This is a genomic window from Enterobacter sp. Li2LvB3 (assembly GCF_056156645.1).
Map to the genome: position 1 here is coordinate 1 of NZ_JBSICG010000028.1, position 57,671 is coordinate 57,671.

50 protein-coding genes, 1 pseudogene and 1 riboswitch are annotated in these 57,671 nt (G+C 53.4%); of the genes and pseudogenes, 33 read left to right on the forward strand and 18 right to left on the reverse strand.

Annotation, left to right across the window (positions count from 1 at the left end; translation table 11 throughout):
- Positions 1-29: 29 nt before the first annotated feature.
- Positions 30-866, reverse strand: a complete 837-nt coding sequence (gene fghA / locus ACS603_RS19725) for an S-formylglutathione hydrolase (protein ID WP_315686192.1) — start codon at positions 864-866, stop codon at positions 30-32.
- A 137-nt stretch (positions 867-1,003) separates the two neighbouring features.
- On the opposite strand from fghA, the gene ACS603_RS19730 reads away from it, so the two are divergent.
- The 7 genes from ACS603_RS19730 (at position 1,004) to mglC (ending at position 9,197) form a co-directional block, all read left to right on the forward strand.
- The gene (locus ACS603_RS19730) at positions 1,004-2,152 is read left to right on the forward strand and encodes a YbfB/YjiJ family MFS transporter (protein WP_182061759.1); all 1,149 of its coding nucleotides are present in this window, start codon (positions 1,004-1,006) and stop codon (positions 2,150-2,152) included.
- Between the two features lie 103 nt (positions 2,153-2,255).
- Positions 2,256-2,924 carry a GTP cyclohydrolase I FolE gene (gene folE / locus ACS603_RS19735; RefSeq protein ID WP_014071031.1) on the forward strand — a complete coding sequence of 223 codons (669 nt, stop codon included), beginning with the start codon at positions 2,256-2,258 and terminating at the stop codon, positions 2,922-2,924.
- 18 nt (positions 2,925-2,942) lie between these two features.
- Positions 2,943-4,100 carry a DUF418 domain-containing protein YeiB gene (gene yeiB, locus ACS603_RS19740; protein ID WP_182061758.1) on the forward strand — a complete coding sequence of 386 codons (1,158 nt, stop codon included), beginning with the start codon at positions 2,943-2,945 and terminating at the stop codon, positions 4,098-4,100.
- A gap of 155 nt (positions 4,101-4,255) precedes the next feature.
- On the forward strand, positions 4,256-5,278 hold the full coding sequence (galS, locus tag ACS603_RS19745; RefSeq protein ID WP_395678236.1) for an HTH-type transcriptional regulator GalS: 1,023 nt from the start codon (positions 4,256-4,258) through the stop codon (positions 5,276-5,278).
- 294 nt (positions 5,279-5,572) lie between these two features.
- Positions 5,573-6,571 (forward strand): galactose/glucose ABC transporter substrate-binding protein MglB, encoded by a 999-nt coding sequence (gene mglB / locus ACS603_RS19750; RefSeq protein WP_014071028.1) that lies wholly within the window; start codon positions 5,573-5,575, stop codon positions 6,569-6,571.
- 79 nt (positions 6,572-6,650) lie between these two features.
- A complete protein-coding gene (gene mglA, locus ACS603_RS19755; protein ID WP_014071027.1) occupies positions 6,651-8,171 on the forward strand; it encodes a galactose/methyl galactoside ABC transporter ATP-binding protein MglA in 1,521 nt (506 codons plus the stop codon).
- Positions 8,172-8,186: 15 nt separating this feature from the next.
- Entirely contained in the window at positions 8,187-9,197 is a 1,011-nt protein-coding gene (mglC, locus tag ACS603_RS19760) for a galactose/methyl galactoside ABC transporter permease MglC (RefSeq protein ID WP_182061756.1), read from the forward strand.
- 45 nt (positions 9,198-9,242) lie between these two features.
- On the opposite strand, the gene ACS603_RS19765 is transcribed toward mglC, so the two are convergent.
- From ACS603_RS19765 to ACS603_RS19785, 5 genes are all read right to left on the reverse strand, one after another.
- Positions 9,243-10,631 (reverse strand): glutamine synthetase family protein, encoded by a 1,389-nt coding sequence (locus tag ACS603_RS19765; RefSeq protein ID WP_474944756.1) that lies wholly within the window; start codon positions 10,629-10,631, stop codon positions 9,243-9,245.
- Positions 10,632-10,751: 120 nt separating this feature from the next.
- Positions 10,752-11,471 carry an outer membrane permeability protein SanA gene (gene sanA, locus ACS603_RS19770; protein ID WP_182061755.1) on the reverse strand — a complete coding sequence of 240 codons (720 nt, stop codon included), beginning with the start codon at positions 11,469-11,471 and terminating at the stop codon, positions 10,752-10,754.
- Between the two features lie 127 nt (positions 11,472-11,598).
- Positions 11,599-12,483: a cytidine deaminase gene (cdd, locus tag ACS603_RS19775; RefSeq protein WP_315686186.1), complete on the reverse strand. Its 885-nt coding sequence runs from the start codon at positions 12,481-12,483 to the stop codon at positions 11,599-11,601.
- 128 nt (positions 12,484-12,611) lie between these two features.
- A complete protein-coding gene (locus tag ACS603_RS19780; protein ID WP_182061753.1) occupies positions 12,612-13,307 on the reverse strand; it encodes a CidB/LrgB family autolysis modulator in 696 nt (231 codons plus the stop codon).
- On the reverse strand, positions 13,304-13,699 hold the full coding sequence (locus ACS603_RS19785; RefSeq protein ID WP_182061752.1) for a CidA/LrgA family protein: 396 nt from the start codon (positions 13,697-13,699) through the stop codon (positions 13,304-13,306). Before ACS603_RS19785 ends, ACS603_RS19780 begins: the two co-directional genes overlap by 4 nt.
- 185 nt (positions 13,700-13,884) lie before the next feature.
- On the opposite strand from ACS603_RS19785, the gene ACS603_RS19790 reads away from it, so the two are divergent.
- The 8 genes and pseudogenes from ACS603_RS19790 to mdtQ all read left to right on the forward strand — a co-directional run bounded on the left by ACS603_RS19790 (position 13,885) and on the right by mdtQ (position 23,594).
- On the forward strand, positions 13,885-14,103 hold the full coding sequence (locus tag ACS603_RS19790) for a ParD-like family protein (protein WP_014071020.1): 219 nt from the start codon (positions 13,885-13,887) through the stop codon (positions 14,101-14,103).
- Positions 14,084-14,863 (forward strand): type I methionyl aminopeptidase, encoded by a 780-nt coding sequence (map, locus tag ACS603_RS19795; RefSeq protein ID WP_182061751.1) that lies wholly within the window; start codon positions 14,084-14,086, stop codon positions 14,861-14,863. The genes ACS603_RS19790 and map overlap by 20 nt, the downstream gene beginning before the upstream one ends.
- Positions 14,864-14,928: 65 nt before the next feature.
- Complete coding sequence (dusC, locus tag ACS603_RS19800) at positions 14,929-15,861, forward strand: tRNA dihydrouridine(16) synthase DusC (protein WP_166716282.1); 933 nt, start codon at positions 14,929-14,931, stop codon at positions 15,859-15,861.
- 354 nt (positions 15,862-16,215) lie between these two features.
- A complete protein-coding gene (locus ACS603_RS19805) occupies positions 16,216-17,571 on the forward strand; it encodes a carbohydrate porin (protein ID WP_182061749.1) in 1,356 nt (451 codons plus the stop codon).
- A gap of 165 nt (positions 17,572-17,736) precedes the next feature.
- Entirely contained in the window at positions 17,737-18,570 is an 834-nt protein-coding gene (gene bglG, locus ACS603_RS19810) for a transcriptional antiterminator BglG (protein WP_014071014.1), read from the forward strand.
- A gap of 25 nt (positions 18,571-18,595) precedes the next feature.
- Positions 18,596-20,567: pseudogene (bglF, locus tag ACS603_RS19815) on the forward strand (PTS beta-glucoside transporter subunit IIABC).
- Positions 20,568-20,579: 12 nt separating this feature from the next.
- Complete coding sequence (locus tag ACS603_RS19820) at positions 20,580-21,974, forward strand: glycoside hydrolase family 1 protein (RefSeq protein ID WP_182061748.1); 1,395 nt, start codon at positions 20,580-20,582, stop codon at positions 21,972-21,974.
- Between the two features lie 201 nt (positions 21,975-22,175).
- Positions 22,176-23,594, forward strand: a complete 1,419-nt coding sequence (gene mdtQ / locus ACS603_RS19825) for a multidrug resistance outer membrane protein MdtQ (protein ID WP_474944757.1) — start codon at positions 22,176-22,178, stop codon at positions 23,592-23,594.
- Between the two features lie 22 nt (positions 23,595-23,616).
- Here mdtQ and ACS603_RS19830 read toward each other — a convergent pair whose 3' ends face one another.
- Complete coding sequence (locus tag ACS603_RS19830) at positions 23,617-24,183, reverse strand: DedA family protein (RefSeq protein ID WP_315686179.1); 567 nt, start codon at positions 24,181-24,183, stop codon at positions 23,617-23,619.
- A gap of 174 nt (positions 24,184-24,357) precedes the next feature.
- On the opposite strand from ACS603_RS19830, the gene ACS603_RS19835 reads away from it, so the two are divergent.
- Both ACS603_RS19835 and pbpG read left to right on the forward strand, forming a co-directional pair.
- Positions 24,358-24,945, forward strand: a complete 588-nt coding sequence (locus ACS603_RS19835; protein WP_315686177.1) for a Yip1 family protein — start codon at positions 24,358-24,360, stop codon at positions 24,943-24,945.
- Positions 24,946-25,112: 167 nt separating this feature from the next.
- Complete coding sequence (pbpG, locus tag ACS603_RS19840; protein ID WP_182061744.1) at positions 25,113-26,033, forward strand: D-alanyl-D-alanine endopeptidase; 921 nt, start codon at positions 25,113-25,115, stop codon at positions 26,031-26,033.
- A gap of 90 nt (positions 26,034-26,123) precedes the next feature.
- On the opposite strand, the gene ACS603_RS19845 is transcribed toward pbpG, so the two are convergent.
- Both ACS603_RS19845 and dld read right to left on the reverse strand, forming a co-directional pair.
- Positions 26,124-26,678, reverse strand: a complete 555-nt coding sequence (locus ACS603_RS19845; RefSeq protein ID WP_182061740.1) for a GNAT family N-acetyltransferase — start codon at positions 26,676-26,678, stop codon at positions 26,124-26,126.
- 112 nt (positions 26,679-26,790) lie between these two features.
- Complete coding sequence (dld, locus tag ACS603_RS19850) at positions 26,791-28,539, reverse strand: D-lactate dehydrogenase (RefSeq protein ID WP_474944758.1); 1,749 nt, start codon at positions 28,537-28,539, stop codon at positions 26,791-26,793.
- A gap of 189 nt (positions 28,540-28,728) precedes the next feature.
- On the opposite strand from dld, the gene bglX reads away from it, so the two are divergent.
- The gene (bglX, locus tag ACS603_RS19855) at positions 28,729-31,026 is read left to right on the forward strand and encodes a beta-glucosidase BglX (protein WP_315686174.1); all 2,298 of its coding nucleotides are present in this window, start codon (positions 28,729-28,731) and stop codon (positions 31,024-31,026) included.
- 93 nt (positions 31,027-31,119) lie between these two features.
- Here the strand turns inward: bglX and ACS603_RS19860 are convergent, their stop codons facing one another.
- Positions 31,120-31,368 carry a hypothetical protein gene (locus tag ACS603_RS19860; protein ID WP_315686173.1) on the reverse strand — a complete coding sequence of 83 codons (249 nt, stop codon included), beginning with the start codon at positions 31,366-31,368 and terminating at the stop codon, positions 31,120-31,122.
- Between ACS603_RS19860 and ACS603_RS19865 the strand changes: the two genes are divergently transcribed.
- The 7 genes from ACS603_RS19865 (at position 31,367) to ACS603_RS19895 (ending at position 39,384) form a co-directional block, all read left to right on the forward strand.
- Positions 31,367-32,692, forward strand: coding sequence for a glycoside hydrolase family 28 protein (locus tag ACS603_RS19865; RefSeq protein ID WP_474944759.1), 1,326 nt, complete (start codon positions 31,367-31,369; stop codon positions 32,690-32,692). The genes ACS603_RS19860 and ACS603_RS19865 overlap by 2 nt on opposite strands.
- Positions 32,693-32,715: 23 nt before the next feature.
- Positions 32,716-34,275: an MFS transporter gene (locus tag ACS603_RS19870; RefSeq protein WP_474944760.1), complete on the forward strand. Its 1,560-nt coding sequence runs from the start codon at positions 32,716-32,718 to the stop codon at positions 34,273-34,275.
- A 51-nt stretch (positions 34,276-34,326) separates the two neighbouring features.
- Positions 34,327-35,562 carry an MFS transporter gene (locus ACS603_RS19875; protein WP_474944761.1) on the forward strand — a complete coding sequence of 412 codons (1,236 nt, stop codon included), beginning with the start codon at positions 34,327-34,329 and terminating at the stop codon, positions 35,560-35,562.
- A 70-nt stretch (positions 35,563-35,632) separates the two neighbouring features.
- Positions 35,633-36,550 (forward strand): glycine betaine ABC transporter substrate-binding protein OsmF, encoded by a 918-nt coding sequence (gene osmF / locus ACS603_RS19880; RefSeq protein WP_182061733.1) that lies wholly within the window; start codon positions 35,633-35,635, stop codon positions 36,548-36,550.
- Between the two features lie 12 nt (positions 36,551-36,562).
- Positions 36,563-37,720 (forward strand): ABC transporter permease, encoded by a 1,158-nt coding sequence (locus tag ACS603_RS19885; RefSeq protein ID WP_474944762.1) that lies wholly within the window; start codon positions 36,563-36,565, stop codon positions 37,718-37,720.
- Complete coding sequence (locus ACS603_RS19890) at positions 37,713-38,663, forward strand: ABC transporter ATP-binding protein (protein ID WP_474944763.1); 951 nt, start codon at positions 37,713-37,715, stop codon at positions 38,661-38,663. The genes ACS603_RS19885 and ACS603_RS19890 overlap by 8 nt, the downstream gene beginning before the upstream one ends.
- A complete protein-coding gene (locus ACS603_RS19895) occupies positions 38,647-39,384 on the forward strand; it encodes an ABC transporter permease (protein WP_474944764.1) in 738 nt (245 codons plus the stop codon). Before ACS603_RS19890 ends, ACS603_RS19895 begins: the two co-directional genes overlap by 17 nt.
- On the opposite strand, the gene ACS603_RS19900 is transcribed toward ACS603_RS19895, so the two are convergent.
- Positions 39,359-39,472: a protein YohO gene (locus ACS603_RS19900; RefSeq protein ID WP_010433613.1), complete on the reverse strand. Its 114-nt coding sequence runs from the start codon at positions 39,470-39,472 to the stop codon at positions 39,359-39,361. The genes ACS603_RS19895 and ACS603_RS19900 overlap by 26 nt on opposite strands.
- A gap of 70 nt (positions 39,473-39,542) precedes the next feature.
- The gene (mlrA, locus tag ACS603_RS19905) at positions 39,543-40,283 is read right to left on the reverse strand and encodes an HTH-type transcriptional regulator MlrA (RefSeq protein WP_182063436.1); all 741 of its coding nucleotides are present in this window, start codon (positions 40,281-40,283) and stop codon (positions 39,543-39,545) included.
- Between the two features lie 218 nt (positions 40,284-40,501).
- Here mlrA and ACS603_RS19910 point away from each other — a divergent pair, with 218 nt between their 5' ends.
- From ACS603_RS19910 to ACS603_RS19920, 3 genes are read left to right on the forward strand one after another with little or no spacing between them, the layout of a single operon-like run.
- The gene (locus ACS603_RS19910) at positions 40,502-42,187 is read left to right on the forward strand and encodes a sensor histidine kinase (protein ID WP_182061730.1); all 1,686 of its coding nucleotides are present in this window, start codon (positions 40,502-40,504) and stop codon (positions 42,185-42,187) included.
- Positions 42,181-42,900, forward strand: coding sequence for a two-component system response regulator BtsR (gene btsR / locus ACS603_RS19915; protein ID WP_315686168.1), 720 nt, complete (start codon positions 42,181-42,183; stop codon positions 42,898-42,900). The genes ACS603_RS19910 and btsR overlap by 7 nt, the downstream gene beginning before the upstream one ends.
- Positions 42,901-42,946: 46 nt before the next feature.
- Positions 42,947-43,417, forward strand: coding sequence for a YehS family protein (locus ACS603_RS19920; RefSeq protein ID WP_315686167.1), 471 nt, complete (start codon positions 42,947-42,949; stop codon positions 43,415-43,417).
- A gap of 77 nt (positions 43,418-43,494) precedes the next feature.
- Here the strand turns inward: ACS603_RS19920 and metG are convergent, their stop codons facing one another.
- On the reverse strand, positions 43,495-45,528 hold the full coding sequence (gene metG, locus ACS603_RS19925; RefSeq protein WP_474944765.1) for a methionine--tRNA ligase: 2,034 nt from the start codon (positions 45,526-45,528) through the stop codon (positions 43,495-43,497).
- 137 nt (positions 45,529-45,665) lie between these two features.
- Here metG and apbC point away from each other — a divergent pair, with 137 nt between their 5' ends.
- Positions 45,666-46,775 (forward strand): iron-sulfur cluster carrier protein ApbC, encoded by a 1,110-nt coding sequence (apbC, locus tag ACS603_RS19930; RefSeq protein WP_182061727.1) that lies wholly within the window; start codon positions 45,666-45,668, stop codon positions 46,773-46,775.
- An 82-nt stretch (positions 46,776-46,857) separates the two neighbouring features.
- On the opposite strand, the gene ACS603_RS19935 is transcribed toward apbC, so the two are convergent.
- Together ACS603_RS19935 and ACS603_RS19940 are read right to left on the reverse strand one after the other, a co-directional pair.
- Entirely contained in the window at positions 46,858-47,313 is a 456-nt protein-coding gene (locus tag ACS603_RS19935) for a GNAT family N-acetyltransferase (RefSeq protein WP_446493560.1), read from the reverse strand.
- Complete coding sequence (locus ACS603_RS19940) at positions 47,288-47,620, reverse strand: RcnB family protein (RefSeq protein WP_182061725.1); 333 nt, start codon at positions 47,618-47,620, stop codon at positions 47,288-47,290. The genes ACS603_RS19935 and ACS603_RS19940 overlap by 26 nt, the downstream gene beginning before the upstream one ends.
- Before the next feature lie 393 nt (positions 47,621-48,013).
- On the opposite strand from ACS603_RS19940, the gene ACS603_RS19945 reads away from it, so the two are divergent.
- From ACS603_RS19945 to ACS603_RS19955, 3 genes are read left to right on the forward strand one after another with little or no spacing between them, the layout of a single operon-like run.
- Positions 48,014-49,147 (forward strand): polysaccharide export protein, encoded by a 1,134-nt coding sequence (locus tag ACS603_RS19945; RefSeq protein ID WP_474944766.1) that lies wholly within the window; start codon positions 48,014-48,016, stop codon positions 49,145-49,147.
- Positions 49,135-49,581, forward strand: coding sequence for an arsenate reductase/protein-tyrosine-phosphatase family protein (locus tag ACS603_RS19950; protein WP_409050243.1), 447 nt, complete (start codon positions 49,135-49,137; stop codon positions 49,579-49,581). The genes ACS603_RS19945 and ACS603_RS19950 overlap by 13 nt, the downstream gene beginning before the upstream one ends.
- Before the next feature lie 11 nt (positions 49,582-49,592).
- Positions 49,593-51,809, forward strand: a complete 2,217-nt coding sequence (locus tag ACS603_RS19955) for a polysaccharide biosynthesis tyrosine autokinase (RefSeq protein ID WP_474944767.1) — start codon at positions 49,593-49,595, stop codon at positions 51,807-51,809.
- Positions 51,810-51,865: 56 nt separating this feature from the next.
- Here the strand turns inward: ACS603_RS19955 and ACS603_RS19960 are convergent, their stop codons facing one another.
- The 3 genes from ACS603_RS19960 to ACS603_RS19970 all read right to left on the reverse strand — a co-directional run bounded on the left by ACS603_RS19960 (position 51,866) and on the right by ACS603_RS19970 (position 55,501).
- Entirely contained in the window at positions 51,866-53,332 is a 1,467-nt protein-coding gene (locus ACS603_RS19960; protein WP_474944768.1) for a pyridoxal phosphate-dependent decarboxylase family protein, read from the reverse strand.
- Between the two features lie 18 nt (positions 53,333-53,350).
- Positions 53,351-54,727: a diaminobutyrate--2-oxoglutarate transaminase gene (locus ACS603_RS19965; protein WP_182061721.1), complete on the reverse strand. Its 1,377-nt coding sequence runs from the start codon at positions 54,725-54,727 to the stop codon at positions 53,351-53,353.
- Positions 54,728-55,039: 312 nt separating this feature from the next.
- Complete coding sequence (locus ACS603_RS19970; protein ID WP_474944769.1) at positions 55,040-55,501, reverse strand: hypothetical protein; 462 nt, start codon at positions 55,499-55,501, stop codon at positions 55,040-55,042.
- A 593-nt stretch (positions 55,502-56,094) separates the two neighbouring features.
- Positions 56,095-56,191: riboswitch (TPP riboswitch) on the forward strand.
- 66 nt (positions 56,192-56,257) lie between these two features.
- Here ACS603_RS19970 and ACS603_RS19975 point away from each other — a divergent pair.
- Positions 56,258-57,556 (forward strand): tyrosine-type recombinase/integrase, encoded by a 1,299-nt coding sequence (locus ACS603_RS19975; protein WP_474944773.1) that lies wholly within the window; start codon positions 56,258-56,260, stop codon positions 57,554-57,556.
- The last annotated feature ends 115 nt before the right edge of the window (positions 57,557-57,671 follow it).

The following is a 57,671-nucleotide window of genomic DNA, read 5'->3' on the forward strand; positions in this document are numbered from 1 at the left end:
GAAGCGCCACCGGGCATGAAAGGCCGCAATTACCCGAACAAATGCTCCGCATGGAAGCGGAGATGATCCTCAATAAAGGACGCAATAAAGTAATAGCTGTGATCGTATCCCGGCTGAATACGCAGCGTCAGTGGCCAGTCTTTCTGGCGCGCAGCTTCAGCAAACACCGCAGGTTGTAACTGTCCGGCCAGGAACTGATCGGCATCCCCCTGATCGATAAGCGTCGGGATCGCATCTTCAGCATTGCTTGCCAGCAGCAGCGCGCAGCTATCCCATGCCTGCCATTTTTCGGCATCATTCCCCAGATACTGCGTGAAGGCTTTCTGCCCCCACGGTACGTGCGTTGGGTTCACAATGGGCGCAAATGCCGAAACGCTGGTGAACTTACCGGGATTTTTCAGCGCCATGATCAGCGCGCCGTGTCCGCCCATCGAATGACCGCTGATAGCGCAACGATCGCTGACCGCAAACTCGGCCTGAATCAATGCCGGGAGCTCATCACCAACATAATCATACATGCGGTAATGACTGGCCCACGGTTGCTCGGTGGCGTTCAGATAAAACCCTGCGCCTTTGCCTAAGTCGTATCCGGCGTCATCGGCTACATCATCACCGCGCGGGCTGGTGTCCGGCATCACCAGGGCAATGCCCAGTTCAGCGGCAATGCGCTGTGCACCCGCTTTGGTGGTGAAGTTTTCGTCGTTACAGGTTAGGCCAGACAGCCAGAACAGAACGGGTGGTTTCGCTCCCTGTTCAGTCGGCGGCAGGAAAATGCTGAACGTCATGGCGCAGTTCAGTACGGTGGAGTCGTGCCGCCAGCGCTGCTGTCGACCTTCAAAACAACGGTGCTCTTCGAGCAGTTCCATGCAAGGCTCCTTATACGAAATGGTATTTATTAAACCCATAATACAGAGTTTTCATTTACCTGTGAGTAACTTTCACTTCCGCTTAGCGGCAAGATACTGCATCATAAATTAACTTATTTTTAACAATTGGGGTGGTCATGGCGCTGCGGATTGCGCTCAGCGGATTTGTCGTTCTGGTCGTTGCGATGGGAATTGGGCGCTTCGCCTTCACCCCGCAGGTACCGCTGATGATTGCGGACGGACAACTTACGTTGACGAGCGCCGGGCTGGTGGCGGCGATGAACTACCTCGGCTATCTGGTCGGGGCCTGGGATGCCATGCGAGCGCACCGTTTCGTTGAGTTGCGACTCTGGGTGGGGATTACAGGCGCGGTTGCACTGACGTTGCTCTCGGCAGCTGCGGATAACGCCATAGTTCACGGCGTGCTGCGGTTTGCTATCGGATGTATGAGCGGCTGGTCGATGGTGCTGATTGCGGCGTGGACCAACGAGCGGCTGGGATATCTGGGGAAACCGGGGCTGAGCGCGGCGGTGTTTGCCGGACCGGGTGCGGGTATTGCCCTCAGCGGCTTGCTGGCAGTCTATATTCAGAGCAGGGCGATCCCGGCGGGGGCCGCGTGGCAGATTTATGGCGTCCTGGCGCTTACCCTGGTGACGCTGGTAGCGCGCTATCTTCCCCGTGGTGGTCAGCTTCACCGCCCGGAGACGGCACCTGAACCGCTGGTACTGACCACCAATCTGCGGCGTCTGGTCTGGAGCTATAGCCTGGCGGGCTTCGGGTATATCCTTCCGGCGACATTTTTATCGCAAATGGCGGTCGCGCGTTTCCCGGGCAGCCTGTTTGCACAGTTTGTCTGGCCGCTCTTTGGCGCGGCGTCCGTGGTGGGGATTGCGCTCAGCATTGTGTTACGTCACTTCTCATCCTCTAATCGCAGGCTGGCCATTGTTCTGTGGTTGCAGGGTGTCGGCGTACTGGCTGCCTGGCTGGTGCCGGGTATCACGGGCTTATTGTTGGGCGGATTGCTGGTGGGCGGTGGATTCCTGTGCGCCGTTCAACTTTCCCTCTTGTATGGCCGGGAACTGGCACCTCAGCATACGCGTTATATGGCTGGGCTGCTCACCACAGGCTATGCGGTAGGGCAACTTGTTGGCCCTGTGACCTCGGCATTATCTACCTGGTTTTTGCATCAGCTGGAGCCTGCGTTAGGGCTTGCGGGTATTGCACTGTTTATCGGCGGTGCGCTAGTCTGGAACCGCAAGGCCGAAAGGCAACAGCAATTGCAATAATTATCGTCGTGAATACTGGATTATGTGCGCCGCCTCACGCACAATGAGCGCACACTTTTGCCACAACGAGGGCAGAAGACAGCCACACCTGCGGGAGAAAAAAATGTCATCACTCAGTAAAGAAGCTGCCCTGGTTCATGAAGCCCTGCTTGCGCGCGGCCTTGAAACGCCTCTGCGTCCACCCGTTCAGGAGATGGACAATGAAACACGTAAACGTCTGATTTCCGGCCATATGACCGAGATTATGCAACTGCTGAATCTCGATCTGAGCGATGACAGCCTGATGGAAACCCCTCACCGCATCGCGAAAATGTATGTCGATGAGATTTTCTCGGGCCTGGACTACGCTAACTTCCCGAAAATCACCGTTATCGAAAATAAGATGAAGGTTGATGAGATGGTAACGGTTCGCGACATTACGCTGACCAGCACCTGCGAGCATCACTTCGTCACTATCGACGGTAAAGCCACCGTGGCATACATTCCGAAAGATACGGTTATTGGTCTGTCGAAAATCAACCGTATCGTGCGCTTCTTTGCGCAGCGCCCGCAGGTACAGGAACGTCTGACGCAACAGATCCTTACTGCGCTGCAAACATTGCTGGGAACCAATAACGTGGCGGTGTCTATTGATGCGGTTCACTATTGTGTGAAAGCGCGCGGCGTTCGTGATGCGACCAGTGCGACCACCACTACGTCTCTGGGCGGCCTGTTTAAATCCAGCCAGAACACTCGCCAGGAGTTCCTGCGCGCGGTGCGTCACCACAACTAATCAGGCAGGGCAGGGTACATGGAGCGAAATGTCACGCTCGATTTTGTTCGCGGCGTCGCCATTCTCGGTATCCTGCTGCTTAATATCAGCGCCTTTGGTTTGCCAAAGGCCGCTTATCTCAACCCGGCGTGGTACGGTGACATCACCCGTAGCGATGCCTGGACGTGGGCGTTGCTCGATCTTTTCGCCCAGGTCAAATTCCTCACCCTCTTTGCGCTGTTGTTTGGTGCCGGTCTTCAGTTGCTGTTAAAGCGCGGTACGCGCTGGATACAGTCTCGTCTGACTCTGTTAGTTATTCTTGGTTTTATCCACGGCCTGCTTTTCTGGGACGGCGATATTCTGCTGGCTTATGGATTAGTCGGCTTAATCTGCTGGCGACTGATCCGCGATGCGCACAGCGTGAAAAGCCTCTTTAACACCGGCGTTATGCTGTATCTCATGGGCATCGGTGTGCTGATACTGCTGGGGATGATCTCGGGCGACGCTACCAACCGTTCGTGGATCCCGGATGCGGCGAACCTCCAGTATGAACAGTTCTGGAAGCTGAAAGGTGGCGTGGAAGCAATAAGCAACCGCGCAGATATGCTCGGTGACAATCTTCTGGCGCTGGGGGCGCAGTATGGCTGGCAGCTGGCGGGAATGATGCTGATGGGCGCCTCGCTGATGCGAACGGGCTGGCTGAAAGGCGAATTCAGCCTTCGCCATTATCGTCGAGTCGGGGCCGGGCTGGTTGCGATTGGTGTGCTGATTAATGTTCCGGCAATCGTGATGCAGTGGCATCTTGACTGGAATTACCGCTGGTGTGCCTTCCTGCTTCAGGTGCCTCGCGAGCTTGGCGCACCGTTCCAGACCGTTGGCTATGCGGCGCTGATTTATGGCTTCTGGCCACAGCTGTGTCGCTTCTGGTTAGTCAGTGCCGTTGCCTGTGTCGGGCGAATGGCGCTGAGCAATTACTTACTGCAAACGTTGATTTGCACCACGCTTTTCTATCGTTTTGGTCTGTTTATGAAATTCGACCGACTCGAACTGCTGGCGTTTGTTATTCCGGTATGGGTCGTGAATGTGGCGTTTTCGGTTATCTGGCTGCGTTATTTCCGCCAGGGACCACTGGAATGGCTATGGCGGCAATTAACCGCACATGCTTCGGGTGTATCATTGAGTAATACATCCAGATAACGATCTGGATCACAATCATTAACAAAACGGATGTAAACGTTTTCATCCGTGTGAGCTTCTTCACGTAGTCCCCTTTCTCTCGCTGCCAAAATAGCCACCTTGCTTAACACAGGGGGTGTCTGTGAGTTGCTGCAATCCTATTAAGGATGGTGAATATGATCACCATTCGTGACGTCGCCCGCCAGGCGGGCGTTTCTGTTGCTACTGTCTCGCGCGTGCTGAACAACAGCGCGCTGGTCAGCCCTGAAACTCGTGAAGCCGTGATGAAAGCCGTCACGCAACTGGGATACAGGCCGAATGCCAATGCCCAGGCGTTAGCCACCCAGGTAAGTGACACCATTGGTGTGGTGGTGATGGATGTATCTGACTCATTCTTTGGCGCGCTGGTCAAAGCGGTCGACGTTGTCGCGCAGCAGCACCAGAAGTATGTGCTGATTGGCAATAGCTATCATGAGGCTGAAAAAGAGCGTCATGCGATTGAAGTTCTGATTCGCCAGCGATGTAACGCATTGATTGTTCACTCAAAAGCCTTGAGTGATGAGGAACTGGCAGGGTTTATGGAACAAATCCCTGGTATGGTGCTGATCAATCGAATTGTTCCGGGTTACGCCCACCGTTGTGTCGGGCTGGATAACGTCAGCGGTGCCATGATGGCCACGCGGATGCTGATTAACAATGGCCATCAGCGTATCGGCTTTCTGGCATCCAGCCATCATATTGAAGACGATGCTATGCGCCGCGAAGGGTGGCAGAGGGCGCTGAAAGAGCACGGCATTACGCCTCTGGAAAGCTGGGTGGGTACTGGCTCGCCTGATATGCAGGGTGGGGAAGCGGCGATGGTCGAACTGCTGGGGCGCAATCTTCACCTTTCTGCTGTCTTTACCTACAACGATAACATGGCGGCGGGCGCGCTTACGGCGCTGAAAGACAACGGAATTGCGGTGCCACAGCATTTGTCGCTGATTGGTTTTGATGATATCCCGATTGCGCGTTACACCGATCCGCAGCTGACCACGGTGCGATATCCGATTGCTTCAATGGCAAAACTGGCGACTGAGCTGGCGTTACAAGGCGCGGCAGGGCAGTTGGATCCGGGGGCAACACACTGTTTCATGCCGACTTTAGTGCGTCGCCATTCGGTATCTATTCGGCAAACTGTGGTTCCGATCACTAACTGATTACGTAGGTCGATGTAACCGTTTTCAATCTGTGAGTAAATTCACAGTATCTTAACAAGGCGCTTACTATGATGTCAGCGTTTTAGGAGCTGAAACGCTATGTAACGGTGATTAATCACTTTCACTATAGCCAAAGTACCGCAAACAACCAATAAAACGCATTTCTGGAGCGTTACCGAACACGGAAGATAGAAATTTTATAAGTGAACTTCGGCTGTCAGTAACGTTTTTTTAACACCTGCCCGCCGACCGTTATTCACAAGAACTACCCTGCATAAAAAAACCGGAGATACCATGAATAAGAAGGTGTTGACTCTGTCTGCTGTTATGGCAAGTATGCTTTTTGGTGCAACAGCGCACGCTGCGGATACCCGTATTGGTGTGACAATCTATAAATACGACGACAACTTCATGTCTGTTGTTCGTAAAGCTATCGAGAAAGATGCTAAAGCAGCGCCAGACGTTCAGCTGCTGATGAATGACTCCCAGAACGACCAGTCCAAGCAGAATGATCAGATCGACGTACTGCTGGCGAAAGGCGTGAAAGCACTGGCAATCAACCTGGTTGACCCAGCAGCGGCAGGCACAGTTATCGAGAAAGCGCGTGGCCAGAATGTGCCAATCGTTTTCTTCAACAAAGAACCTTCTCGTAAAGCGCTGGACAGCTATGACAAAGCGTTTTACGTAGGTACTGACTCTAAAGAGTCCGGTATTATCCAGGGCGATCTGATTGCTAAACACTGGGCGGCAAACCCTAACTGGGACCTGAACAAAGATGGTCAGATCCAGTTCGTTCTGCTGAAAGGCGAACCAGGCCACCCGGATGCTGAAGCACGTACCACTTACGTTATCAAAGAACTGAACGACAAAGGCCTGAAAACTCAGCAACTGGCGTTAGATACTGCAATGTGGGATACCGCTCAGGCGAAAGATAAGATGGACGCGTGGCTGTCTGGCCCGAATGCTAACAAAATCGAAGTGGTTATCGCCAACAACGATGCGATGGCAATGGGTGCAGTAGAAGCGCTGAAAGCACACAACAAATCTTCCATCCCTGTGTTCGGTGTGGATGCTCTGCCTGAAGCACTGGCGCTGGTTAAATCTGGCGCAATGGCCGGTACCGTTCTGAACGATGCTAACAACCAGGCGAAAGCCACCTTCGATCTGGCGAAAAACCTGGCCGACGGTAAAGGTGCAGCTGATGGCACCAACTGGAAGATTGAAAACAAAATCGTTCGCGTTCCATACGTGGGCGTAGACCAGTCCAACCTGGCTGAGTTTATCGGTAAATAAGTCATTAGTACTGTCTCCACTGGGCGCAATTCGTTGCGCCCTTTTATAACGCGATATGCGAGGCCAACAAGGTATAATTATGGTCAGCACAAATACTCAGTCGTCCGGTGAATACTTGTTGGAAATGACCGGTGTCAACAAGTCTTTTCCCGGTGTTAAGGCACTCGATAATGTTAATTTAAAAGTTCGTCCTCACTCTATTCATGCCTTAATGGGTGAAAACGGTGCAGGGAAATCGACATTATTAAAATGTCTTTTTGGGATCTATCAAAAAGATTCTGGCAGCATACTTTTTCAGGGGAAAGAGATCGATTTCCATTCAGCTAAAGAAGCACTGGAAAACGGTATCTCGATGGTTCACCAGGAATTGAACCTGGTACTGCAACGTTCGGTTATGGATAATATGTGGTTGGGTCGTTATCCAACCAAAGGTGTGTTTGTCGATCAGGATAAAATGTATCGCGACACCAAAGCCATTTTCGATGAACTGGATATTGATATCGATCCGCGCGCCCGCGTCGGCACATTATCGGTATCCCAGATGCAGATGATCGAAATTGCAAAAGCGTTCTCTTATGATGCAAAAATCGTCATCATGGATGAACCGACATCGTCATTAACGGAAAAAGAGGTTAACCACCTTTTTACCATTATTCGTAAACTCAAAGATCGCGGCTGCGGTATTGTCTATATCTCGCACAAAATGGAAGAGATCTTCCAGCTGTGTGATGAAATTACCATCCTGCGTGACGGTCAGTGGATTGCCACTCAGCCGCTCGAAGGCCTGGACATGGACAAGATCATTGCCATGATGGTTGGCCGCTCACTGAACCAGCGCTTCCCGGACCGTGAGAACAAACCGGGTGAAGTGATCCTTGAGGTGCGTAACCTGACCTCGCTGCGTCAGCCGTCCATTCGCGATGTCTCTTTTGACCTGCATAAAGGCGAAATTCTGGGGATCGCAGGGCTGGTCGGTGCCAAACGTACCGATATCGTGGAAACCCTGTTTGGTATTCGCGAAAAAGCCGACGGCACCATTACGCTGCACGGTAAAAAAATTAACAACCACAACGCCAACGAAGCCATTAACCATGGTTTTGCGCTGGTGACGGAAGAACGTCGTTCTACCGGTATTTACGCTTATCTGGATATTAACTTTAACTCGTTAATTTCGAATATTCGTAATTATAAGAACAAAGTCGGTCTGCTGGATAATTCCCGTATGAAGAGTGATACCCAGTGGGTTATTGACTCCATGCGTGTTAAAACGCCAGGCCACCGTACACAAATCGGCTCTCTGTCAGGGGGTAACCAGCAGAAAGTTATTATCGGGCGTTGGTTATTAACTCAGCCAGAAATTCTGATGCTGGATGAACCAACCCGCGGTATCGATGTGGGTGCAAAGTTTGAAATTTATCAGTTGATTGCTGAGCTGGCTAAAAAGAATAAAGGGATCATTATTATTTCTTCCGAAATGCCGGAATTGTTAGGGATCACAGATCGTATTCTGGTTATGAGCAATGGTCTCGTTGCCGGTATTGTTGACACCAAAACGACAACGCAAAACGAAATTCTCCGTCTTGCGTCTTTGCACCTTTAAGATCAGGGGCTCCTCATGAGTGCGTTAAATAAAAAAAGTTTTCTCACTTATCTGAAAGACGGCGGTATTTACGTTGTTCTTTTAGTGTTACTGGCCATCATCATTTTCCAGGACCCTACGTTCTTAAGCCTGCTGAACTTGAGTAACATTCTGACTCAGTCTTCCGTGCGTATTATTATCGCACTGGGCGTGGCAGGTCTGATTGTGACCCAGGGTACTGACCTTTCCGCAGGGCGTCAGGTTGGCCTTGCAGCGGTTATCGCAGCAACCATGTTGCAGTCGATGGAAAACGCCAACAAAGTCTTCCCGGAAATGGCGACCATGCCGATTTTCGTGGTGATCCTGATTGTGTGTGTCATCGGTGCGATCATTGGCCTGATTAACGGCATCATCATCGCTTACCTGAACGTGACGCCATTCATCACCACCTTAGGTACGATGATCATCGTTTACGGTATCAACTCCCTGTACTACGACTTCGTGGGTGCATCCCCAATTTCAGGCTTCGACAGCGGCTTCTCGACCTTTACGCAAGGGTTTATCGCGCTGGGCAGCTTCCGCCTGTCGTATATCACCTTCTATGCACTGATTGCGGTGGCCTTCGTCTGGGTCCTGTGGAACAAAACCCGTTTCGGTAAGAACATCTTCGCTATCGGTGGTAACCCGGAAGCGGCGAAAGTGTCCGGCGTAAACGTGGCTCTGAACCTGCTGATGATTTATGCCCTGTCTGGTGTGTTCTACGCCTTCGGCGGGATGCTGGAAGCAGGTCGTATCGGTTCTGCAACCAACAACCTCGGCTTCATGTACGAACTGGATGCGATTGCAGCGTGCGTGGTCGGCGGCGTTTCCTTCAGCGGCGGCGTAGGTACGGTGCTCGGCGTGGTAACTGGTGTAATTATCTTCACTGTTATCAACTACGGTCTGACCTACATCGGCGTGAACCCGTACTGGCAGTACATCATCAAAGGCGCAATCATCATCTTCGCGGTAGCGCTGGACTCACTGAAATACGCCCGTAAGAAATAAAGATACCTTGTATTATCAGGCCCGCTCTCGAGCGGGCTTTTTATTTCACGCAAGCGTCAATTCTTGCTCGGTGACGATACGTTCAAACTCTTCGAGCTCAGAAAGTTTGCAGGCAATCCACTGCTGTGAAAAGGCCTCGCCCAGGCTATCAATGAGATATTGGTTGCCGGAAAATGCCTCGATAGCTTGCTGCTGGAAAAGCGGCAGTACAGGTTCATCATGTTGCGACTCTTGTAAATCTTGCTCATCGACCTTTTCCAGTCCATACAACATACCGGTCAGGATGGTAGCGACCACCAGATAGGGGTTGGCATCTGCGCCGGCCAGCCGATACTCAATACGACGATTGCCCTCATCCGAGCAGGGTATGCGTAGCGCGGCAGAGCGGGTGTTATAGCCCCAGGAATTGAACAACGGCTCGGTAAGGTTTTTACGCAAACGGCGGAAGCCGTTAACGCCCGGAGCAAGAATGGCGATGGATGCGGGCATCAGCGCCAGTTGGCCCGCGATACATAAGCGCATCATGCCATTGAGTTCCTCGGCGGGTGAGGCAAACACGTTTTCGCCGTGAATATTATTCAGACTGAAATGGAAATGCAGACCACTACCGGACTGAAGGCTAAAGGGTTTAGCCATAAAGCTGGCCTGAAGACCGTTTTTGTCGGCGACAAAGCGGGTCAAACGGCGTAACGCCAGCACGTTATCGCACGTTTCAACCACCCGATGACTGTGCCTGAGGTTCAGTTCGAACTGGCCGGATTCAGCCTCAGCTACGATCCCGGTGAGTGGGATATGCTGGCAATGTGCCAGCTGTTCCAGCTCATCAAACAGTGCCGCGTGTGCCGCTGAGGTGTCCATATGAAAGCAGCCCTGATTTTGCGGATCCTGAGCGCCTTTCCCCGTCAGATAGAACTCAACTTCCGGCGCAATCACCGGGAAAAGCCCATGCTGGTGGAAGCGTTCGAGGACATTCTGCAATATCACGCGGGGTTCAAACGGACAGTCTTGCCCGTTAGTGTCTTTCATCGTCAGCAGGATCTGCGCGCTGTGCTGCGGATCGTGCAAAGAAGGGCGCAGGGAACCAGCAACCGGAACGCATAGCCGGTCTGGCTCATCATGAAGAGGTGCGGCGATCTTCCCTTTCTGATCCATCGAATAGACCGAGAGAGGGAAATAGCAGCCGTTCTCGAGACTCAGCATGTTATCCACTGAAAGTCGCTTACCGCGCATAATGCCATTGATATCGTTCAGATAAACGTCAATGTGTTTTGTCTGCGGGTAACGCTCCAGATAATCCGCCACTTCCACCGAAAACGTGCGCTTCATGGCCGCCATTTTCTCATCCAAATACAGGCCGGAATTGTGGGTGCCCGGAAGAGATAAGCCCGGAAAGTTGAAGTACTGGCGGATATTTTTCAGGAAAAAAGCATTCATTATTGAGTTCATAGTCATTCTTCAATGAAGCCGTAACGGCAGTGAACTCAGCTTAAAAGGGCGGGTGTAAAGGACGGATAAAAAGAGTGGCTGGTGTCGTAAAGAAAGAATAAAAGAGGGCTATTTTTTCTCTTTTTTCTGCATATCCAGCAATTGCTCAGGTGTCACCGCCGGGTAACCTTGCGCATCTTCAGGGACTTCGTGCATCGCCGGGATCGGCACCAGCGGGCCTAAGAAGCGCGGTTCACGTTTGAATATGTACAGGTCGGCCAGCGCGCCAAAACGGGCTCCAAACTCACGTACGCGTACGCTAAGCATGTCTTTAGGCGATGGCACGGCGTAACACTGGGCCTGAATACCCATATGCAGCGCGATAAACAGCGCGCGTTCGCAGTGGAAACGCTGGGTAATGATGATGAAGTCGTTAGTGTCGAACACCTTGCGGGTCCGCACGATAGAGTCGAGGGTACGGAAACCGGCGTAGTCGAGCACGATATCGGCGGGATCGACGCCTGCGGCAATCAAATCCTTACGCATCGTTACCGGCTCGTTATAGCTTTGCAGTGCGTTATCACCGCTGAGCAGCAGGTAATTTACCTTGCCGCTGTTGTAGGCGTTAAGCGCACCCTGAATACGGTAACGGTAATACTGATTGATAACGCCAGTGCGATAGTACTTGGCGGTGCCGAGCACCACGCCAACCTGGCGGTAAGGGAGGTCTTGCAGGTCATCAAAGATGTAGGGGGCGGTTTTCCAGCTCATCCAGCGGTCGAGGCCAAGCGCAGTCAACAGCAGTATGCCGACCAGGACAGACAGGCTGTAAAAAACGCGCTTTAACATGCAGATGGCTCGTTCCGAAGATGGGATTTCACTCAGGCTACTTTACCCGTCCGGTAAGAGCAAGAAACAGCGATTCAACTGAGGGGTTTTTCATCAGATATGCGGGCATTTCTGCCCGCACTCAGTATTACGCAAGCAGTACACGATCAATGGTGGTACAGCCGAGCGCTTTCAGCGTGGCGGCGGTCGCATCCCACTGGATCAGCGGTGCATCGGCAATTTCTGCCAGAATCGCGCGCTGGATATCAGGGTAATCGTATCCGTTCAGGTTCAACAGATTCAGTGCGCCTTGCAGAGGCGGCAGCGTTGGGTTGAATGCCGCATTTTCAGCGTAACTGCCGCTAAAGATGCGGCCATCACGGCACTGAAGCGCCACACCGCTTGGTGATTTGCTGTATGGGGTATGGCTTTTATTTGCAGCAGCAATTGCCGCTTCGCTTAGCGCGTCACCGGAAAGCGCAAAGCCATGATCCTGCTCGTCCATCAGCAGTGTTTTGATATCGAGATCTTTTGGACCGAAGGCATCTGGCAGGTAATCTCCCAGGGTGTGCGGTGCACGGCCTGGCAGGTTGATACGCAGTTGCAGCCCGCTGTTCAGTTCATTCATAAACTGGCGACAGTGACCACACGGGGTGTAGTTAACGGTAATGGCACTCAGCGCTGTTTCACCACGAAGCCAGGCGTGGCTGATGGCACTCTGCTCTGCATGAACCGTTTGCTGCATGGTGGCGCCGAGGAATTCCATATTCCCGCCGAAATACCAGGTTCCGCTCACGCCGCGAGCAATGGCACCAACGTTGAAGTGGGAGAGATCGGCGCGGGCACAGGCGGCAGCCAGCGGCAACAGTGCGAAAGCCAGCGCGTCTTCGTCCAGCCCCGTCGCCTGTTTAAGCGTCGTGACGTGCTCTGCCGTCAGCAGGGCGGGGAAATGCTCATCCGCCAGAACCGGGGCCAGGGCTGACTGCAAATTCTCTGCAAGCTGGGCGAAAGCGGCTTGAAAACGTGGATGCATGGCAATGCCTCATAAAGGTTAATGGATCGGTAGTGTACGGAGCCGTCAGGGCTTTATATGTGATCCGCTTCTCATTATTTATGCAACTTATGAAAGCAAAATGAAATTTGCGCGACGCATCGCAAATTTTAGCCCACAACGGCCAGAATAACCGGGAACAGGAATGGCGCAATCAGGGAGGTCATGATCCCGCAGATTACCAGCGCCAGCGAGCTAAATGCACCTTCCTGATAATCCATCTCAGCGCAGCGCGCGGTGCCCAGGGCGTGTGAGGCGGTTCCCATCGCCAGGCCACGGGCGGCTTTAGTCCGGATTTTCATGAGATTCAGCAGAGTATGACCAAATACCGCACCCAGAATACCGACGAAAATGACGCACATGGCGCTGATCGCCGGAATGCCGCCGATGCTGCCACCTACGGCCATCGCAATAGGCGTGGTGACGGATTTCGGCAAAATAGAAGCGGCAATTTGCGCAGATGCCCCCATCAACAGCGCGACGGAAGTCCCGGTGATCATCGCTACCAGGCTACCGACAAAACAGATGGTGATGATGGATTTCCAGCGCGCGCGGATCTGATGTAACTGTTCATATAAAGGAAAGGCGAGTGCGACAACGGCAGGTTGCAGCAGGTCGTTTAAAATTTTGCTGCCAGCGAAATAGCGCTCGTACGGGATGCCCGTCAGCAGCAGAAAAGGAATAATCACCACCATTGCCACCAGCAGTGGGTTAAGTAATGGCATCTTAAAACGTACGGCAAGTTTACGTGCGGCGAAGAACACGACCAGCGTTAACGGCAGCGACCACCAGATATTGGCCATCATTTTTTTGTTTTCTCCCCAACCACTTTACGTTCGCCGTGAACCAGATGCGAACTCCAGCTGACTACCAGGAAAACCACCAGCGTGCTTATCGTGCAAGACACAACGATGGGGCCGAACTGGGCTTTGAGCAAATCAAAGTACTGCATCACCCCGACACCGATAGGCACGAACAGCAGGGCCATATAGCGGATGAGCACAAAGCAGCCAGGGTTGACCCATTTTGCCGGCAAGATTTGCAGCGCCAGCAGAACAAACAGGATCAGCATCCCGATAATGCTGCCAGGAATAGTGATAGGAAGCAGCGATGCGAGGAAAATCCCGGCGTAGAGGCAAGCGTAAATCAGGACGAATGCGCGCAAGTACTGCCAGATGATATTCAATGATTTGCTCATGGTGAAAGTCCTTGATGAAACGCATTCATCATACAATTAAACCCGGAAATGTGCCACGGATCACATCATGAATTTTGAGCATACCAGACATTCCTGAATGGAACGTCGGGCATTTCCACAAATGGACAGGGCACCGGTTAAATGAGAATATATGATTCATATATGAATCGTTACGGTATGTATAAATGGGAATCGTAAAAATATCTGACCTGCTTCATGACGACATCCGCGATGCCAGTAAGGCAATGTCGCGCTCGGTGAACGCGCAGGCCGAATACTGGCTCCGTCTGGGGATGCTGTGCGAACTCTATCCTGAACTCAATTACCAACAAATTAAGATGATGATGCTGAAATCAGGATCCGACCGTCTGCTGGAGGTGATCAATGCCGTCAATAATCATTAAAACGGCTGATGAGCTTGCAACGCAGCGCCATGCCGGCGAACTGCTTGCCTCCGTGTTTACCATGTTAGACGGATTTATCCAGCCCGGGGTCACGACGATGGCAATCAACAACCGGGTGGAAGATTTTATTGTTAATGAGCTGCACTCCCGCCCGGCCAGTAAAGGGCAGTATGACTTTCCGTACGTGCTGAACACCTCGGTAAACGAGGTCGTCTGCCACGGGATCCCGAAAGAGTCGGAACACCTGAAAACCGGGTCAATCGTCAACGTGGATATCACCCTTGAGAAAGGCGGCCTGATTGCCGACTCCAGCAAAATGTACCTGATTGGTGACGTGTCACCGCTGGCGCGCCGGCTGGTGAAAAAAACCTATGAGGCCATGTGGAAGGGGATCAAGGCGGTGAAACCCGGCGCAACGCTTGGGGACATTGGCCACGCCATTCAGTCGCACGTTGAAGGCAACGGCTACAGCGTGGTGCGCGAATATTGCGGACACGGTGTGGGTAAAGAGATGCACGAAGATCCGCAGGTGCTGCACTACGGCAAACCGGGTGAAGGCGCGGTGCTGAAAGAGGGAATGGTGTTTACCATTGAGCCGATGGTGAACCAGGGGGACAGCCGGATCAAAACCAAAAAAGATGGCTGGACGGTGGTCACCCGCGATAAAAAACTGTCGGCCCAGTGGGAGCATACCATTGCCGTTACAGCCGATGGTTTTGACGTCCTTACTCTGCGGCCTGACGAGACGATCCCGGATTAACCTCCGGGCTTTCAACATACCTGGAGAGCGGCTACTATAGCGCGTCTTTTTTCACAGGTACTGATATGCGTGTTTTACTGGCCCCAATGGAAGGCGTGCTCGATTCCCTCGTACGCGAACTTCTGACCGAGGTGAACGATTACGATCTCTGCGTGACGGAGTTTTTGCGCGTGGTCGATATGTTGCTGCCAGCAAAATCATTCTACCGACTCTGCCCGGAGCTGCATCGTCAGAGCCGTACCACCTCTGGCACGCTGGTGCGTATTCAGCTGTTGGGTCAGTACCCTGAATGGCTGGCGGAAAACGCCGCCCGCGCGGTTGAGCTTGGCTCGTATGGGGTTGATCTCAACTGTGGCTGTCCGTCTAAGCTTGTGAACGGCAGCGGTGGCGGTGCGACCTTGCTCAAAGATCCGGAGCTGATTTACCGTGGCGCGAAAGCCATGCGTGAAGCCGTGCCCTCGCATTTGCCGGTGACGGTAAAAGTGCGCCTGGGCTGGGACAGCGATGCACGGCAGTTTGAAATCGCCGATGCGGTGCAGCAGGCCGGGGCCACCGAGCTGGTGGTGCATGGCCGCACCAAAGAAGATGGCTATAAAGCCGAACGCATCAACTGGCAGGCAATTGGCGAGATCCGCAAAAGACTCACCATTCCCGTTATCGCCAACGGCGAAATCTGGGATTACGCCAGCGCGCAGGCCTGTCTGAAAGAGACCGGCTGTGATGCGGTGATGATTGGGCGTGGCGCCCTTAACGTGCCGAACCTCAGCCGGGTGGTGAAATACAATGAGCCACGCATGGCCTGGCCGGATGTCGTCACCTTACTGCAAAAATATACCCGCCTGGAAAAGCAGGGGGATACCGGTTTGTATCACGTCGCGCGGATTAAACAGTGGCTGAGTTATTTGCGTAAAGAATATTCTGAGGCGCTGGGATTATTCCAGGAGATCCGCACGTTACAGACATCGGCGGATATTGCACGCGTCATTCAGTCAAAATAATAAGCGTTAATTTGCTCACACTTTTTTAATATATAAAACAAATCCGGTTTTCAATGTGGCACGAGGGTGTTAAGGTGCCACTGTTTTCAACGCAGGATTGTTACTGGTTAACAGGCAAAACCTAAGCGTTCCACGGCACTCATCGCTGTGGAGCGCTTAGGTTTTTTTTTGCCTGTCATTTACGCAGGAGAGACATTTGCCTTAACGCGATACGCAGAAATAAAGCAGGACACCATTTGTGGTTATTGAATAACTGCACGGGCTGCTATTACCAAAATAAATTTAATGATGACAGGCGATATATAAATTGCCTGCGACCGGTTACGCACTAAATACTCAATCACAGGTTTAATTATGGCATATAAAAATATTCACTATAAGCTGTGCGCACTTGCCTTATTGACGGTTTCTCCTTTGTCGATGGCGCAGGAGTGGAACGGGACGGTGTTAGGTTTTGAAGCGCCGCCCGACCCGATCCTGGGCGATATGCTCGGCATTCGTAAGATCCTCAATGACAACGGGTTTACCTACAACCTGGGCTATCTGAATGAAATCGGCTGGAATGGCGGCGGCGGTTACAACCACGACTCCCATGTGGCCTATATTGACCAGTTTGCATTGACCTTCAATCAGGATCTGGAGCGCTGGACCGGCATCCCGGATGCACGCATCGAAGGGAATATCGTCAACCGTAATCACAACGACGATCTCACCACCAAACGTGTGCAGGATCCGCGCGTCAACTTTAACGACCTGACCCAGGAGAGTTGGGGAGGGCAGTCCATTACCCGTCTGGGCTGGCTGACCTTTGCCCGTAGCTTTGATGACCGTCGCCTGACCTGGCGTATCGGAATGATGAACAAGGTGCAAACCTTCGACCAAATCATCCCGTGTGATTTCCAGATGCTCTCCCAGTGCGGCGGGAAATCGGCCAACTCGCTGACCTGGAACAACTGGAACGTCCACACCTGGGGCACCACGCTTGAGTATAAAGTGACGCCAACCGTTACCTTAAAAGGCGGTGTGATGGAGCAAAACCCGGATGCCTCCAGCCGTAACCACGCCTGGAGCTGGTCAACGAAAGGCAGCCAGGGCGTCCTACTGCCGGTTGAAATCGAAGCCCGTCCGCTGATTAACGGGCTGCCGGGGGCGTACAACCTGGGCGTGGTGTTTACCAATGCGCCACAGGCTGACCTCTATCGCGGAAAATCGGGTGGTGCAGGGGCAAGTGACCCTGAAGGATACGAAGAGCATAACCGGACCTGGTTTATGTATGCCGGGCTGAACCAGCAGCTGACGCGGCATCAGGACGATCCCAATCGCGGTCTGAGCACCTCTGTCAGCATGAGCCTTGCCGATCAAAGCAGTAACTATATGCATCAGGTCTACGCCGCCTCGCTACGCTACCGCGGGCTGTTTGACGCCCGCCCGGATGACTGGATTGGCTTTGGTCTGACCTGGATTGATATGAGCAGCCAGTACGCGCGTAACCAGCGGTATCTGAATTCCCTGAGCGGTGTTTCTGACTATAACGATCCGGCGTATCACCCTGTTCCGGGTCACTCGGTGAACGGTGAATTCTATTATCGCTTCCGTCCGGTATCCTGGCTGGAACTACAACCGGGTATTCAGTACTGGCACCATCCGGGTGGGGTTGCCCGCACTCAGGATGCATGGGTAACCGAACTGAAAACCGTTGTGACCTTCTGATTAAACCGTAGCAAGTACGATCTGCGTCACGTTTTTGCTCGTGACACATTGAGGCTACGAATGAAACTGATAGAGTGCCAGAACTGGATTGTTACTGCTTAGGCAGGCAAAACCTGATTTTCTGGCATCTGCCGGAGGTCAGGTTTTTTTGTTTCTGGGGTTCCGATGAAAATCGCCAAAATTCTTAATAATAATGTGGTGGTTGTTCAGGATGAACGCGGGCGCGAACAGGTTGTGATGGGGCGAGGACTTGCCTTCCAGAAGCGCGTCGGTGAAGAGTTGGATACTGCGCTTGTCGAAAAAGTGTTTGCGCTGCAAAGTGACGAACTGGTGCGTCGGCTGGGGGAACTACTGAGTCAGATCCCGCTGGAAGTGATGACCACCTGCGACCGCATCATTGGACTGGCAGCGCAGCGGTTAGGGAAATTGCAGGACAGTCTGTATATCACCTTAACGGACCACTGCTACTTTGCGATTGAACGGCAAAAGAAAGGGCTGGCAATCAAAAACGTGCTGCTGTGGGATATTAAACGCCTGTATCCAAAAGAGTTCGAACTGGGGCAAGAGGCGCGGGCCATTATCGCCAAACGTCTGAATGTCGAACTGGCAGAGGATGAGGCCGGGTTTATCGCGCTGCATCTGGTGACCGCGCAGCTGAACAGCGAAATGCCGGAAGTGATGCACGTTACCCGGGTCATGCAGGAGATCCTGCAACTGGTGAAATACCAGCTGCACCTGGAGTACGACGAAGAGTCGTTAAGCTATCAGCGTTTTGTTACCCATCTGAAGTTCTTTGCCCAACGGATGCTCACCCGCACCGTGGTGGAAGACGATGATGTATCTCTGCATACGGCGGTGAAAGACAACTACGCGAAAGCCTGGAAGTGCGCCGAGAAAATCGCGCAGCATTTGCAGAAAAGTTATCAGCGCGAGCTGACAACCGAAGAAATTATGTTCCTCGCCATTCATATTGAACGGGTGAGAAAAGAGGGGCGTTAAGCCTCAAAATCTGGATTGTTACTGCATAACGCAGGCAAAACCTGAGCGCGGCCTTCGAAAGGAGGACGTTCTCGGGTTTTTTTATTTTTATACTCAGTCAACAGGTGCCTGCGGGCATCGGATGTAAGGAAATCGAGATGGAATACCAGGCTTTAGCGAAGGATATTCTCGGCCACGTTGGCGGTAAAGAGAACATCGTCAGTCTTGTCCATTGCGCCACCCGACTGCGCTTCAAACTGAAAGACAATCAAAAAGCGAACGCCGAAGGGCTGAAGAAAAATCCGGGCGTGATTATGGTTGTCGAAAGCGGCGGCCAGTTTCAGGTGGTGATTGGTAACCATGTGAACAGCGTCTGGAAGGCGGTACGAAGCGAAGCAGGGCTGACGGATGATACGCCCGTCGTGGAAGAGAAGGGTGAAAAAGGCAATCTGCTGGGGCGTCTGATTGACATCGTCTCCGGGATTTTCACTCCGTTTATCGGCATCCTGGCGGCTTCAGGGATCCTGAAAGGACTGCTGGCCCTGGCGGTGGTGTGCGGCTGGCTCACCACCGACAGCGGGACTTATAAAATCTGGTTTGCGGCCAGTGACGCGCTGTTCTTCTTCTTCCCGCTGGTGCTGGGCTACACCGCAGGGAAGAAGTTTGGCGGCAACCCATTTATCACCATGGTGATTGGTGGCGCACTGACACACCCACTGATGATCTCGGCGTTTACCGCCAGCCAGCAGCCGGGTGCGGTGGCTGATGCATTCCTCGGTATTCCGGTGACCTGGTTCAACTACAGTTCGTCGGTGATCCCGATTATCCTCGCGGCCTGGGTGAGCTGCTGGCTGGAAAAACAGAGCACGAAGCTTCTGCCGCCGTCGATGAAAAACTTCTTCGCGCCGCTGATCTGCTTAGGCATTACCGTGCCTCTGACCTTCCTGGTGATTGGCCCGCTGGCGACCTTGCTGAGTCAGATGCTGGCAAACGGCTACCAGTGGATTTACGTGCTGGCGCCGTGGCTGGCGGGCGCGGCAATGGGTGCGCTGTGGCAGGTCTGCGTGATTTTCGGTCTGCACTGGGGGCTGGTGCCGCTGATGATCAACAACCTGGCCGTGCTTGGCCACGATTCCATGCTACCGATGCTGTTGCCTGCGGTGTTCGGGCAAGTGGGGGCGGCGCTCGGTATCTTCCTGCGTACCCGTGATGCTCGCCAGAAAATGCTGGCGGGGTCGTCTGTCACGGCGGGGATTTTCGGGATTACCGAACCGGCGGTGTATGGCGTTAACCTGCCGCTGCGCCGCCCGTTTATCTTTGGCTGTGTGGCGGGGGCGATCGGTGGGGCGATTGTCGGCTTTAGCGATACCCATGTCTATTCGTTCGGCTTTGCCAACATCTTTACCATCGCGCAGATGATCCCGCCAGGCGGCGTGGATGCAACTCTGTGGGGCGGTATTATCGGTACAGTCGTGGCGCTGGTGCTGAGCTGCGGCCTGACGCTGGTGGCGGGGATGCCACGGCGTACCACGCAAGAAACGGCAGTACCGGCGAGCGTAGGCGAAAACGAAGTCTTGTCGCCGATGACCGGTACCGTGCTGGCGCTGGACCAGGTGCCGGACGCCACCTTTGCCAGCGGCCTGCTGGGCAGCGGTGCGGCCATCATTCCCGCGGATAACAAGGTAATTGCGCCGTTTGCCGGCGAGGTGGCCTCGCTGTTCCAGACCAAACATGCCATCGGCCTGCTCAGTGAAAGTGGCATTGAAGTGTTGATCCATGTGGGGATCGACACCGTGAAACTCGACGGCAAGCCATTTACCGCCCACGTGAAGGTGGGAGACAAAGTACAGCCGGGCGACCTGCTGCTGGAGTTTGATCGTCAGGCCATTCTTGATGCCGGATACGATCTGGCGACCCCGATTATTATCAGTAACAGCGACGAGTACCGCGAAGTGGTGACCGTGGCGGCGACGTCCGTCAATGCCGGAACCCCGTTACTCAGCGTAAGCCATCAATAACAGGAGAACGTGATGAAAACTTTCCCGGATGATTTTTTATGGGGCGGCGCGGTTGCCGCGAATCAGGTAGAAGGCGCTTACCTGACCGATGGCAAAGGGTTGTCCACCTCTGACGTCCAGCCGCAGGGGGTGTTTGGCCCGGTGGTGGAGCGCGTGGCGGGTGACAACGGCATTAAAGATGTGGCGATCGATTTCTATCATCGCTACCCGGAAGACATTGCCCTGTTTGCCGAGATGGGCTTTAGCTGCCTGCGTGTCTCTATTGCCTGGACGCGTATCTTCCCGAATGGGGATGAACAACAGCCAAACGAAGCGGGCCTGGCGTTTTACGACAAGCTGTTCGACGAACTGGCCGCGCACAACATCACGCCGCTGGTCACCCTGTCGCACTATGAAATGCCGTGGGGACTGGTGAAGCAGTATGGCGGCTGGGGCAGCCGTCAGGTGATTGGTTTCTTCGAACGCTACGCCCGTACCGTGTTTGCGCGTTACAAAGAGAAAGTCAAACTGTGGCTGACCTTCAACGAGATCAACATGTCGCTGCACGCGCCAATGACCGGTGTTGGCCTGCCGGAAACCAGCAGTAAAGGCGAGGTGTATCAGGCTATTCACCACCAGCTGGTGGCCAGCGCGCTGGCGGTAAAAGCCTGCCATGACATTATTCCTGACGCCAGAATTGGCAACATGCTGCTGGGCGGCCTGATGTATCCGCTGACCTGTAAACCAGAAGATGTGCTGGAAGCACTTCAGGAAAACCGCGCCTGGCAGTTCTTCGGCGACGTACAGTGCCGTGGCGCTTATCCGGGCTACATGCTGCGTTTCTTCCGTGATAATGGCATCCAACTGGAGATTACCGATGCGGATCGCGATGCGCTGAAATCGACCATCGATTTTATCTCGTTCAGCTATTACATGACCGGCTGTGTGACCACCGATGAAGAGCTGAACCAGCAGGCGCGCGGCAATATCCTGAGCATGGTGCCAAACCCGCACCTCGCAAGCTCTGAGTGGGGCTGGCAGATTGACCCGGTTGGCCTGCGCACCCTGCTGAACGTGCTGTGGGATCGCTATCAGAAACCGCTGTTTATTGTGGAAAACGGTCTGGGTGCGAAAGACAAACCGGATGCTGAAGGCGTGGTGCAGGACGACTACCGTATCAGCTATCTCAACGATCACCTGGTCCAGGTGCGTGAGGCGATTGACGACGGCGTTGAGGTGATGGGCTATACCAGCTGGGGGCCAATCGACCTGGTAAGCGCCTCTAAAGCGGAACTGTCTAAACGCTACGGCTTTATTTATGTCGACCGTGACGATAGCGGAAAAGGGACGCTGGCGCGCAGCCGTAAGAAAAGTTTCCACTGGTATAAAGAAGTGATTGCCACAAAAGGCGCGTCACTGAAAGTGTAAAACACTGGTTATTAACCCGGCAGATTTTATTTCTGTCGGGTTAATAATTAGTTTGGATATTAAATATATTTAATTAATTTGTCCGCTGAATATTTTTCTAAACGTGAATTTGTATAACAAATTACGGATTGCCACGGTTTCCTAAAAAAAAGAAGTTTTACAGGGGTAATTTGCGCCTTTATTTTTTGAGTGAATGGCGTAATGAAATCGTCTCTTTTTATATCTCTGAGTGCTCCTCTTTTATTCATTCTTACTGCCTGCGCACCGCAACATTCCACGGTAGCCCCCATCGGAACACAAGCGGTAAACGCGACGGTGGCAACACAACTTAGCCATACCGACTGGCCGAAAAGTGAATGGTGGACAGCCTATGGCGATCCGCAGCTTAATGCGCTGATTACGAAGGCCCTGAATGATGCGCCAGATATGCAAATCGCCCGGCAGCGCATTACGCTTGCGGAAGCGCAGGCTAAAGCCACCATGGCCGCCGACGGCCCGCAGATCGATTTATCCGCAGATGTCGAACGGCAAAAAATGTCCGCCGAAGGGTTAATGGGGCCCTTCGCGATAACCGATCCGGCCGCAGGCACTACCGGGCCGTGGTATACCAACGGCACCTTTGGCGTGACGGCGGGCTGGGACCTGGATCTGTGGGGTAAAAACCGCGATCTCGTTGAGGCGCGTATCGGTAAGGTTAACGCCCAGAAAGCCGAGCTGGAACAGACCCGGCAACTGCTGGCCAGCAGCGTGGCAAGGCTTTACTGGGAGTGGCAGACCGAGTCGGCGATCAACAGCGTGTTAAGCGACATCAGGCAGGAACAAAATTCGATTATCTCGGCGGATAAAGAGCTTTATCAGCACGGGATCACCTCATCCATCGAAGGGGTGGAGACGGATATCAACGCCAGCAAAACCGATGAACGCATTGCCGAAGTGAGCGGTAAGATGAAGGTTATTGAAGCGAGACTACAGGCGCTGACTAACTCGTCGTCGATAAAGCTGGCGCGTCATGATTTACCTGCGGTTGAGGCCTCGTTACCCTCAACGCTGGGTTATGAGTTGCTGGCACGTCGCCCGGATCTTCAGGAAGCACACTGGTACATTGAAGCGTCCATGAGCAATGTTGATGCCGCCAAAGCGGCCTTCTACCCGGACTTCAACCTGATGGCGTTCCTGCAACAGGATGCCCTGCACCTGAGCGACCTGTTCCGCCATTCTGCACAGCAGATGGGCGTCACCGCCGGGTTTACGCTGCCCATCTTCGATAGCGGCCGGCTTAATGCCGGGCTGGATATTGCCCAGGCGCAAACCAACCTGAGCATTGCCGATTACAACAAAGCGGTTGTGGATGCGGTCAATCAGGTAGCGCGAACCGCCAGTGAAGTTGAAACGCTGGCCCACAAAAATCAACAGCAGCAGAAAGTGGAACACGATGCCGCGCGGGTGGTGAACCTTGCACAGGCCCGCTTTAGCGCCGGGTTGATTGCCGGTTCACGCGTCAGCGAGGCCAAAATCCCCGCATTACAGGAACACATTGCCGGGCTGACCCTGAAAGGGCAGTACCTTGACGCATCGCTCCAGCTGACCTCCGCGCTGGGTGGGGGCTATCACCACGGGTAACAGCAACGGCGGGAGCGCATTTTCACTCCCGCTTATTTTCCCGACGTTTGAGCCAAATCCGTACGGCAATCACCGCCCCAACCACCAGAATCAACCATGCCCAGTGTTTAACGTGCTGATCAAGATTGTGCAGCCATGGACCAATGACCTCACCGCCGAGATAACCCAGCGTGGTAAAGATCAACGCCCACCCAATGGCGCCAAGGATATTTAACGGCAGGAAAATTTTAGGCGGCAGGCGGCTGGCGCCAATCAGGATCGGCCCGATAATACGAAAGCCGTACATAAAGCGCGTGCCAATCACAAACAGGTACGGATGACGCTGGATGAGTCGCTGGGCACGGCGGATTTTCTTACGGTGTTTTGAAAAACGTTGCAGCAGGGCAGGGCCGTAGCGCAGCCCCAGAAAATAGAGCAGCTGATCGCCAATCATGCCGCCCAGTGCCACGGCGGCCACCACCAACGGGAAACGTAATAATCCCTGATGCGCGATCACACCGCCAAGCAGCGTGATGGTTTCGCCTTCAGCCACGCTGCCTATCACCAGCGCTGCGTAGCCGTACTGTTCAATCAGACCATTGATATCCATAAAGTCAGCGTAGTCTCCCTGCCAGTGCCTGCATTAATCATATACCCCATGAATCAATATTGGTGCAATGAATGCAGATTGCACCAGGCGGCATTTTTAGCGTTGTACATAAAATAATCTGAAGCCTGCATTATACTTGAAGTATCGCTGACGGGCCGACAACAAGGGGGCGCTATGAACCATGTCTGGGGACTCTTTTCCCATCCCGACCGTGAAATGCACGTGATAAGAGGCGAGAACGAAACGATTGCGCATCACTACACGCATCACGTGCTGCTGATGGCGGCAGTGCCGGTGATCTGCGCATTTATCGGCACCACGCAAATTGGCTGGAACTTCGGTGATGGCACCGTTGTGAAGCTTAACTGGTTTACCGGGCTTTATCTCGCCGTCCTGTTCTACGGCATTATGCTGGCAGGGGTGGCCGTCATGGGGCGTGTCATTCACTGGATGGCACGTAACTATCCGCAACGCCCGTCGCTGGCACACTGTATGGTATTTGCCGGATATGTCGCGACCCCGCTGTTCTTAAGCGGTATTGTTGCGCTCTATCCACTGGTCTGGCTGTGCGCGCTGATCGGTACTGTTGCTCTCTTTTACACAGGTTATCTGCTGTATCTGGGGGTTCCAACCTTCCTCAATATCAACAAAGAAGAGGGGCTTAGCTTCTCCAGTTCAACACTCGCAATTGGTGTGCTGGTGCTGGAAGCCTTACTTGCCCTGACAGTTATTCTTTGGGGTTATGGATATCGTCTCTTTTAAGTTCACTGCATTGCTGGCGTAAATGCCAGCAATGCAGCATCTGTTCATGATTCTTCGCTGGCGACAAAGCACGGTGACCGCTATGATGCCGAAGCCAGCCTGTGCTTATCCTTCAACACAGGCGGTGTACGTCATTACGTGCGTGAATAATTATCAGAAGTCTCACCATGCTGAAATTCCGAGTTTCTTTACTTAGCCTTGCGCTGATCCTGGGCGCATCTGTTGCTGTGCCAGCGTTAGCCAAAACGCCCGCAGTGACCACCGCTGCACAGCCGGAAATTGCCTCCGGCAGCGCGATGATTGTTGATCTGAACACCAACCAGGTGATCTACGCCAGCCACCCGGATCTGGTGCGCCCGATCGCGTCAATCACCAAATTAATGACCGCGATGGTGGTGCTTGATGCACGACTGCCGCTGGATGAAAAACTGAAGGTAGACATTAGCCAGACGCCAGAAATGAAAGGGATTTACTCTCGCGTGCGTCTGAACAGCGAAATCAGCCGTAAGAATATGCTGTTGCTGGCGCTGATGTCCTCTGAAAACCGCGCGGCGGCGAGCCTGGCTCACCATTATCCGGGCGGTTATGACGCGTTTATTCGCGCAATGAATGCAAAAGCCAAATCGCTCGGCATGACTAACACCCATTATGTTGAGCCTACCGGGCTGTCGATTCGCAACGTCTCTACCGCACGCGATTTGACGAAGCTGCTGATTGCCAGCAAACAGTATCCGCTGATTGGCCAGCTCAGCACCACGCGTGAAGAGATGGCAACCTTTGCCAACCCTGCGTATACGCTGCCGTTCCGCAATACTAACCATCTGGTGTATCGCGAAAACTGGAATATCCAGTTAACCAAAACGGGCTTTACCAATGCGGCGGGTCACTGTCTGGTGATGCGTACCGTATTTAACGGTAAACCGGTGGCGCTGGTGGTGATGGATGCGTTTGGCAAATATACCCACTTCGCGGATGCAAGCCGCCTGCGTACCTGGATTGAAACCGGGAAAGTACAGCCAGTGCCGGCTGCGGCACTGAGTTACAAAAAGCAGAAAGCTGAACAGATGGCAACTGCGCAAAACGACTGAGTCGTTTGTCTGTGCCGGGTGGCGGCTTCGCCTTACCCGGCCTACAAAACCGTAGGTCCGGTAAGCGTAGCGCCACCGGGCAACAGCGGCTTATTCCGGCAGCGTCCAGTCACCATCGTTCAGTGAGCGCTGCATAATAATCGTATCGCGCCAGTCACCTTTTTTATAACCCACACTGCGCAACTGCCCGACCACCTCGAAGCCATGTTTTTTATGCAATCGCAACGAGCCGGGGTTGTTATTTCCGTCGCCGACAACGGCGATCATTTGCCGCCACTGCCCCTCTTCACAACGCGCAATCAGAGCGTCCATCAGCGCCGTGCCAAAACCGCGACCTGTGGTGCTGGCATCCACATAGATAGATTCTTCAAGGGTATATCGGTAGGCCTGACGTGGGCGATAAGGGGTAGCATAGCAATAGCCCACCACAATGCCGCGATACAGCGCTACCAGCCACGGCAGACCGCTGTCAGCAACACTTTTCATTCGCTGGCGCATTTCGTCAATCGCAGGGGGGACTTCCTCGAACGACGCGCGTCCGTGAAGCACATGCCAGGCATAGATAGCCGAGATAGCGTGCACATCGTCGGGTAGTGCATCGCGCACTTCAACTTCGGTTTCGGATAAAATTTCGACGGCCGACATGGTGTGCTGGCTCCTCGTCATAAAAAGCCGGAGAAACGTTTCTCCGGCGTCGGTGATTTACTCTAGTACGATTGAGGAACGCTTAACAATCTCTTAAAAATGGCTGTACACATTAATCAATGTGTTGTGTATCAGGATCCACGGTTTCAGCCCGCTCTTTCCAGTGTTTATGCCGTGTAGTTTTACCAATGCCGGGGTTCATACTGTTAGTTGGGTCGTTCTCGCGATAAAAACGCTTTAACGTTTCCGGTGCTTTATACAGATGCCCGACGTTATGTTCGGCAGGATATTGCGCGCCACGCTCATGTAACAGGGCGAGCATTTGCTCTTTCAGCTCATGCGCGTCCACCCCTTTTTTGACAATGTAATCCTGATGGAAGACATAACACATAAAGTGGCCGTAATAGAGCTTATGTACCAGCTTGCTATCAATTTCCGGCGGCAGATGCTCATACCATTGGGTGTCGTTACGGCGCAGGGCAATATCCAGCGCCAGAATATCTTCCACCTCTTCAGCGTGAACGGCCTGATAACGAATCGCTGCGCCCGCTGCGGCAAAACGGTGCAGGAAGGCTTTGCTGCCTTCTTCTGGCGTACAGGCAAAGAAATCACCCTCGGCGGTTTTGAAGAATTCCGTCAGCCAGGTTTGCGCCTCTTCGATGCCATCCCCGGCCATTTTCAGCAACAGGTGGTGCTCGTATTTATCGCGCCAGGTCTTCATCCGCTCCGGTAAATGTGCCGGGAAGACGTTGCCCAGTTTCTGCATAAAACGGTCGGTGAAGTGGGGCTTGAACAGCGACACTTTATCGAGCATCGCGTCGGTGCGGCCCTTCATGGTGAAGAAGAATGGCATTTTGTCGGTGCCGAGTTTGTCGATCATCAGGAAGGTGTCCTTCCCGTAACGCTCGGCGATGTCGTAAATATCCCGGTGCATATACTCGCCCGCCACTGGCAGGTGGGTGAATTCCCCCAGAATATGACGACGGATCTCGGTCAACACGTCCGGCTGATTGGTGCCGATATAAAACACCTGCTGTTTTTTCTCTGCCGGGAAGGTGTCCAGACGCACCGCAAATACCGCCAGTTTGCCTGCGCAGCCGGAAGACTCAAACAGCCTGTCCGGGTCGGCGTTGTAGCGCGCTGGTGTATCGGCGTCGATATCTCGCACGCGTGTTACGTAGTCATGATCGTGGGCGTGGCGGCCATCATGCTGAACGTCGGTGTCTTTTACACGGTCATCATCGAGCTTGCTGAGGATCTGTTCCGGGGTCACACCCAAATCAATCCCCAGATGGTTAACCAGCGTCAGCTTGCCGTTTTCATCAATACGGGCATATAGCGACATTTCGGTATAGGCAGGGCCGCGCTGCACCAGTGAGCCGCCGGAGTTATTACAGATGCCGCCAATAACCGAGGCGCCAATACAGGAGGAACCAATCACCGAATGCGGTTCGCGTCCCAGCGGCTTCAGGGCTTTTTCCAGTGAATAAAGCGTGGTGCCCGGGAAGGCGAGGACCTGTTCGCCTTTGTCCAGCAGGTGCAGTTTGTCCAGGCGCAGGGTGCTGATTATTACGATGTCGCGATCGTAATCGTTGCCGTTTGGCGTCGAGCCTTCGGTCAGGCCGGTGTTGGCAGCCTGCATCAGTATAATCTTGTCGGCATCGACGCAGACGCTTAGCACACGCCACAGTTCCAGCAGCGTGCCGGGGAACACCACCGCCAGCGCATCGCCCTGTCCGGAACGAAAGCCCTTGCGGTAGCGGGCCGTTTTGGCCGGGTCGGTGAGCAGGTGAGAGTGACCAACCAGGCGCGACAGTTCGTTAATAAAAGTATTGTTATCGTAGGTTCGAACAGAAGACATCTTCCACTCCTTGTGGTGGGGCAAATTTCTCGCTGTAAAGCATAGCGCGATAAACTGTTAAGTGGTCGAGTATTCATGAGAAAAATCAGAGAATAACCCTGCAAGGTTCAGAGGGTTTGTGGCAAACTGCGCTTTTCGCACGGTTTGGCCGAGATCTTCCGGCGGTTATTGATGAGAGAGTAAAACAACATGAAATGGCTTTGTTCTGTAGGGGTCGCCGTCAGTCTGGCGTTACAACCTGCACTGGCAGATGATTTGTTTGGCAATCACCCGCTAACGCCGGAAGCTCGTGATGCATTTGTCACTGAATTGCTCAAGAAGATGACGGTCGATGAAAAAATCGGTCAGCTTCGTCTTATCAGCGTTGGCCCGGATAACCCGAAAGAGGCCATCCGCGAAATGATTAAGGATAGCCAGGTCGGGGCGATTTTTAACACCGTCACCCGCCAGGATATCCGTAAAATGCAGGATCAGGCGATGGAACTCAGCCGCCTGAAAATCCCACTGTTCTTCGCCTATGACGTGCTGCACGGCCAGCGTACCGTCTTCCCGATTAGCCTGGGCTTAGCCTCCTCATTTAACCTCGATGCGGTCAAAACCGTCGGGCGCATTTCTGCTTATGAAGCGGCGGATGACGGCCTGAACATGACCTGGGCACCGATGGTGGATGTCTCGCGCGATCCGCGCTGGGGGCGTGCTTCCGAAGGTTTTGGTGAAGATACTTATCTGACCTCGACGATGGGCAAAACCATGGTCGAAGCGATGCAGGGCAAAAGCCCGGCGGATCGCTATTCGGTCATGACCAGCGTCAAGCATTTCGCGGCTTACGGCGCAGTTGAAGGCGGGAAAGAGTACAACACCGTCGACATGAGCTCGCAGCGCCTGTTCAACGACTACATGCCGCCGTACAAAGCGGGCCTGGATGCAGGCAGCGGCGCGGTGATGGTGGCGCTGAACTCGCTCAACGGCACGCCTGCTACCTCGGACGCCTGGCTGCTGAAAGACGTGCTGCGTGACCAGTGGGGCTTTAAGGGCATCACGGTGTCTGACCACGGCGCGATTAAAGAGCTTATCAAGCACGGTACGGCGTCTGACCCTGAAGATGCGGTGCGTGTGGCGCTCAAGTCTGGCATTAACATGAGTATGAGCGACGAGTACTACAGCAAATACCTGCCGGGGCTGGTGAAGAGCGGCAAAGTGACGATGGCAGAGCTGGACGATGCCACCCGCCACGTGCTGAACGTGAAATATGACATGGGGCTGTTTAACGACCCGTACAGCCACCTGGGGCCAAAAGAGTCAGACCCTGTTGATACCAACGCTGAAAGCCGCCTGCACCGCAAAGACGCGCGTGACGTGGCACGCGAAAGCCTGGTGCTGCTGAAAAACCGTCTGGAAACGCTGCCGCTGAAAAAATCCGGCACTATCGCCGTGGTTGGCCCGCTGGCCGACAGCAAGCGTGATGTGATGGGAAGCTGGTCGGCAGCTGGTGTAGCCGATCAGTCCGTGACCGTTCTGACCGGCATTAAAAACGCCATCGGTGACAACGGTAAAGTGGTGTACGCCAAAGGGGCGAACGTCACCAACGATAAAGATATCGTCACCTTCCTTAATCAGTATGAAGAGGCGGTGAAAGTTGATCCTCGCTCGCCGAAAGAGATGATTGACGAAGCCGTGGCCGCTGCGAAGCAATCCGATGTGGTGGTTGCCGTTGTTGGGGAAGCGCAGGGTATGGCGCATGAAGCGTCCAGCCGCACTGACATCACCATTCCGCAAAGCCAGCGTGACCTGATTGCTGCGCTGAAAGCCACTGGCAAACCGCTGGTGCTGGTGCTGATGAACGGCCGTCCGCTGGCGCTGGTGAAAGAAGATCAGCAGGCTGACGCCATCCTGGAAACCTGGTTTGCCGGTACCGAAGGCGGTAACGCCATTGCCGATGTGCTGTTTGGCGATTACAACCCGTCAGGCAAGCTGCCGATGTCCTTCCCGCGCTCGGTTGGGCAGATCCCGGTTTATTACAGCCACCTGAACACCGGTCGTCCGTATAACGCTGACAAGCCGAACAAGTACACCTCGCGCTACTTCGACGAAGCTAATGGCCCGCTGTATCCGTTTGGTTATGGCCTGAGCTACACCACCTTCAAGGTTTCTGACGTGAAAATGTCTGCGCCAACACTGAAGCGTGACGGCAAAGTGACCGCCAGTGTAGAGGTGACCAACACCGGCAAACGTGAAGGGGCAACGGTTATCCAGATGTACGTTCAGGACGTCACTGCATCAATGAGTCGTCCAGTGAAACAGCTGCGCGGCTTTGATAAGGTGAGCCTGAAACCGGGTGAAACCAAAACCGTCAGCTTCCCGATCGATGTGGATGCACTGAAGTTCTGGAACCAGCAGATGAAATACGATGCTGAGCCGGGCAAATTCAATGTGTTTATCGGGGTGGATTCAGCTCGCGTGAATAAAGGCGAGTTCGAATTGCAGTGATTTTCCCGCCGCTCTCTCCTTTGGGGAGAGCGGACTGACAACCCCCGATCTGTTCTCATTCCTCCTGTTCCGTGACCCACAACGCAACTTTTCTTACTCCTCACTACAAAAATCCCCAAAACCCGCTTTTTTCCCCTCTCTGCGCCCCTGAAATGTGAGGTTTTTCACACTTCTTTTTTGCGCCCCGGGCGAAAACGTGAACAACATCAAAAGTGTCGGCAATGCCATCAGACAGGCGTGATGACCTTCACTCTTCGTATAAATTCCCGCTGATTGCGCCACGAGCGTGCGCTGAAATCCCCGTTTAATGCCTGTTAAATCAATACTGACAGGTAACGACATGAAACTCACATTAGAAAACGTCGAACTGGACCGTACCGGGGCTTCGCTCGTGACGGCGACCCTACAGGGCTTAATCGACGAGCTGGCGATATCCGGGGGTGGCACGCTGGTGGTCACGCCAGGCATCTATCTGACCGGAACCCTGGTATTGTCCTCACATATCACGCTGCATCTGGAAGCTGGTGCCCGGCTGCTTGCCAGCCATCGCGAAGAGGATTACCAGGCGGCAGTGACGCAAAGCATGGCAGAGCTTTCGCACATGGCGCTGATATACGCCCGTGATGCCCGCGGCGTGACGCTAAGCGGAGCGGGCTGTATTGACGGGAACGCCACTGCCTGGTTTGAGCCGCAGGCAGATGCGCAGGGGTATCGCCAGCCGAAAACCCAACGTCCTCGTCTGGTGGTGTTCGAAAGTTGCGAGCAGGTGCGTATCAGTAATATCACCCTGTATGACTCACCCATGTGGACCGCCCATCTGGTGAGCTGCAACCACGTCTTTATCCGTAATCTCACCATCGATAACGACCTGACGCTCTCCAACACCGACGCGCTGGATATCGACAGCTGCCAGCATGTACACATCAGTGACAGCTATTTCAGCGCCGCTGATGATGGCATCTGCCTGAAAACAACCGCCAAAGCGCCTGAACTCCAGCAGCCAATTTATAACGTCACGGTGAATAACTGCATTATTCGCTCTAAAAGTTGCGCCATTAAAGTCGGGACTGAAACCCACGCGGACATCCGCAATATTGCCGTCAACAACTGTGTGATTTTTGAATCCAATCGCGGCATCGGCCTGGTGTCACGCGATGGCGGCGCGTTCAGCCAGATGGTCTTTAGCAATATCCTGTTTGATTGCCGTCATGGTGATCCCTGTCACTGGGGGAAAGCCGATCCGGTCTTTGTCTCCCTGCGTTACCGCGCGCCGGATATCCGTCCTGGCAACATCAGTCAAATCACCTTCTCCGGCCTGAATGGCGTGGGCGAGGGCGCCATCAATCTTCACAGTGAAATACCCGATGCCATTTCCGGTATCACCTTCAGCGGAGTGACCTTCAACCAGATTTGTGGGCCGTCAGACGAACAGGGCTGCTACGACGTGCGCCCGCCGTGTAACCCGGAACGGCCAACCGGAATGGGGCTGGACAACGCCTATAAGGTGAACCCCGATACCGGGCGCGCCCACGGTGTAGAGCGTTATCCGCAAGGGCTACCTGCGATTTTCGCCAGCGGTGTCAGTCGGCTGCAATTAAGTGATTTACACATAACGCGTCCTTCACCGCTGCCTGAGGGTTGGGATGTTGAGGAAATCCGGGTTTAACACGGTAAATTCAGGGGATAAAAATGATAAAAAAAATACGTGAAATAAAGCTGCGTAACTATGTCTGTTACGGGCTGGCGGATGTGATTGGTTCTGGGGCCTTTACGCTTGTCAGCGCCTGGCTTTTGTTCTTCCTGACCACATTTTGCGGCCTGACGCCTCTCCAGGCGGGGTCGCTGTTTGCAGTGGCAAGGATTGTCGATGTGATTATGTGTCCGGTTATCGGTTATGTTTCCGATAACTTCCATAAAACCCGACTCGGACGTCGGTTTGGTCGCCGCCGTTTCTTCCTGCTGGCCAGTATTCCGCTGGTGTCGGTCTACAGCCTGCTGTGGGTAGAAGGGTTCAATTACTGGATGTATCTGCTGTTCTATATCCTCTTTGAAATCGTCTACACCATGATAATTATCCCGTACGACACGCTGTCGGCGGAGATGACCTCTGATTTCAAAAAACGCTCAAAACTGACCAGCGCCCGCATGTACATTGCCCAGTTGGCCGGGTTTGCGGCGGCATTCCTGCCCGGACGGCTGGTGGGTTACTTCGGCCAGGACTCTTCGGATTCCTTCTTCTACACCGGGGCCATTTTCACCGTGTCGTTCATGATAGTGCTGTTCTTTGTCTATTTCGGCACCTGGGAGCGCTCGCTGGAAGAAATACAGCAAAACGAGCACCACGCGCAAGACGAGGAAAAGGAGCCGTTTGGGACCCGCATTTTTCATATCTACTACGATTTTGTCTCCACGCTTAAGATAAAGACCTTCCGTTCGCATCTGGGTATGTACCTTGGCGGCTCAGTTGCACAGGACATCTTCAACTCGGTATTCACCTATTTTGTGGTCTTCGCGATGATGACCTCATCCGTGATGGCCTCTAACCTGCTGGGGGTGATCAACGGCCTGCAATTCTTTGGCGTTGGTATCGCCACCTGGCTGACGCTGCGCTTCTCGCCTTCCCGGGCTTTCGCCACTCAGGCCACCATGGCGCTGGTCGCTTTTGCTCTGTTTGTTTCGGCGTACATCAGCGGCGTGGGTGGAATGACCCTTCTGTATGTGGGCGCTGCGGTTGCCGGTCTGGCGCGCGGGGGGATTTATGCCATTCCGTGGAACAACTACACCTTTGTGGCCGATGTGGATGAAATCCTTACCGGGAATCGTCGTGAAGGGATCTTTGCCGGGTTTATGAGCCTGCTGCGCAAAGCTTCTCAGGCGCTCTCGATCTTCCTGGTCGGGGTCGCGTTGCAGATGTCGGGCTTCGTCTCCGGGCAGAGCGCTCAGCCGCAGTCAGCTATCAGCATGATCATGATTATCATGATTGCCCTGCCGGTTGCCCTCACCCTGTGGGGGATTTGGTCTGCCTTCCAGTTCAGGGTGAACAGCCGTACGCACGCCATTCTGAACGAGGAAGTCGCGCGTCTGAAACAGGGCGGCAGTAAGGCCACCGTGAGCACAGAAAACCGGGCGGTGATCGAAAGCCTGACCGGGATGCCATACGAACATTGCTGGGGTGAAAACACCGTCGGCTACCTCAATCGCAAGCGGATGCTTGCCCGCAAACTGGCCGGGCAACTGGAAAACGCCTGACTTTCTGATTTGGCCGGGCTCGTGCGCCCGGCCTGCTTAAGATGAACTGACATGACAGAACACAGTATGATTATCCAGCAGGGGATCTGGGCCCGGTTAGGGCTGCCCCGTGAGTTGTGCTGGGGATTTTTTGGCATTTTCTTGTTTATTACCGGGGCGACTATCGAACAAAGCTGGCTCGCCTCTTTGTTACAGCACCGTGGGTTTGATGCGGTGCATATCAGCCTGCTTTCGTCGGTCTTTGGCTTGTGTGTGGCGCTGGTGTCGTGGTTCTCCGGCATTGGTGCGGGCGTGCTTGGGCTGCGTCGTCTGATGTGGGCCGCTACGCTGATTTACTTTATTGGCTCTATTCCGTTTATCGGCTGGGCGCTGCCGCAGGGGCATTACCCGCTGATGGTGGCGAGCTACGCCCTGCGCGGCGTGGCGTATCCTCTGTTTGCCTATTCGTTTCTGGTGTGGGTCAACCAGCGCTGTGAGCCAGGTATTCTTGGCCGCGCGGTCTCCTGGTTCTGGATTGCCTTCGGCGTGGGGATGACCATTGTCGGGCCGTGGTATTCCGGCATGATGTTGCCTGTTATCGGCGAAACCGCCACGCTGCTTAGCGGCTTTGTATTTGTGGTGCTGGGGGCGTTTTGCGCGCTGGTACTCAACCGCGACCGCCCGCAGTGGCAGCACGAGGGCAGGCTTGGCACCGCTCTGGCGGAAGGATTACTGGTGCTGGTACGCGAGCCAAAAATGCGCCTTGCGGTTATCGTCAAAACCATCAATGACATCGGCAAGTTCTCGCTGGTGATCCTGATGCCGGTCTACCTGCCGCGCTTTGGTTTCAGCATCGCCCAGTGGCTGGGTATCTGGGGGCTGGTGAACGTGGTCAATATCTTCGCCAACTACTTCTTCGGCTGGCTTGGGGACACTATCGGCTGGCGCAAGACGGTGGTCTGGTTCTCGGGCACGCTGTGCGGGCTGGCGATGCTTGCCGTCTGTTACGCGCCGGTGTGGTTTGGCAACAGTGAAACGGCCCTGTTTATGGCGCTGGTGTTATATGCCATTGGTCTTGGGGCGTTTGGCCCGCTGAGCGCGCTGATACCTTCTCTGTTACCTCACAATAAAGGGGCGGCCATCTCCTGCCTGAATCTGGGCTCCGGGTTAAGTAATTTTGTCGGGCCGCTGATTGTCACACTCTGCGTTGTCCCGCTTGGTGTGGAGGGCACGTTATGGGTGATCGCCATTCTCTATTTTGCCGCCAGCCTGCTGAGTGTGCCGCTGACCTTACCGGAAGAAGGCTGAATTCTGGTTTTTAGGCTACGCTTTTCTCTCAAGCCTATGAAAAAGGCGGCAAAATAATGAGGAAAGCCCAATGACGATTGCAAAGGGGATCACTGGCTCAGCGGTACTTCTGGCAGCGCTGAGCCTGCCGCTACAGGCGGCGGAGCCGGTGAAAGTTGGTTCTAAGATTGATACCGAAGGTGCGCTGCTTGGCAATATCATCTTGCAGGTGCTGGAAAGCCACGGTGTCAAAACGGTCAATAAAGTACAGCTTGGCACAACGCCCGTTGTGCGTGGTGCTATTACTTCTGGCGAGCTGGATATCTACCCTGAATATACCGGCAACGGGGCCTTCTTCTTCAAAGATGAGAACGATCCTGCCTGGAAAAATGCGCAGGCCGGCTATGAAAAAGTCAAAAAGCTGGATGCGGATCAGAACAAGCTGGTCTGGCTGACCCCAGCGCCTGCCAACAACACCTGGACCATTGCCGTGCGCAAAGATCTTGCCGAAAAAGGCAAGCTGACGTCGCTTGACGATCTGAGTCGTTACCTCAAAGAGAAGGGCGACTTTAAGCTCGCCGCGTCCGCTGAGTTTATCGAGCGGCCAGACGCGCTTCCGGCGTTTGAAAAAGCCTATGACTTTAAGCTTGATCAGAGCCAGTTGCTCTCTCTGGCCGGGGGCGATACGGCAGTGACCATCAAAGCAGCGGCGCAGCAAACCTCCGGGGTGAATGCCGCTATGGCCTACGGGACCGATGGCCCGGTTGCGGCGCTTGGCCTGCAAACCCTGACCGATCCGAAAGGCGTTCAGCCAATTTATGCTCCAGCACCTGTCGTGCGTGAAGCCACGCTGAAGGCGTACCCGGAGATTGGCGCGTGGCTCAAACCGGTCTTTGAAAAACTGGATGAGAAAACGCTGCAACAGCTCAACGCCAGTATTGCCGTCGAGGGGCTGGATGCCAAAAAAGTGGCTGCCGACTTCCTGAAACAACAAGGGCTTGCGAAGTAACAGGACAGGGCTGTGCCAATAAAATGTCATAACCGCGTTCTGCTGATGCTGACCGGTGTCGCTATCGTGGCCGTTGCGCTTCCGTTTGTGAATGTCGCGCCTAACCGCCTGGTGTCAGGTGAAGGGCGCGCGCTCTGGCAGGTCTGGTCATTTACGCCGCTGCTGCTGGCAGGGGCGCTGGGCGCGATTATTGCGTTATCGCTCTGGCAAGGACGTGCGGCCCAGTGGCTGACGCTTATCCTCTGCGAAGCGCTGTTTATTGTGTTGTTCTGGGGCGCAGGCCTTGCGGCAACGCAGATGGTTTCTGCCGAAAGCCCGCTGGCGCGAACCTCTGTGGGGAGCGGCCTGTGGCTGTGGCTTGCGCTCTGTCTGCTGGCAAGCAGTGATGCCATTCGGCGTCTTACGCCGCACGCCGTCTGGCGCTGGGTGCTAAATGCGCAGATCTGGTCTATCCCGCTATTGCTGCTGTTCAGCGGTGCGCTGGATAACCTCTCATTGTTAAAAGAGTATGCCAACCGCCAGGATATCTTTGATGATGCCCTGGCCCAGCATCTGACCCTCCTGTTCGGGACGCTGTTCCCGGCGCTGCTGCTGGGGTTGCCGTTGGGGATATGGTGTTATCGCCATCCCGCGCGGCAGGGCGCGGTCTTTGCACTGCTGAACGTCATTCAGACCATCCCGTCCGTGGCGCTGTTTGGCCTGTTGATTGCACCGCTGGCAGGCCTGGTCAAATCATTCCCGCTGCTTGCTTCACTCGGCATCGCCGGTACGGGATTAACCCCTGCACTGATTGCGCTGGTGCTGTACGCGCTCTTGCCGCTGGTTCGCGGTGTAGTGGCGGGGCTAAGCCAGGTTGCACCGAATGTGCTGGAAAGCGCGCAGGCGATGGGAATGAGCACGCGCCAGTGCTTCTGGAAGATACAACTGCCCATCGCGTTACCGCTGCTGCTGCGCAGCCTGCGGGTGGTGGCCGTGCAGACGGTAGGGATGGCGGTGATCGCGGCGTTGATCGGCGCAGGCGGGTTTGGCGCACTGGTATTCCAGGGCTTGCTCAGCAGCGCACTGGATTTAGTGCTGCTGGGCGTTGTTCCGGCGATTGCCCTGGCGGTGGTGGTGGATGCGCTGTTTGCCCTATGGCTCGCGCTGCTCAGGGGGAGGGAGAATGATTGAATTCCACAATGTAAGTAAAACCTTTGCGGGGCGTCCGGCGGTAAGCCATCTGAATCTGCATTTTGAGGAGGGGGCCTTTTCCGTGCTGATAGGCACCTCGGGTTCGGGAAAATCCACCACGCTTAAGATGATCAACCGGCTGGTGGAGCACGACAGCGGCCTGATCCGTTTTGCCGGTGAAGAGATCCGCAGCCTGCCGGTGCTCGAGCTTCGCAGACGAATGGGATACGCCATCCAGTCTATTGGCCTGTTTCCGCACTGGACGGTGGCGCAGAACATCGCCACCGTACCGCAGCTGGAAAAATGGACACGGCAAAAAATCAATGCGCGTGTGGATGAGCTGATGGCGCTGCTGGGGTTAGAGCCTGTCCTGCGTGACCGTTATCCGCATCAGCTTTCCGGCGGGCAGCAGCAGCGGGTTGGCGTGGCGCGGGCGCTGGCTACCAATCCGCAGGTGCTGTTGATGGATGAACCTTTCGGTGCGCTGGATCCGGTGACGCGTAGCGCATTGCAGGCGGAGATGACCCGTATTCATCGTATTCTGGGGCGCACGATAATCCTCGTGACCCACGATATTGACGAGGCGCTTCAGCTAGCCGACCGGCTGATACTGATGGACAACGGCGAGGTCATTCAGCAGGGCACGCCGCTTGAGATCCTCACGCGCCCGGCGAACGATTTTGTGCGTGAGTTTTTTGGCCGTAGTGAACTGGGCGTGCGCCTGCTTTCGCTGCGAACCGTCGGGGAGGCGATGCATCGGCAGGAGACGCAAACTGGTGGCGAACCGTTGCTGGAGCACATGAGCCTGCGCGATGCGCTATCGGCTTTTGTTGCCCGGCAGTGTGACGTTCTGCCAGTGGCGGACGCGCAGGGCAAACTCTGTGGCACGCTCTATTTTCGCGATCTGCTGGTGGGGGAGGTGGCGCGTGAAGTGGGTGCGTGATCCGCTTATCTGGCTGGTGCTGGTTTTTGCCGCACTGTCAATCCTGATGCCGCACAGCGCCAGGGTATTCAGCGCGCTTTTTCCCGGGCTGCCGCGCCCGGTCTACCAGCAGGAAAGTTTTATTAATCTGACGCTGGCGCACTTCTGGCTGGTGGCGGTTTCCAGTGTGCTGGCCATTGTGCTTGGCGTGGGCGCCGGGATTGTGGTCACACGGCCTTCGGGCCGGGAGTTTCGCCCGCTGGTTGAAACCATTGCCGCCATCGGCCAGACATTTCCGCCCGTAGCCGTGCTGGCGATCGCCGTCCCGGTGATAGGTTTTGGTCAGGAGCCTGCGATAATTGCCCTGATTTTATATGGCGTGCTGCCCATATTGCAGGGGACGCTAGCAGGGATTTCGGCCGTGCCCGCATCGGTGATGAGTGTGGCAGAAGGGATGGGAATGAGCGCCTTGCAGCGGCTGCGCAATGTTGAGCTGCCGTTGGCCGCCCCGGTCATTATTGCGGGGATCCGCACATCCGTAATTATTAACATCGGCACTGCGACCATTGCCTCCACGGTAGGGGCAAACACCCTGGGCACGCCGATCATTATCGGCCTAAGCGGATTTAATACGGCCTATATCGTTCAGGGGGCAGTGCTGGTTGCGCTCGCGGCCATTGTGGTTGACCACGGTTTCGAGCGTCTGGCGAATTACCTCAGCCGACACCGCCGCGAACAATAAACGAGTAACCTGCCAGCATAACACCGCCGATCCCGCTGACGGCCATCAGGACGAAAAGGGTGATCACGGCCAGTTTAGTTGCCTTCATAAATGTGCTCCTGTTGTTAACGGAGCAATTATACGGTGAAGCGTAGCTGTTAATGAACCATTAAATGCCGTTACGACTCATTCGGACCGAGCGAATAAACCGGGTAGCCGTGCTCGCGCCACTCCGTCAGCAGCTGTTGCTGTGAGGCTGTCGGGACTTCGCCACACCAGACCAGTAGCGTCTGTCCGTCAAAGAATTCGGGCCGAAGCTGGGCCAGAGAATGCGCCAGTACATCCACGCGCCAGCCCTGCTGTGTGGCTATCCACGCTTCCAGCCACAGACGGGTGGTATCATGCACATTCCAGCCAACGACCAGCGCATCTTTTCCGTTTTTGTTCCTTGCCGAGGCAAGGCAAACGGAAATGTAATTGATGAGTACGCCATCAAGCATACTCAGCAGCGCCTGCAAGGTGGACTGCTGGCACTGAAGACGGCGGCGTAATGGAATAAAAAGATGGGTAATCAGGGTTTGCGCAGGGTAGTCGCGCCCTTGCTCTTTAATCCACGCACGCAGGCGTTGCAGATTCCCCGCCTGCAACAGTCGCAGCAGGGTTTCTTGTTGTTCGCGCCAGATATGTTGTGTGTCAGGATCGTCCTGGCTGAGTAACGATTTAACTTTCCCTACCTGAACACCGTTGTCGATCCAGCTTTTGATCTCGCGGATCCGATCGATATCCGCATCATTAAACAGGCGATGACCACCGTCTGTTCTCTGCGGTTTCAGTAATCCGTATCGTCGTTGCCAAGCCCGTAGAGTAACGGGATTGATATCACAAAGGAGTGCCACTTCACCTATTGTGTAAAGCGCCATATTCGCCCCCTGGCTTACGCGTCCCCAGCTTAACTGTAGACCCAGAATGGTGAACCAGGAAGGATTGGCGACTTTTTGAACAAAGAATGCGAAGGTAACGTTATATTCAGCAAAAGATGTGATATCGAACACGAATTACACCTTTTTCGGTACGCTTCAAAGAAAGTTTAACCACATCAGTGTATGTTACGCGTTTTTAGAACGTGCGGTTTGCAAGTATGTACGAGTTTAACCTGGTGTTGCTGCTGCTTCAGCAGATGTGTGTTTTCCTTGTCATCGCCTGGTTGATGAGTAAAACGCGCCTGTTTATCCCGCTGATGCAAGTTACCGTACGCCTGCCGCACAAGCTGCTCTGTTACGTTACCTTCTCTATTTTCTGCATTATGGGGACTTACTTTGGTCTCCATATCGAAGATTCAATCGCCAATACGCGCGCCATCGGTGCGGTGATGGGCGGGCTGCTCGGAGGGCCTGTTGTTGGCGGCCTTGTCGGGTTAACTGGTGGCCTGCATCGTTATTCGATGGGCGGCATGACGGCGCTAAGCTGCATGATCTCGACGATCGTCGAAGGGCTGCTCGGCGGCCTGGTTCACAGCTACATGATTAAGCGCGGTCGCCCGGATAAAGTCTTTAGCCCCATTACCGCGGGTGCGATTACGTTTGTCGCAGAAATGGCGCAGATGGCAATTATTCTGCTGATTGCCCGCCCGTTTGAGGATGCGCTGCATCTGGTGAACAGCATCGCCGCCCCAATGATGGTGACGAATACCGTAGGCGCGGCGCTCTTTATGCGTATCCTGCTGGACAAGCGCGCCATGTTTGAGAAATACACCTCGGCGTTTTCCGCTACCGCTCTGAAGGTTGCCGCTTCTACGGAAGGCATTCTGCGCCAGGGGTTTAACGAAGAAAACAGCATGAAGGTGGCGCAGGTTCTTTATAAAGAACTGGATATTGGCGCGGTGGCGATAACCGACCGCGAGCGGCTGCTGGCGTTTACCGGAACAGGGGATGACCATCACCTGCCAGGCAAACCGATTTCGTCCACCTATACGTTACGTGCCATTGAAACCGGTGAAGTGGTGTATGCCGACGGTAACGAGGTGCCATACCGCTGTTCGCTGCATCCTCACTGCAAACTCGGTTCTACTCTGGTGATCCCGCTGCGTGGGGAAAACCAGCATGTGATGGGAACTATCAAATTGTACGAGGCAAAAAACCGGCTGTTCAGCTCAATCAACCGCACGCTGGGTGAGGGGATTGCGCAGCTGCTTTCGGCGCAGATCCTGGCCGGGCAATATGAGCGACAAAAAGCGCTCTTAACCCAGTCGGAGATCAAACTTCTTCATGCGCAGGTGAACCCGCACTTCCTGTTTAACGCCCTGAATACGCTAAAAGCGGTTATTCGCCGTGACAGCGACCAGGCCGCGCAGCTGGTGCAGTATTTATCGACATTTTTCCGTAAGAACCTCAAACGCCCTTCGGAAATTGTCACCCTGGCCGATGAAATTGAACATGTGAACGCTTATCTGCAAATCGAGCAAGCGCGTTTTCAGTCGCGGCTGCATGTGTCGTTATCCGTGCCGGACGAGCTGGCGTATCAGCATCTTCCGGCCTTTACCCTGCAACCTATCGTGGAAAATGCCATCAAACACGGCACGTCGCAGCTGCTGGGCATCGGGGAGATAACCATATCGGCCAGCTGTTTTAATCACCATCTGGTGCTGGATATTGAAGATAACGCCGGGCTCTATCAGCCAACCGCCTCGGGCGGATTAGGGATGAGCCTGGTGGATAAACGCCTGCGCGCTCACTTCGGCGATGCGTGCGGCATTACCGTCGCCTGTGAGCCGGACCGATTTACCCGCATTACCTTACGATTACCGCTGGAGGAAAACGCATGTTGAAAGTGCTGATTGTTGATGATGAGCCGTTAGCACGGGAAAACCTGCGCATTCTGTTGCAGGAGCAAAGCGATATCGAGATCGTTGGTGAGTGTGCTAACGCTATAGAAGCAATTGGGGCCGTACATAAACTGCGCCCGGACGTGCTGTTTCTGGATATCCAGATGCCGCGCATCAGCGGGCTGGAGATGGTCGGGATGCTCGACCCGGAACACCGCCCGTATATTGTGTTTTTGACGGCGTTTGACGAATACGCCGTGAAAGCTTTTGAAGAACATGCCTTTGATTATCTGCTTAAACCGATAGAAGAAAAAAGACTGGAAAAGACGCTCATCCGCCTGCGCCAGGAGCGTACCGTGCAGGATGTTACCCTGTTACCGGAAAATCAGCAGCCGCTGAAGTTTATTCCCTGTACCGGTCACAGCCGAATTTATCTGCTGCAAATGGACGATGTGGCTTTTGTCAGTAGCCGCATGAGCGGCGTGTTTGTCACCAGCGCCGAAGGTAACGAAGGCTTTACCGAGCTGACCCTGCGCACGCTGGAAAGCCGCACGCCGTTGATTCGCTGCCATCGTCAGTACCTGGTTAACATGGCGCACCTGAAAGAGATCCGCCTGGAGGATAACGGCCAGGCTGAGCTGGTATTGCGTGCAGGACAGACCGTACCGGTGAGCCGTCGCTATCTGAAAAGTTTGAAAGAGGCGATTGGCCTGTAAAACTGGTACACTGCGCGCCATTGCATCATCGACATTCGAAGGCTCTATGCTCAGTAACGATATACTCCGTAGCCTGCGCTACACCCTGAAAGCAAACAACAACGATATGGTGCGTATTCTTGCGCTGGCCGATATGGAATCCACGTCAGCCGGTTTCGACACCTGGATGACCAAAGAAGATGAAGAGGGCTTCGTGCGTTGCCCGGACATCATTCTGTCTGGTTTCCTGAACGGCCTTATTTACCATAAGCGCGGCAAAGATGAATCTGCGCCGGAGCTGGCGCTGGAGCGTCGTGTGAACAACAACACGGTGCTGAAAAAGCTGCGTATCGCGTTTTCACTGAAAACTGACGATATTCTGGCGATCATGACCGAGCAGAAATTCCGCGTGTCGATGCCGGAAATCACCGCGATGATGCGCGCCCCGGACCATAAAAATTACCGCGAGTGTGGCGACCAGTTTATGCGTTATTTTTTACGCGGGTTGACGGTACGCGAGCACGCCAAAAAAGCGTAGGTTGCAGACCGGGTAAAGCGGAGTCGCCACCCGGCAAAAAAGCTAAAAAAAGCCGGAGATGATCTCCGGCTTTTTTATTATTTCACCTGCTGACCAGGTTTCGCGCCTTCATCAGGGCTTAACAGGAAGATATCTTTCCCGCCAGGACCTGCGGCCATCACCATGCCTTCAGAAATACCAAAGCGCATTTTACGCGGTGCCAGGTTAGCAACCATGACGGTCTGACGACCAATCAGTACCTGCGGATCAGGATACGCAGAACGGATACCAGAGAAGACGTTACGCTTCTCGCCGCCCAGATCCAGCGTCAGACGCAGCAGTTTATCGGAGCCATCCACAAATTCCGCGTTTTCAATCAGCGCTACGCGCAGGTCAACTTTCGCGAAATCATCAAAGGTGATGGTTTCCTGAATCGGATCGTCAGCCAGCGGGCCGGTGACCGGTGCAGCAGCGGCTTTCACTTCTTCTTTAGAGGCTTCAACCAGCGCTTCAACCTGTTTCATCTCGATGCGGTTATACAGCGCCTTGAAGGTGTTCACTTTGTGGCTGAGCAGCGGCTGAGCGATCGCATCCCAGGTCAGTTCAGTGTTCAGGAACGCTTCTGCACGGGCAGCAAGCTGTGGCAGAACCGGCTTCAGATACGTCATCAGCACGCGGAACAGGTTGATCCCCATAGAGCAGATGGCTTGCAAATCGGCATCACGGCCTTCCTGCTTCGCCACGACCCACGGAGCCTGCTCATCCACATAGCGGTTAGCCAGATCTGCCAGCGCCATAATTTCACGCACGGCTTTACCGAACTCACGTGCTTCCCACGCGTCGCCAATGCTGGCAGCTGCGTCGGTGAAGGTTTTGTACAGGGCCGGGTCGGCCAGTTCAGTTGCCATCACTCCGTCGAAACGCTTGGCAATAAAACCTGCGTTACGGGAAGCCAGGTTGACCACTTTGTTCACGATGTCTGCGTTCACGCGCTGCACGAAATCTTCCAGGTTCAGGTCGATATCGTCGATGCGTGAAGAGAGTTTCGCGGTGTAGTAATAACGCAGGCTGTCCGCGTCGAAGTGGTTCAGCCAGGTGCTGGCTTTAATGAAGGTGCCGCGAGATTTGGACATCTTCGCGCCGTTGACCGTCACATAGCCGTGTACGAACAGGTTGGTCGGCTTGCGGAAGTTGCTGCCTTCCAGCATTGCCGGCCAGAACAGGCTGTGGAAGTAAACGATGTCTTTGCCGATGAAGTGATACAGCTCGGCATCGGAGTCTTTCTTCCAGTATTCGTCAAAGCTGACGGTGTCGCCGCGCTTGTCGCACAGGTTCTTGAAGGAGCCCATGTAGCCGATTGGCGCGTCAAGCCAGACGTAGAAATATTTGCCCGGTGCGTTCGGAATTTCGAAGCCGAAGTATGGTGCATCGCGGGAGATATCCCACTGCTGCAAACCAGACTCGAACCACTCCTGCATTTTGTTCGCCACCTGCTCTTGCAGCGCGCCACTGCGGGTCCACGCCTGCAGCATTTCGCTAAACGACGGCAGGTCGAAGAAGAAGTGTTCGGAATCACGCATCACCGGCGTTGCGCCAGACACTACCGATTTTGGTTCGATAAGCTCGGTTGGGCTGTAAGTTGCGCCGCACACTTCGCAGTTATCGCCATACTGGTCGGGTGATTTACATTTCGGGCAGGTGCCTTTCACGAAACGATCCGGCAGGAACATGCCTTTTTCTGGATCGTACAGCTGAGAGATAGTGCGGTTTTTAATAAAACCGTTCTCTTTCAGACGCGAGTAAATAAGCTCCGACAGCTCACGGTTCTCGTCGCTGTGCGTGGAGTGGTAGTTGTCGTAGCTGATGTCAAAGCCAGCAAAATCAGTCTGATGTTCCTGACTCATTTCGGCAATCATCTGCTCAGGAGAAACACCCAACTGCTGTGCTTTCAACATAATTGGCGTGCCGTGGGCATCGTCCGCGCAGATGAAGTTGACCTGATGGCCGCGCATTCGCTGGTAACGGACCCAGACATCAGCCTGGATATGCTCCAGCATGTGGCCGAGGTGGATTGAGCCGTTGGCGTACGGCAGTGCGCACGTTACCAGAATTTTTTTCGCGACTTGAGTCATAGTAGTCATTACTTCTTTTAACTGTGAAAAGGGTTTTTGATATTACCAAATGGGGCATTATTAAGTAAGCACAAACCGCGGCCTTTCAGGTAAACTTGTTCAACTAAGGTCTTATTCACAAGAACAAAGGAGTCGGGATGAGTTCGCAATCCCAGGCCAAATCACCGGAAGTCTTACGCGCAATGGTTGCCGGGATCCTGGCTAATTTTCAGCATCCAACCCTGAAGCACAATCTCACTACGCTGAAAGCGCTGCATCATGTCGCCTGGCTGGATGAAACGCTGCACATTGAACTGCAAATGCCGTTCGTGTTCACCAGCGCCTTTGATGCGTTAAAAGAGGAGTGCAGCTCTGATCTGCTGCGCATCACCGGGGCGAAAGCCATTGACTGGAAGTTGACCCACAACATCGCCACGCTTAAGCGGGTGAAAAACCATCCGGGTGTGAACGGCGTGAAGAATATCATCGCGGTCAGCTCCGGTAAGGGTGGGGTGGGTAAATCCTCCACGGCGGTAAACCTGGCGCTGGCGCTGGCTGCCGAAGGGGCAAAAGTGGGTATTCTGGATGCTGATATCTACGGCCCGTCGATTCCCAACATGCTGGGCGCAGAAAACCAACGTCCAACTTCGCCAGATGGTACGCACATGGCGCCTATCATGGCGCATGGCCTGGCAACTAACTCGATTGGCTATCTGGTAACAGACGATAACGCGATGGTCTGGCGTGGCCCGATGGCCAGTAAAGCGCTGATGCAGATGTTGCAGGAAACGATGTGGCCCGATCTGGATTACCTGGTTCTGGATATGCCGCCGGGTACGGGTGACATTCAGCTCACTCTGGCGCAGAACATTCCGGTTACTGGTGCCGTTGTGGTGACCACGCCGCAGGATATCGCGCTGATTGATGCCAAAAAAGGGATCGTCATGTTCGAGAAAGTGGACGTACCGGTGCTCGGTATTGTCGAGAACATGAGTATGCATATTTGCAGCAACTGCGGACATCATGAGCCAATCTTTGGCACCGGTGGCGCAGAGAAACTGGCTGAGCAGTATCACACCCAGTTACTCGGCCAGATGCCGCTGCACATTACGCTGCGTGAAGATCTGGACAGCGGTAAACCGACGGTTGTGAGCCGCCCTGAAAGTGAGTTCGCTGATATGTATCGCCAGCTTGCGGGCCGCGTTGCCGCGCAGCTCTACTGGCAGGGTGAAGTCATTCCGGGTGAAATCGCGTTCCGCGCGGTGTAATTTCTTTGCTTTAGTGCCAGGTGGCGCTTCGCTTACCCGGCTCATCACGTAGGTCGGGTAAGGCGAAGCCGCCACCCGACTTTTAACGCAATCGGTAATGCATCAAATAATACTCTCCGTCCGGAGAATCTCCCGATGCCTCGATATGCCAGCCGTGGCGCTGGTAAAAGACGACGGCCCGTTTATTTTTCACCAGACACTTTAATGCCCCGGTACTGGTAAACGTCTTTTGCGCCTGTTCCAGTAGTAATCGTCCCACGCCCAGACTCTGGTACTGCGGGTCGACAAACAGGTTGTGCAGAAAGTTATCGGTAATCCAGATGGATGCAAAACCCAGGCGATGGCCGTCTTGCACAGCGACCCAAATCTCTTCGTCGCGGGTTGCTGCGTCAAAGTCTTCAGGTTGCCATTGCGAACTGTTTAACCACGGCCAGGCATCACGGCGCGCGTGTAGGTAGAGCGTGCGCAGGAAAGGACGGTCGCTTTCCTGCCACGGGCGGATCGTTATTGAATCAGCGGTGATAGAAAATATCTCCATTGTACGCTTTATAGATTTTGCCATCGGCATCACCGATCAGAACGTAATTCTCGCCCATATAGGTCCAGTGCGTGCCCGCATCCGGTGCTGGAAGGTTACGCAGTTGATACTGTTTGATGGTGTATTCCGGTGTCTGGTACAGCGCAGGCGCCGTGTCACCGATCTTGAATTTCGTGAAATCGGCAATGAACTCTTGTTCTGCGTATGCCTGGATGCCCGCAGGGGCTGCCGCCGCCTCTGGCGCGGAAAACGCGATACCTGCAACTGACATCAACGCGCCCAGAAGCAGTAATTTACCTTTCGACATTGTTTCTCCGATGTTTCATTTAGCGATAATCTGGCCTGTGGTTCCGTGACCAGCCAGAAACAGTGTATCTTATGACTGGCAGTGTGGCTCGTTTGGGAAAAAATGTAACAAATGGTTGTGTCTTGTCTTTATCAGAAAGAGCGATGTGATAGCGCTGGCTATCGGACGAGCGAACACTCCACTCTCGCTGTAATAGTCTGTTAATTTCTATTACCTGCCTGTTTTTTTGGATAGTTTTTCGGGTCGCTTTCTGAATTTCTATTATTGTTGGGCGCAATTCTTGTATTAGCACACCCTCTAACTTAGGATGCAGACTTTATCACTCGCTGATATTTAATATTTATTTCCTAAATATTTCAGGCGATTAACCCATGCCTATCATCAATATAAAAAATGAAATTAATAAGAATTCCCTTGCTTATATCGGCCATTTTTATCGCGGGCTGCCAGATGGCACCTGGGCAGTATTTAAATACATTCGGAAAAAATAAGCCCCCGGTTATTGACGAAGAATTTGATCTGAATAAAAGAGTCGATATTTATCCTCTTACGCCTTCAGTTATTGAAAACCTGCGCACTGCGCCACTGAAATCCCAGACTAATCCTGGACTGGACGAACAACTAAAGCGGTGGGAATACCGTATCGGTCCGGGGGATGTACTGATGATTACCGTCTGGGATCACCCTGAGTTGACCACACCTGCCGGGCAATACCGTAGTGCCAGCGATACCGGAAATTGGGTTGGGGCAGACGGGACGCTGTTTTATCCGTATGTGGGGAAAATATCAGTAGCAGGCAAAACGATAGCGGAGGTGCGCGACAGTATTACTGCGCGCCTGGAACAGGTGATTGAAAGCCCGCAGGTGGATGTCAGCATTGCCGCTTTCCGCTCGCAAAAAGCCTATGTCACCGGCGAAGTGGTGAAATCAGGGCAGCAGCCGATCACCAACATCCCACTGACCGTGATGGACGCGGTGAACGCAGCTGGCGGCCTGTCTGCAGATGCTGACTGGCGTCACGTGGTGTTAACCCATGAGGGTAAAGATGTACCCATTTCGCTCTATGCGCTTATGCAGCATGGCGATTTAACACAGAATCATCTGTTATTGCCGGGCGATATTCTGTTTATTCCGCGTAATGATGCCCTGAAGGTCTTTGTCATGGGGGAGGTGGTTAAACAGAGCACCCTCAAAATGGATCGCAGTGGCATGACCCTTGCCGAGGCGTTGGGAAATGCCGGTGGGCTAAATCTGAATATGGCGGATGCCAGTGGGATCTTTGTTATTCGTTCCGTGTTGCGTAGCAGCGACAAAGAGAAAATAGCCAGGGTGTACCAGCTGAACGCGCGGGATGCTTCAGCCATGGTTCTGAGTGCTGAATTTCAGCTGGAGCCCTACGATATTGTCTATGTCACCACTGCTCCACTTTCGCGCTGGAATCGCATCGTCAGCCAGCTGGTACCAACGATTAGCGGTATTCACGACCTGACCGAAACGGTCCGCTATATCAAGTCGTGGCCACAATGATTATCCAGTCAATATTGGTTGTGTGCACTGGCAATATCTGCCGCTCCCCGACAGGGGAGCGTCTGCTGCAAAAATACCTTCCCCTTATCCGCATTGAATCCGCAGGAATTAATGGTCTTGAAGGACAGCCTGCCGACTGCTGCGCAGCAGATACGATCCTTCAGTACGGTGTTTCGCTGCAGGGACATGTGGCGCGTAAATTGACGCACGCGATGATGCGCCAGTCTGACTTGATCCTGGTGATGGAGAGCCGGCAATTAAATTATATCTCAGCGATTGCCCCCGAGATGCGAGGCAAAAGCCTGCTGTTTGGACGGTGGCTTGATAACAAAGAAATACCCGATCCGTACTGTAAAAGTCCGGATGCATTTGAATACGTTTTTGACCTGCTGGTCAGGGCAAGTCAGGAGTGGGCCAGACGGCTCAACAGGTAAAGGATTAACCTATGTTATCGAAAAATGAGTATGCCTACGGCGAATCTACTGAGATTCAGCAGCTGGATATGGGGCGTCTTTTCGCCGAACTGTTTGACCATCGGCTGCGCATTATTTTCGTCACCCTTTGCTTTGCATTTTTTGGGGGGATGTACACGCTGTTTGCAACGCCGCAGTACAGTGCTGATGCCCTGATCCAGATTGAGGACAAACAACAAAACAGCCTGCTGAAGTCCCTTAACCAGCTGACGCCGGGTTATACGCCAGACTCAATGGCGGAAATACAGCTGCTCAAATCGCGCATGATCCTCGGAAAAACCATCGATGATCTCGGTTTACGTTATCAGGTCATTCAGTCACGACTCCCGATTCTGGGGGCCGGTTGGGCCAGGCTTACCGGTGAAAAACCGGGCGCGCTGAGCCTGACATTCCTGCAATTCCCGGCTCAGCAAGCCGGTGACAAAAACCTGACTGTCATTGCCGAAGGTCAAAACCGTTTTCGGGTGGAAGCTGTGGGGATCCGCGCTCAGGGAAAAACAGGACAACTGCTGAAAATGGCAGGCGTATCGCTGCTGGTCAGCGAACTAGACGCCCCGGTGGGCACGCGTTTTCAGGTAAAACAGCGTTCTTTGCCGCAAACCATCAATGATTTGACCACGCGTTTTAACGTAAAAGAGATGGGAAAAGACAGCGGCATTCTGAGCCTGAGCCTGACGGGCGCTAGCCCGGAGCTTATCACCCGGACACTGAAAAGCATTGCCGATAACTATCTTCAGCAGAACATCGCCCGCCAGGCTGCCCAGGATTCGCAAAGTCTGGATTTCCTGCAGCGGCAGCTGCCCAGCGTGCGGGCCGATCTGGAACAGGCAGAAAAACGCCTGAATACTTATCGCCAGCAACGTGACTCGGTTGACCTGAGTCTTGAGGCGAAATCTGTGCTCGAGCAAATAGTGAATGTGGATAATCAGCTCAATGAACTGACATTTCGCGAGGCGGAAATCTCGCAGCACTTCAAGAAAGATCACCCAAGCTACCGCGCCCTGCGCGAGAAACGGCACACGCTGGAGAATGAACGCGCAAGGCTGAGCCAGCGTGTCTCGGGAATGCCCTCAATGCAGCAAGAGATATTGCGTCTTAGCCGTGATGTCGATTCAGGCCGGGCTATCTATCAGCAACTGTTGACCCGCCAGCAGGAGCTGAATATCTCCCGCTCAAGTACGATAGGTAATGTGCGCATTATCGATGAGCCGCTTATGTCTCCTGAACCTGTTCAGCCGCGTAAGTTATTGATTGTTCTTCTCTCAACGCTGATAGGCCTGATTCTGTCTGCCGGTTCGGTCATGGTGAAAGCCGCCTTTAAGAAAGGGATAGATACCCCGGAACTGCTGGAAGCCCACGGTATGAACGTCTATGCCACGCTGCCCCGTTCATCCTGGCTGAGAGATAAAACCCGGATCCCGAAAGTGCATTTCTTTGGCGCTGCCGAGAAACACAAAACCACTAACGTACCCTTTTTACCCATCGACAGACCGCTGGATATTTTCGTCGAGGCAGTGCGTGGGCTGCGAACCAGCCTGCACTTTGCGATGATGGAGGCTGAAAACAAGATTCTGATGTTCAGTGGGCCGACGCAAAACTGCGGCAAGACGCTGGTCAGTACCACCCTGGCGGCACTGGTGGCTCAGGTGGGGGAGAGGGTATTACTGGTGGATGCCGACATGCGTAAGGGCTACGTTCACAACATTTTTCCGCTGAGAAATGATTCGGGGTTATCCGACGTTCTTTCCGGGAAAGTGTCATTCCAGCAGGCAATCCAGACTTATGAAACCGCGAATTTTGATGTAGTGACTTGCGGGCAGATCCCGCCAAATCCCGCGGAATTGCTGATGCACGATCGCTTCCGCAAATTTATACAGTGGGCCAGTGAACGCTATGACATGGTGATTATTGATACGCCGCCTATCCTGGCAGTGACGGATGCCGCACTGGTTGGAAGCCTTGCTGCATCGACACTATTGGTGGCGCGTTATAACGTCACCAGTGTGAAAGAGATGCTTGCCTGTACGCGGCGACTGCAAAAAATGAACGTGAATATTAAGGGCGTTATCGTCAATGACGTGGTGAGATCGGCAGTGAGTTATTACAGTGCAGGCTACAATCTGCAAGGCGATGATTATGAGAAGGTTGCTCTCGCGAAAGGGAAGAAGAAACGCAGGGCGGGAAACTGATAAACGGTGAGGGAGAACAAACGGGTGCGGGCGAATGCTCGCACCCGTTAGGGATATTACTTCGCCAGAACTTCCTGCGCAGTACGCTCAACCAGAGACAGCAGGATTTTGATGTCCTCCAGCGTCACGGTTGGGTTCAGCAGCGTCAGCTTCAGGCAGGTGATACCGTTATGCTCGGTGACACCGACGTTGGCACGGCCGGATTCCAGCAGTGCATCGCCGATTTTCTGGTTCAGCAGCGCGATGCCCGCATCATCCATCTGCATTTGCGGACGGAAGCGGAACAGCACGCTTGCCAGTTGAGGTTGCATCACCAGTTCAAGAGCTGACTGCTCTTTCACATAGGCAGCAACCTGCTGTGCCAGGGTCACACCGTGATCGATGATAGCAGCGTACTGCTCCTGACCCAGTGCTTCCAGGCTCATCCACAATTTAAGCGCATCGAAACGACGCGTGGTTTGCAGAGACTTGGATACCAGGTTAGGCACGCCAGCTTCTTCGTCGAACTCAGAGTTCAGGTACGCAGCCTGATAGCGCATCAGCTCATAGTGACGCGCTTCTTTCAGCAGGAACGCGCCGCAGCTGATGGTCTGGAAGAACTGTTTGTGGAAGTCCAGGGTAATGGAATCCACCAGCTCGATACCGTCCAGATAGTGGCGATACTGCTCAGACATCAGCAATGCGCCGCCCCAGGCCGCATCAACGTGTACCCAGATATTCTGCTTCGTCGCCAGCTCAGCAATCGCACGCAGCGGATCGATAGCACCGGCATCGGTAGTACCTGCTGTCGCGACAATCGCCAGGATCTGTTCGCCGTTGGCATTACACTGCTCAATTTTCGCCGCCAGATCGGTCAGATCCATGCGGGAGAATTCGTCAGTTTTCACCTGTACCACGGACTGGTAACCCAGGCCCATCAACGCCATGTTTTTCTGCACGGAGAAGTGCGCGTTTTCGGAGCACAGCACACGAATTTTACGCAGATCGCCAACCAGACCGTCCTGCTGGACAGAGTGGCCCAGACGCGCAAAGAACGCATCACGTGCCAGCATCAGCCCCATCAGGTTGCTCTGGGTGCCGCCGCTGGTGAAGACACCTGCGTCGCCAGCCTGATAACCCACGCGGGTACGCAGCCATTCAATCAGTTTGATTTCGATAATGGTTGCGGACGGGCTTTGATCCCAGGAGTCCATACTCTGGTTAGTTGCGTTAATCAGCACTTCCGCGGCCTGGCTTACCACCAGGCTTGGGCAATGCAGGTGCGCAACACACTGCGGGTGATGAACGGACAAACTGTCTTTCAGGAAGAACTCAACGGCGCGTTCAATCGCCGCGTCGTTGCCCAGCCCCTTCGGGTTGAAATCCAGCTTAATACGGTCGCGCAGTTCTGCGACCGTTTTGCCCTGGTACATCTCAGGCTGTTTCAGCCACTGCATCACAGCCTGAGTGCTTTGTTCAATCGCCTGCTGGTAAGCTTCAATGCTCTGTGCAGAGGAGAACAAAATTGGGTTTGAATCAGACATCGTAATCAATAACTCCGGTTACGCCGGGCGAACGCCCGCAGCAAGCAGTGCCTGCTCGAATTTATCCAGGAAGATCTTCAGCTCTTCATCGCTGATCAGCAGAGAAGGCAGCAGACGCAGCACAATGCCGTTACGACCGCCACGTTCCAGAATCAGACCAGCTTCGAAGCACTTCTTCTGAATCAGCGCAGACAGCTCGCCATCGCCCGGGTAGCAACCCATGTGGTCAGCCGCTTCGTGTGGCTTAACGATCTCGATACCGATCATCATGCCCAGACCACGAATATGACCGATTACCGGATAACGTTTTTGCAGCTCAGCCAGCTGTGCTTTCAGCCATTCGCCTTGTGCAGCCACTTTGCCTGCGATGTTCTGGTCTTTGAGGATTTTCAGCGTCGTCAGACCGGTTGCCATCGCCAGCTGGTTGCCGCGGAAAGTACCGGTGTGGTGACCTGGTGCCCATGCATCGAACTGCTTTTTGATACCGAGCACGGCCAGTGGCAGACCGCCACCAACAGCTTTGGACATCACGATGATATCTGGCTCGATACCTGCGTGTTCGAAGGCGAAGAATTTACCTGTACGGGCAAAGCCTGCCTGAACTTCGTCGAGGATCAGCAGAATGCCGTGTTCCTGAGTCACTTTACGGATGCGCTGCAACCACTCAGCCGGAGCCGGGTTCACGCCGCCTTCGCCCTGAACCGCTTCCAGAATAACGGCAGCAGGTTTGCGCACGCCGCTTTCTACGTCGTTGATCAGGTTATCGAAGTAGTAGGTCAGCGCTTTCACGCCCGCTTCACCGCCGATACCCAGTGGGCAACGGTACTGATGTGGGTAAGGCATGAACTGAACTTCTGGCATCATGCCGTCAACCGCTTCTTTCGGAGACAGGTTGCCGGTCACGGACAGTGCGCCGTGAGTCATACCGTGGTAGCCACCAGAGAAGCTGATGATACCGCTACGGCCGGTAACTTTTTTCGCCAGTTTCAGTGCTGCTTCAACAGCATCAGCACCAGATGGGCCGGTGAATTGCAGGCAATACTCTTTGCCCTGACCAGGCAGCAGAGACAGCAGATATTCGGAGAACGCGTCTTTCAACGGCGTAGTCAGATCCAATGTATGTAACGGCAAGCCGCTGGTAATGACATTTTGGATGCTTTTCAGCACATCAGGGTGGTTATGGCCAAGCGCAAGGGTGCCTGCGCCTGCTAAACAGTCAAGGTATTCTTTATTATCTGCATCGGTGATCCACACGCCGTCTGCTTTAGTGATAGCTAAAGGCAGCTTGCGCGGATAACTCCTGACGTTAGATTCAAACTCGGCCTGACGGGCCAGATAGGTTTCGTTGCTTTTATGGGCATCTACGGTGTCAATACGGACTTTATCCGTCATCATATCACTCCTACAACCGCCGCTTCGTTATGAGCCACGATTGAATAAAAAGTTAAAAAACAGATGGGGCCTGAAAAAAACGCCGCCAATATAGAGCCTTTTGCCACGGGGCTCAATGGTTAATTTGTTTACTGTTTTGTTACATGGCGCTCAGGGGGAGGAATATCTTCGTTTTGAGAATGAAAGTAGTGAGTTCCGGGTAATAAAAACAGCACGTTACGCTGACTTCGCTGTGACCGTAAAAGTCGGGGGGAGAGTGTTACAAATCGTGCCTTTTTTTGCTGGAAAAGGAGGCTTATTGCCTCCTCCGCTTCGTTATTTCTGTGTCACCTGTAAAAGTCCGTGCTCGCGTCCTTTGGCTTTATTCCAGGATGCATCCGTAATACCGTTCTCATCAAGGCTAATGGATATAACAAATCCGTTACCATGTATTTCATAAAAATTTGCATTTAAGCGTTTAACGGTCGCTTTTTTGCCATTAACCGTTGCGCTAAAAAAGCCGTTCGAAATGGTGGCATTAAGTCCGTTCGATGAGAACGAGGCTTCACGCATGGGATCGTGGATCTTGGCTTCTTGTGCATGTTGTACCGCTGCTGCGGCATTTTCCATCGCTTGCTTTTCAGCCGCTGCGTTTACCGCTGCCGTACGGTTTTGCTCGGCAAGGTAGCAGGTATCGCGGCTGATGCCCTGCGCTTCGCATTTCGCCATCCGATCCGCCTGGGTTGTACAACCTGCCAGCGTTGAAAGGGCCACGGCTATCATCACTAATTTTTTCATTATATGACCTTGATTATTGAAAACGACACAGAGTCAATTCGTTTATTTACCTGACAACTATAAGCACTGGTTTATTTGCGTAAAATAAATCATGCCAATAAAAATGCCCGTCGCGACCAGGCACAAAGAAACTATTGCGCTATATATAATTAATTTCATCGAACAGTATCAATATGGCGATTAAGGAATATCGTAAATGTTATGAATTTTCGTAGAGCTTATTTTAGTATGCGTTTCTTTAGTAGCGACACTGGTTACGGAGGACAACTATCCAATATCAGGACTGACATCATTTTGATGTAGATCACATTTGATACTATTAGATAAGCCCATGACTATATGAATATTATTGTTGTAATTTATTGTTTTTAATGGATATTTATGAGTGGTGTACAAGCGGGGTAAATCCGGCTGAGCGTTTAATTACTCATAAATCAATAACATTAAATGTATGCATTTAAAAATAGTTGCGGCAAAAAATAATGGATAAAAATTTGATTGTTTAGCGTGGGTATCGCTGGGGATGTTGAAAGGGGCAGGGCTTGCTATTGCGTGCAGCTTACCTTAGTCTGCCTCTGTTACATTATTTTGTGTAATTTGACTCGGGGTGCCCTTCTTCGATGAAGGCTGAGAAATACCCGTATTACCTGATCTGGATAATGCCAGCGTAGGGCGTTAATTATTTAGATATTTCAATTGGTTAAACGTTCTTCTGTCTACTTGCTTTTCATCACTGAGACAGAGGCTGTGTTAATTTTGATTACTAAACGCATTCGTTACACCTTCCTCCGCGATTCCATTTACTACGTCCAATTCTGTTTGCCAGATGGCAAAATGTTTAGACGTTCCCTTGGTACGGATAGCCATAAGGAAGCCAATACATTGATGATAGCTTTAATGCCTTTCGTGCTTAATGTGAAAGCGGGGGTATGTCCCCCGGAAAAGCTATCTAGCCAGATTGAAGAACTCACCCAGACCAGAATGCTCTATAGGGGTGCAAGAGTTTCACCTGATTTGTATACAAAGCCCACCATCACCGCACCAATCAATAATGTGGATGTAATTACCGTGGATAGAAGCGTACTCACTTTAGGGGAGGCTTGGGGGCGGTACGTTAAGGACAAGGGGAAATCTTGGACGGCGGCAATTCATTCCGCTAATGAGCGTTACATGGAGGCGATGTTAACTGTATTAGGCGCAGAGAGGGACGTAAGAAGTATCACAAGGCAAGACATCAAACATGTTATGGAAGCTGTCACTGGCCTCCCCAAACGTGTTGTTCAGCCATACCGCTCAATGACAATAGAGCAACTCTTATCCTGTGATGACATCCCCGAGGAGCATTTGCTAGGAACTGAGGCAATCCATAAGCATCTTAAAATCTATAAATCATTGTTCAAAACATATCTCACTGAGGATAAAGGCGTTCTTTCAGTATCTCCTACTGACGGCGTAACAGCCCCTCCATCGTCTGCTAGATATGGGGCTTACACCAATAGCGAAATGAAATCTTTGGTTAGGTATGCAATCGAAGAGGCTAAACAGGATTGGCTTAAATGGATTATCTTATTGCTAGCATACACTGGAGCCAGAAGGGGAGAGCTAGCCACCCTCACCACATCCCAAGTGTGCTTTGATGATGATAGCAATCGTCACTATCTTCTAATCAAAGAAGGGAAGACAGATAACGCAGTGAGACAGGTTCCTTTGCATCAGCATCTAATTGATTTGGGGTTCTTAGAATTTGTTGCGGGGAAAGCTGATAAGCTGTTTCCAGAAGTGGCAGGAAGTAACATGGCTAAGATTGGTAAGGTGTTGTCTGATGTTAGGGACGCTTTACACATCCCATACAGGGACATCCAAAATCAACGGCGTATTGTTCACAGCTTCAGGCATAGCGTTGTCACTGCGGCCTCTGGTTGGATGAATGATATTACTCACCTTCAACAGGTAATAGGCCATGAGAAAACTGGTACGGGGATAACAAGACGATATCTCCACACCTTCCCTCTATCGGTTGTATGCCATATCATTGATGGACTTGACTGGCTGTAAGGTAAAGTTTGAACCAGCTCTCAAAGTAATAATATATCCTTTTTATGGGATGATTGCCCTTGCAAAATATTTACTAATGCCTAGTAATGATAGGTGCAAGGACGTTTTATTAATA

Bases quoted from the DNA above. Each gene is read 5' to 3' on its own strand.
- fghA (WP_315686192.1), bottom strand. From the start codon at position 866: ATGGAACTGCTCGAAGAGCACCGTTGTTTTGAAGGTCGACAGCAGCGC.
- ACS603_RS19730 (WP_182061759.1), top strand. From the start codon at position 1,004: ATGGCGCTGCGGATTGCGCTCAGCGGATTTGTCGTTCTGGTCGTTGCG.
- folE (WP_014071031.1), top strand. From the start codon at position 2,256: ATGTCATCACTCAGTAAAGAAGCTGCCCTGGTTCATGAAGCCCTGCTT.
- yeiB (WP_182061758.1), top strand. From the start codon at position 2,943: ATGGAGCGAAATGTCACGCTCGATTTTGTTCGCGGCGTCGCCATTCTC.
- galS (WP_395678236.1), top strand. From the start codon at position 4,256: ATGATCACCATTCGTGACGTCGCCCGCCAGGCGGGCGTTTCTGTTGCT.
- mglB (WP_014071028.1), top strand. From the start codon at position 5,573: ATGAATAAGAAGGTGTTGACTCTGTCTGCTGTTATGGCAAGTATGCTT.
- mglA (WP_014071027.1), top strand. From the start codon at position 6,651: ATGGTCAGCACAAATACTCAGTCGTCCGGTGAATACTTGTTGGAAATG.
- mglC (WP_182061756.1), top strand. From the start codon at position 8,187: ATGAGTGCGTTAAATAAAAAAAGTTTTCTCACTTATCTGAAAGACGGC.
- ACS603_RS19765 (WP_474944756.1), bottom strand. From the start codon at position 10,631: ATGAATGCTTTTTTCCTGAAAAATATCCGCCAGTACTTCAACTTTCCG.
- sanA (WP_182061755.1), bottom strand. From the start codon at position 11,471: ATGTTAAAGCGCGTTTTTTACAGCCTGTCTGTCCTGGTCGGCATACTG.
- cdd (WP_315686186.1), bottom strand. From the start codon at position 12,483: ATGCATCCACGTTTTCAAGCCGCTTTCGCCCAGCTTGCAGAGAATTTG.
- ACS603_RS19780 (WP_182061753.1), bottom strand. From the start codon at position 13,307: ATGATGGCCAATATCTGGTGGTCGCTGCCGTTAACGCTGGTCGTGTTC.
- ACS603_RS19785 (WP_182061752.1), bottom strand. From the start codon at position 13,699: ATGAGCAAATCATTGAATATCATCTGGCAGTACTTGCGCGCATTCGTC.
- ACS603_RS19790 (WP_014071020.1), top strand. From the start codon at position 13,885: ATGGGAATCGTAAAAATATCTGACCTGCTTCATGACGACATCCGCGAT.
- map (WP_182061751.1), top strand. From the start codon at position 14,084: ATGCCGTCAATAATCATTAAAACGGCTGATGAGCTTGCAACGCAGCGC.
- dusC (WP_166716282.1), top strand. From the start codon at position 14,929: ATGCGTGTTTTACTGGCCCCAATGGAAGGCGTGCTCGATTCCCTCGTA.
- ACS603_RS19805 (WP_182061749.1), top strand. From the start codon at position 16,216: ATGGCATATAAAAATATTCACTATAAGCTGTGCGCACTTGCCTTATTG.
- bglG (WP_014071014.1), top strand. From the start codon at position 17,737: ATGAAAATCGCCAAAATTCTTAATAATAATGTGGTGGTTGTTCAGGAT.
- ACS603_RS19820 (WP_182061748.1), top strand. From the start codon at position 20,580: ATGAAAACTTTCCCGGATGATTTTTTATGGGGCGGCGCGGTTGCCGCG.
- mdtQ (WP_474944757.1), top strand. From the start codon at position 22,176: ATGAAATCGTCTCTTTTTATATCTCTGAGTGCTCCTCTTTTATTCATT.
- ACS603_RS19830 (WP_315686179.1), bottom strand. From the start codon at position 24,183: ATGGATATCAATGGTCTGATTGAACAGTACGGCTACGCAGCGCTGGTG.
- ACS603_RS19835 (WP_315686177.1), top strand. From the start codon at position 24,358: ATGAACCATGTCTGGGGACTCTTTTCCCATCCCGACCGTGAAATGCAC.
- pbpG (WP_182061744.1), top strand. From the start codon at position 25,113: ATGCTGAAATTCCGAGTTTCTTTACTTAGCCTTGCGCTGATCCTGGGC.
- ACS603_RS19845 (WP_182061740.1), bottom strand. From the start codon at position 26,678: ATGTCGGCCGTCGAAATTTTATCCGAAACCGAAGTTGAAGTGCGCGAT.
- dld (WP_474944758.1), bottom strand. From the start codon at position 28,539: ATGTCTTCTGTTCGAACCTACGATAACAATACTTTTATTAACGAACTG.
- bglX (WP_315686174.1), top strand. From the start codon at position 28,729: ATGAAATGGCTTTGTTCTGTAGGGGTCGCCGTCAGTCTGGCGTTACAA.
- ACS603_RS19865 (WP_474944759.1), top strand. From the start codon at position 31,367: ATGAAACTCACATTAGAAAACGTCGAACTGGACCGTACCGGGGCTTCG.
- ACS603_RS19860 (WP_315686173.1), bottom strand. From the start codon at position 31,368: ATGTCGTTACCTGTCAGTATTGATTTAACAGGCATTAAACGGGGATTT.
- ACS603_RS19870 (WP_474944760.1), top strand. From the start codon at position 32,716: ATGATAAAAAAAATACGTGAAATAAAGCTGCGTAACTATGTCTGTTAC.
- ACS603_RS19875 (WP_474944761.1), top strand. From the start codon at position 34,327: ATGACAGAACACAGTATGATTATCCAGCAGGGGATCTGGGCCCGGTTA.
- osmF (WP_182061733.1), top strand. From the start codon at position 35,633: ATGACGATTGCAAAGGGGATCACTGGCTCAGCGGTACTTCTGGCAGCG.
- ACS603_RS19890 (WP_474944763.1), top strand. From the start codon at position 37,713: ATGATTGAATTCCACAATGTAAGTAAAACCTTTGCGGGGCGTCCGGCG.
- ACS603_RS19900 (WP_010433613.1), bottom strand. From the start codon at position 39,472: ATGAAGGCAACTAAACTGGCCGTGATCACCCTTTTCGTCCTGATGGCC.
- mlrA (WP_182063436.1), bottom strand. From the start codon at position 40,283: ATGGCGCTTTACACAATAGGTGAAGTGGCACTCCTTTGTGATATCAAT.
- ACS603_RS19910 (WP_182061730.1), top strand. From the start codon at position 40,502: ATGTACGAGTTTAACCTGGTGTTGCTGCTGCTTCAGCAGATGTGTGTT.
- btsR (WP_315686168.1), top strand. From the start codon at position 42,181: ATGTTGAAAGTGCTGATTGTTGATGATGAGCCGTTAGCACGGGAAAAC.
- ACS603_RS19920 (WP_315686167.1), top strand. From the start codon at position 42,947: ATGCTCAGTAACGATATACTCCGTAGCCTGCGCTACACCCTGAAAGCA.
- metG (WP_474944765.1), bottom strand. From the start codon at position 45,528: ATGACTCAAGTCGCGAAAAAAATTCTGGTAACGTGCGCACTGCCGTAC.
- apbC (WP_182061727.1), top strand. From the start codon at position 45,666: ATGAGTTCGCAATCCCAGGCCAAATCACCGGAAGTCTTACGCGCAATG.
- ACS603_RS19935 (WP_446493560.1), bottom strand. From the start codon at position 47,313: ATGGAGATATTTTCTATCACCGCTGATTCAATAACGATCCGCCCGTGG.
- ACS603_RS19940 (WP_182061725.1), bottom strand. From the start codon at position 47,620: ATGTCGAAAGGTAAATTACTGCTTCTGGGCGCGTTGATGTCAGTTGCA.
- ACS603_RS19945 (WP_474944766.1), top strand. From the start codon at position 48,014: ATGAAATTAATAAGAATTCCCTTGCTTATATCGGCCATTTTTATCGCG.
- ACS603_RS19955 (WP_474944767.1), top strand. From the start codon at position 49,593: ATGTTATCGAAAAATGAGTATGCCTACGGCGAATCTACTGAGATTCAG.
- ACS603_RS19960 (WP_474944768.1), bottom strand. From the start codon at position 53,332: ATGTCTGATTCAAACCCAATTTTGTTCTCCTCTGCACAGAGCATTGAA.
- ACS603_RS19965 (WP_182061721.1), bottom strand. From the start codon at position 54,727: ATGATGACGGATAAAGTCCGTATTGACACCGTAGATGCCCATAAAAGC.
- ACS603_RS19970 (WP_474944769.1), bottom strand. From the start codon at position 55,501: ATGAAAAAATTAGTGATGATAGCCGTGGCCCTTTCAACGCTGGCAGGT.